Source organism: Leifsonia sp. Soil_N53, assembly GCF_057655165.1.
On record NZ_JBDGMM010000062.1, the window covers coordinates 55,839 to 111,273 of the forward strand.

General features: G+C 71.3%; 54 protein-coding genes (2 of these 54 only partly in view). 36 read left to right on the forward strand and 18 right to left on the reverse strand.

Translation table 11 applies throughout. The features are described 5' to 3' along the window. On the forward strand, window positions 1-30 hold the final stretch of the coding sequence (locus AC3A3H_RS11595) for a DNA-directed RNA polymerase subunit alpha (RefSeq protein ID WP_345834060.1). Its footprint begins 969 nt before the window's first position; 30 of the gene's 999 nt are visible here — the last part of the coding sequence; its start codon lies beyond the left edge, outside the window; it ends in the stop codon at window positions 28-30. A 49-nt stretch (window positions 31-79) separates the two neighbouring features. Next, window positions 80-655: a 50S ribosomal protein L17 gene (gene rplQ / locus AC3A3H_RS11600; protein WP_487614702.1), complete on the forward strand. Its 576-nt coding sequence runs from the start codon at window positions 80-82 to the stop codon at window positions 653-655. A gap of 70 nt (window positions 656-725) precedes the next feature. Here the strand turns inward: rplQ and AC3A3H_RS11605 are convergent, their stop codons facing one another. Together AC3A3H_RS11605 and AC3A3H_RS11610 are read right to left on the reverse strand one after the other, a co-directional pair. Continuing rightward, the gene (locus AC3A3H_RS11605; protein WP_487614703.1) at window positions 726-2,510 is read right to left on the reverse strand and encodes a TIM barrel protein; all 1,785 of its coding nucleotides are present in this window, start codon (window positions 2,508-2,510) and stop codon (window positions 726-728) included. Next, a complete protein-coding gene (locus tag AC3A3H_RS11610; RefSeq protein ID WP_487614704.1) occupies window positions 2,510-3,418 on the reverse strand; it encodes a shikimate dehydrogenase in 909 nt (302 codons plus the stop codon). Before AC3A3H_RS11610 ends, AC3A3H_RS11605 begins: the two co-directional genes overlap by 1 nt. Before the next feature lie 105 nt (window positions 3,419-3,523). Between AC3A3H_RS11610 and AC3A3H_RS11615 the strand changes: the two genes are divergently transcribed. From AC3A3H_RS11615 to truA, 4 genes are read left to right on the forward strand one after another with little or no spacing between them, the layout of a single operon-like run. After that, window positions 3,524-4,165, forward strand: coding sequence for a TetR/AcrR family transcriptional regulator (locus AC3A3H_RS11615; RefSeq protein ID WP_487614705.1), 642 nt, complete (start codon window positions 3,524-3,526; stop codon window positions 4,163-4,165). A 55-nt stretch (window positions 4,166-4,220) separates the two neighbouring features. After that, window positions 4,221-5,558 (forward strand): MFS transporter, encoded by a 1,338-nt coding sequence (locus AC3A3H_RS11620; RefSeq protein WP_487614706.1) that lies wholly within the window; start codon window positions 4,221-4,223, stop codon window positions 5,556-5,558. A 9-nt stretch (window positions 5,559-5,567) separates the two neighbouring features. Next, on the forward strand, window positions 5,568-6,608 hold the full coding sequence (locus tag AC3A3H_RS11625; RefSeq protein ID WP_487614707.1) for a GNAT family N-acetyltransferase: 1,041 nt from the start codon (window positions 5,568-5,570) through the stop codon (window positions 6,606-6,608). 23 nt (window positions 6,609-6,631) lie between these two features. Then, window positions 6,632-7,498, forward strand: a complete 867-nt coding sequence (truA, locus tag AC3A3H_RS11630) for a tRNA pseudouridine(38-40) synthase TruA (protein ID WP_487614708.1) — start codon at window positions 6,632-6,634, stop codon at window positions 7,496-7,498. Here the strand turns inward: truA and AC3A3H_RS11635 are convergent. Genes AC3A3H_RS11635 through AC3A3H_RS11645 form a run of 3 tightly spaced genes read right to left on the reverse strand, consistent with a single transcriptional unit; the run spans window position 7,485 to window position 10,848 of the window. Beyond that, window positions 7,485-8,771 (reverse strand): DUF6716 putative glycosyltransferase, encoded by a 1,287-nt coding sequence (locus tag AC3A3H_RS11635; protein WP_487614709.1) that lies wholly within the window; start codon window positions 8,769-8,771, stop codon window positions 7,485-7,487. The genes truA and AC3A3H_RS11635 overlap by 14 nt on opposite strands. Beyond that, entirely contained in the window at window positions 8,768-9,640 is an 873-nt protein-coding gene (locus AC3A3H_RS11640; protein WP_487614710.1) for an N-acetylneuraminate synthase family protein, read from the reverse strand. The genes AC3A3H_RS11635 and AC3A3H_RS11640 overlap by 4 nt, the downstream gene beginning before the upstream one ends. Next, window positions 9,637-10,848, reverse strand: a complete 1,212-nt coding sequence (locus AC3A3H_RS11645) for a cytidylyltransferase domain-containing protein (protein WP_487614711.1) — start codon at window positions 10,846-10,848, stop codon at window positions 9,637-9,639. The genes AC3A3H_RS11640 and AC3A3H_RS11645 overlap by 4 nt, the downstream gene beginning before the upstream one ends. A gap of 286 nt (window positions 10,849-11,134) precedes the next feature. On the opposite strand from AC3A3H_RS11645, the gene rplM reads away from it, so the two are divergent. Genes rplM through glmM form a run of 3 tightly spaced genes read left to right on the forward strand, consistent with a single transcriptional unit; the run spans window position 11,135 to window position 13,520 of the window. Beyond that, a complete protein-coding gene (gene rplM / locus AC3A3H_RS11650; protein WP_179605025.1) occupies window positions 11,135-11,581 on the forward strand; it encodes a 50S ribosomal protein L13 in 447 nt (148 codons plus the stop codon). 49 nt (window positions 11,582-11,630) lie between these two features. Next, the gene (gene rpsI / locus AC3A3H_RS11655; RefSeq protein WP_487614712.1) at window positions 11,631-12,131 is read left to right on the forward strand and encodes a 30S ribosomal protein S9; all 501 of its coding nucleotides are present in this window, start codon (window positions 11,631-11,633) and stop codon (window positions 12,129-12,131) included. 27 nt (window positions 12,132-12,158) lie between these two features. After that, entirely contained in the window at window positions 12,159-13,520 is a 1,362-nt protein-coding gene (gene glmM / locus AC3A3H_RS11660; protein WP_487614713.1) for a phosphoglucosamine mutase, read from the forward strand. Between the two features lie 20 nt (window positions 13,521-13,540). Here glmM and AC3A3H_RS11665 read toward each other — a convergent pair whose 3' ends face one another. The 3 genes from AC3A3H_RS11665 to coaA all read right to left on the reverse strand — a co-directional run bounded on the left by AC3A3H_RS11665 (window position 13,541) and on the right by coaA (window position 15,302). Continuing rightward, window positions 13,541-13,867, reverse strand: a complete 327-nt coding sequence (locus AC3A3H_RS11665; protein ID WP_487614714.1) for a helix-turn-helix domain-containing protein — start codon at window positions 13,865-13,867, stop codon at window positions 13,541-13,543. 71 nt (window positions 13,868-13,938) lie between these two features. After that, window positions 13,939-14,250, reverse strand: coding sequence for a helix-turn-helix domain-containing protein (locus tag AC3A3H_RS11670; RefSeq protein WP_487614715.1), 312 nt, complete (start codon window positions 14,248-14,250; stop codon window positions 13,939-13,941). Between the two features lie 83 nt (window positions 14,251-14,333). Next, window positions 14,334-15,302 (reverse strand): type I pantothenate kinase, encoded by a 969-nt coding sequence (coaA, locus tag AC3A3H_RS11675; protein ID WP_487614716.1) that lies wholly within the window; start codon window positions 15,300-15,302, stop codon window positions 14,334-14,336. A gap of 41 nt (window positions 15,303-15,343) precedes the next feature. Here coaA and glmS point away from each other — a divergent pair, with 41 nt between their 5' ends. The 4 genes from glmS to tsaE are packed head-to-tail and all read left to right on the forward strand — an operon-like array spanning window position 15,344 to window position 19,210. Next, window positions 15,344-17,194: a glutamine--fructose-6-phosphate transaminase (isomerizing) gene (glmS, locus tag AC3A3H_RS11680; RefSeq protein WP_487614717.1), complete on the forward strand. Its 1,851-nt coding sequence runs from the start codon at window positions 15,344-15,346 to the stop codon at window positions 17,192-17,194. 8 nt (window positions 17,195-17,202) lie between these two features. Beyond that, window positions 17,203-17,559, forward strand: coding sequence for a holo-ACP synthase (locus AC3A3H_RS11685; protein ID WP_487614718.1), 357 nt, complete (start codon window positions 17,203-17,205; stop codon window positions 17,557-17,559). After that, window positions 17,556-18,677, forward strand: coding sequence for an alanine racemase (alr, locus tag AC3A3H_RS11690; protein ID WP_487614719.1), 1,122 nt, complete (start codon window positions 17,556-17,558; stop codon window positions 18,675-18,677). Before AC3A3H_RS11685 ends, alr begins: the two co-directional genes overlap by 4 nt. A 44-nt stretch (window positions 18,678-18,721) precedes the next feature. Next, window positions 18,722-19,210 carry a tRNA (adenosine(37)-N6)-threonylcarbamoyltransferase complex ATPase subunit type 1 TsaE gene (gene tsaE / locus AC3A3H_RS11695; RefSeq protein ID WP_487614783.1) on the forward strand — a complete coding sequence of 163 codons (489 nt, stop codon included), beginning with the start codon at window positions 18,722-18,724 and terminating at the stop codon, window positions 19,208-19,210. Between the two features lie 64 nt (window positions 19,211-19,274). Here the strand turns inward: tsaE and AC3A3H_RS11700 are convergent, their stop codons facing one another. The 3 genes from AC3A3H_RS11700 to AC3A3H_RS11710 form a co-directional block, all read right to left on the reverse strand. After that, window positions 19,275-20,768, reverse strand: a complete 1,494-nt coding sequence (locus AC3A3H_RS11700) for a carboxylesterase/lipase family protein (protein ID WP_487614720.1) — start codon at window positions 20,766-20,768, stop codon at window positions 19,275-19,277. A gap of 14 nt (window positions 20,769-20,782) precedes the next feature. Beyond that, complete coding sequence (locus AC3A3H_RS11705; protein ID WP_487614721.1) at window positions 20,783-22,108, reverse strand: MFS transporter; 1,326 nt, start codon at window positions 22,106-22,108, stop codon at window positions 20,783-20,785. A 71-nt stretch (window positions 22,109-22,179) separates the two neighbouring features. Beyond that, window positions 22,180-23,421 (reverse strand): ROK family protein, encoded by a 1,242-nt coding sequence (locus tag AC3A3H_RS11710; protein WP_487614722.1) that lies wholly within the window; start codon window positions 23,419-23,421, stop codon window positions 22,180-22,182. Between the two features lie 68 nt (window positions 23,422-23,489). Here AC3A3H_RS11710 and tsaB point away from each other — a divergent pair, with 68 nt between their 5' ends. The 4 genes from tsaB (at window position 23,490) to AC3A3H_RS11730 (ending at window position 26,485) form a co-directional block, all read left to right on the forward strand. After that, on the forward strand, window positions 23,490-24,110 hold the full coding sequence (gene tsaB, locus AC3A3H_RS11715; protein WP_487614723.1) for a tRNA (adenosine(37)-N6)-threonylcarbamoyltransferase complex dimerization subunit type 1 TsaB: 621 nt from the start codon (window positions 23,490-23,492) through the stop codon (window positions 24,108-24,110). Next, window positions 24,107-24,613: a ribosomal protein S18-alanine N-acetyltransferase gene (gene rimI / locus AC3A3H_RS11720; RefSeq protein ID WP_487614724.1), complete on the forward strand. Its 507-nt coding sequence runs from the start codon at window positions 24,107-24,109 to the stop codon at window positions 24,611-24,613. The genes tsaB and rimI overlap by 4 nt, the downstream gene beginning before the upstream one ends. Next, entirely contained in the window at window positions 24,610-25,707 is a 1,098-nt protein-coding gene (gene tsaD, locus AC3A3H_RS11725) for a tRNA (adenosine(37)-N6)-threonylcarbamoyltransferase complex transferase subunit TsaD (protein ID WP_487614725.1), read from the forward strand. Before rimI ends, tsaD begins: the two co-directional genes overlap by 4 nt. A gap of 100 nt (window positions 25,708-25,807) precedes the next feature. Further along, window positions 25,808-26,485 (forward strand): DUF4190 domain-containing protein, encoded by a 678-nt coding sequence (locus AC3A3H_RS11730; RefSeq protein WP_487614726.1) that lies wholly within the window; start codon window positions 25,808-25,810, stop codon window positions 26,483-26,485. 13 nt (window positions 26,486-26,498) lie between these two features. On the opposite strand, the gene AC3A3H_RS11735 is transcribed toward AC3A3H_RS11730, so the two are convergent. Next, window positions 26,499-27,686, reverse strand: coding sequence for a THUMP-like domain-containing protein (locus tag AC3A3H_RS11735; protein ID WP_487614727.1), 1,188 nt, complete (start codon window positions 27,684-27,686; stop codon window positions 26,499-26,501). Between the two features lie 151 nt (window positions 27,687-27,837). Between AC3A3H_RS11735 and groES the strand changes: the two genes are divergently transcribed. From groES to AC3A3H_RS11765, 6 genes are all read left to right on the forward strand, one after another. After that, a complete protein-coding gene (gene groES / locus AC3A3H_RS11740) occupies window positions 27,838-28,134 on the forward strand; it encodes a co-chaperone GroES (RefSeq protein WP_055894868.1) in 297 nt (98 codons plus the stop codon). A 113-nt stretch (window positions 28,135-28,247) separates the two neighbouring features. Further along, window positions 28,248-29,189 carry an EamA family transporter RarD gene (gene rarD / locus AC3A3H_RS11745; protein ID WP_487614728.1) on the forward strand — a complete coding sequence of 314 codons (942 nt, stop codon included), beginning with the start codon at window positions 28,248-28,250 and terminating at the stop codon, window positions 29,187-29,189. A gap of 77 nt (window positions 29,190-29,266) precedes the next feature. After that, window positions 29,267-30,454, forward strand: a complete 1,188-nt coding sequence (locus AC3A3H_RS11750; protein WP_487614729.1) for a Fic family protein — start codon at window positions 29,267-29,269, stop codon at window positions 30,452-30,454. Window positions 30,455-30,535: 81 nt separating this feature from the next. Beyond that, a complete protein-coding gene (guaB, locus tag AC3A3H_RS11755; protein ID WP_487614730.1) occupies window positions 30,536-32,038 on the forward strand; it encodes an IMP dehydrogenase in 1,503 nt (500 codons plus the stop codon). A 280-nt stretch (window positions 32,039-32,318) separates the two neighbouring features. After that, window positions 32,319-34,007: an ABC-F family ATP-binding cassette domain-containing protein gene (locus tag AC3A3H_RS11760; RefSeq protein WP_487614731.1), complete on the forward strand. Its 1,689-nt coding sequence runs from the start codon at window positions 32,319-32,321 to the stop codon at window positions 34,005-34,007. Continuing rightward, on the forward strand, window positions 34,004-34,387 hold the full coding sequence (locus AC3A3H_RS11765) for a hypothetical protein (RefSeq protein ID WP_487614732.1): 384 nt from the start codon (window positions 34,004-34,006) through the stop codon (window positions 34,385-34,387). Before AC3A3H_RS11760 ends, AC3A3H_RS11765 begins: the two co-directional genes overlap by 4 nt. Before the next feature lie 38 nt (window positions 34,388-34,425). Here AC3A3H_RS11765 and AC3A3H_RS11770 read toward each other — a convergent pair whose 3' ends face one another. Further along, window positions 34,426-34,992 carry a hypothetical protein gene (locus AC3A3H_RS11770; RefSeq protein WP_487614733.1) on the reverse strand — a complete coding sequence of 189 codons (567 nt, stop codon included), beginning with the start codon at window positions 34,990-34,992 and terminating at the stop codon, window positions 34,426-34,428. 201 nt (window positions 34,993-35,193) lie between these two features. Then, the gene (locus tag AC3A3H_RS11775; protein ID WP_487614734.1) at window positions 35,194-36,342 is read right to left on the reverse strand and encodes a MalY/PatB family protein; all 1,149 of its coding nucleotides are present in this window, start codon (window positions 36,340-36,342) and stop codon (window positions 35,194-35,196) included. A gap of 44 nt (window positions 36,343-36,386) precedes the next feature. Between AC3A3H_RS11775 and AC3A3H_RS11780 the strand changes: the two genes are divergently transcribed. The 7 genes from AC3A3H_RS11780 to guaA all read left to right on the forward strand — a co-directional run bounded on the left by AC3A3H_RS11780 (window position 36,387) and on the right by guaA (window position 44,370). Continuing rightward, a complete protein-coding gene (locus AC3A3H_RS11780; RefSeq protein ID WP_487614784.1) occupies window positions 36,387-37,505 on the forward strand; it encodes a GuaB3 family IMP dehydrogenase-related protein in 1,119 nt (372 codons plus the stop codon). A gap of 34 nt (window positions 37,506-37,539) precedes the next feature. Further along, window positions 37,540-39,438 (forward strand): glycerol-3-phosphate dehydrogenase/oxidase, encoded by a 1,899-nt coding sequence (locus AC3A3H_RS11785; RefSeq protein ID WP_487614735.1) that lies wholly within the window; start codon window positions 37,540-37,542, stop codon window positions 39,436-39,438. A 78-nt stretch (window positions 39,439-39,516) separates the two neighbouring features. Then, window positions 39,517-40,044, forward strand: a complete 528-nt coding sequence (locus AC3A3H_RS11790) for a cation:proton antiporter regulatory subunit (protein ID WP_179605055.1) — start codon at window positions 39,517-39,519, stop codon at window positions 40,042-40,044. A 3-nt stretch (window positions 40,045-40,047) separates the two neighbouring features. Beyond that, complete coding sequence (locus AC3A3H_RS11795; protein WP_487614736.1) at window positions 40,048-41,415, forward strand: cation:proton antiporter; 1,368 nt, start codon at window positions 40,048-40,050, stop codon at window positions 41,413-41,415. A 69-nt stretch (window positions 41,416-41,484) separates the two neighbouring features. Beyond that, window positions 41,485-42,291, forward strand: coding sequence for an SURF1 family protein (locus AC3A3H_RS11800; RefSeq protein WP_487614737.1), 807 nt, complete (start codon window positions 41,485-41,487; stop codon window positions 42,289-42,291). 5 nt (window positions 42,292-42,296) lie between these two features. Continuing rightward, window positions 42,297-42,746, forward strand: a complete 450-nt coding sequence (locus tag AC3A3H_RS11805; RefSeq protein WP_487614738.1) for a DUF3817 domain-containing protein — start codon at window positions 42,297-42,299, stop codon at window positions 42,744-42,746. Window positions 42,747-42,756: 10 nt separating this feature from the next. Then, window positions 42,757-44,370: a glutamine-hydrolyzing GMP synthase gene (gene guaA / locus AC3A3H_RS11810; protein ID WP_487614739.1), complete on the forward strand. Its 1,614-nt coding sequence runs from the start codon at window positions 42,757-42,759 to the stop codon at window positions 44,368-44,370. A gap of 66 nt (window positions 44,371-44,436) precedes the next feature. Here guaA and AC3A3H_RS11815 read toward each other — a convergent pair whose 3' ends face one another. Next, a complete protein-coding gene (locus tag AC3A3H_RS11815; protein ID WP_487614740.1) occupies window positions 44,437-45,234 on the reverse strand; it encodes a Bax inhibitor-1/YccA family protein in 798 nt (265 codons plus the stop codon). A gap of 26 nt (window positions 45,235-45,260) precedes the next feature. Continuing rightward, entirely contained in the window at window positions 45,261-45,872 is a 612-nt protein-coding gene (locus AC3A3H_RS11820; protein WP_487614741.1) for a hypothetical protein, read from the reverse strand. A 64-nt stretch (window positions 45,873-45,936) separates the two neighbouring features. Here AC3A3H_RS11820 and AC3A3H_RS11825 point away from each other — a divergent pair, with 64 nt between their 5' ends. The 3 genes from AC3A3H_RS11825 (at window position 45,937) to AC3A3H_RS11835 (ending at window position 50,643) form a co-directional block, all read left to right on the forward strand. Further along, complete coding sequence (locus AC3A3H_RS11825) at window positions 45,937-47,004, forward strand: glycerophosphodiester phosphodiesterase family protein (protein ID WP_487614742.1); 1,068 nt, start codon at window positions 45,937-45,939, stop codon at window positions 47,002-47,004. A gap of 76 nt (window positions 47,005-47,080) precedes the next feature. Next, on the forward strand, window positions 47,081-49,606 hold the full coding sequence (locus tag AC3A3H_RS11830) for an ATP-dependent helicase (RefSeq protein ID WP_487614743.1): 2,526 nt from the start codon (window positions 47,081-47,083) through the stop codon (window positions 49,604-49,606). Further along, window positions 49,603-50,643, forward strand: a complete 1,041-nt coding sequence (locus AC3A3H_RS11835) for an FUSC family protein (protein WP_487614744.1) — start codon at window positions 49,603-49,605, stop codon at window positions 50,641-50,643. The genes AC3A3H_RS11830 and AC3A3H_RS11835 overlap by 4 nt, the downstream gene beginning before the upstream one ends. Here the strand turns inward: AC3A3H_RS11835 and AC3A3H_RS11840 are convergent. Together AC3A3H_RS11840 and AC3A3H_RS11845 are read right to left on the reverse strand one after the other, a co-directional pair. Continuing rightward, window positions 50,640-51,488, reverse strand: coding sequence for an oxygenase MpaB family protein (locus tag AC3A3H_RS11840; protein WP_487614745.1), 849 nt, complete (start codon window positions 51,486-51,488; stop codon window positions 50,640-50,642). The two genes, AC3A3H_RS11835 and AC3A3H_RS11840, sit on opposite strands and share 4 nt — an antisense overlap. Then, window positions 51,485-52,999, reverse strand: a complete 1,515-nt coding sequence (locus tag AC3A3H_RS11845) for a hypothetical protein (RefSeq protein ID WP_487614746.1) — start codon at window positions 52,997-52,999, stop codon at window positions 51,485-51,487. Before AC3A3H_RS11845 ends, AC3A3H_RS11840 begins: the two co-directional genes overlap by 4 nt. Window positions 53,000-53,232: 233 nt before the next feature. Between AC3A3H_RS11845 and sucC the strand changes: the two genes are divergently transcribed. From sucC to AC3A3H_RS11860, 3 genes are all read left to right on the forward strand, one after another. Further along, complete coding sequence (gene sucC / locus AC3A3H_RS11850) at window positions 53,233-54,396, forward strand: ADP-forming succinate--CoA ligase subunit beta (RefSeq protein WP_487614747.1); 1,164 nt, start codon at window positions 53,233-53,235, stop codon at window positions 54,394-54,396. Window positions 54,397-54,415: 19 nt separating this feature from the next. Next, window positions 54,416-55,303, forward strand: a complete 888-nt coding sequence (gene sucD, locus AC3A3H_RS11855; RefSeq protein WP_487614748.1) for a succinate--CoA ligase subunit alpha — start codon at window positions 54,416-54,418, stop codon at window positions 55,301-55,303. A gap of 114 nt (window positions 55,304-55,417) precedes the next feature. Next, window positions 55,418-55,435, forward strand: the start of a protein-coding gene (locus tag AC3A3H_RS11860) for a hypothetical protein (RefSeq protein ID WP_487614749.1). Its footprint extends 1,398 nt past the window's final position; the window shows 18 of its 1,416 coding nt (coding positions 1-18); its start codon is at window positions 55,418-55,420; the stop codon falls past the right edge of the window.

A 55,435-nucleotide genomic window follows, 5' to 3' on the forward strand; every position in this document is an offset into this window, starting at 1 on the left:
TACGACGAGGACGAGTCCACCACCATCTGAGGCCGCGTCAGCGAAGCCTTCGACTTTTCACTACTGGAGATAACCGATCATGCCTAAGCCCACGAAGGGCCCCCGCCTCGGAGGCGGTCCCGCGCACGAGCGCCTCATGCTCGCCAACCTGGCCGCTGCGCTGTTCACGCACAAGAGCATCAAGACGACGGAGACCAAGGCCAAGCGCCTGCGTCCGTACGCCGAGCGTCTGATCACGTTCGCGAAGCGCGGCGACCTGCACGCCCGTCGTCGCGTTCTCGCGGTCATCGGCGACAAGTCCGTCGTGCACGAGCTCTTCACCGAGATCGCGCCGCTGGTCGCCGAGCGTGAGGGCGGCTACACCCGCATCACAAAGCTCGGCTACCGCAAGGGCGACAACGCGCCCATGGCGCAGATCGAGCTGGTGCTCGAGCCGGTCGCCCCTAAGGCCAAGGCCACCAAGAAGGCCGCCGCCCCGAAGGTCGCTCCGGTCGAGGAGCCCGCCGCCGAGGAAGAGACCACTGAGGCCGAGACCACCGAGGACACCACGTCCGAGGAGACCGCCGCCGCTGAGGCCGAGGTCGTCGAGGAGGCCACCGGCGACGCCGAGGCCGCCGAGGAGACCACCGCCGAGGCGGAGGCCGAGAAGGCCTGAGCCTTCCGCATCCTGTCGAAACGCCCCGCATCCACTCGGATGCGGGGCGTTTCGCCGTTCCGGGGGCCGGTCAGGCGGCGCTGTGCTGCGCGGTGAGCCGCACCGGGGTGTTGGCGGCGCCGTAGCCGTCGTAGCGGCCGCGTCGCTCCACGAGCTCGAAGAACACCGCGCCGACGGTCTCGGTGTAGCAGTGCAGGTAATCGCCCGTCGCGTCGCGGTCGTACAGCAGCCCGGAGTGCCGGAGCCGCTCGAGTTCGCCGGGCGGAAGGTCGAAGCGGGCCGCCAGATCGTCGTAGTAGTTCGCCGAGACCGGCACGGTGCGCAGGCCGCGGGCTCGCGCGCGTCCGATCAGCGCGTGGAGGTCGTCGCACGCGATGGCGACGTGCTGCGCATGCGGCTGGGCCGCCGTCGTCTGGCGCTCGACCAGCGGCGGGACGACGTTCAGCGCCAGGCGCACCGCGCCGTCGTTCGATCGCAGGACCTGGCTGCGGACAAGGCCGGCGGGTCCGGCCAGTTCGGCCGACGACTCGCGGGTCAGCCCCAGCGCGGTGCCGTAGAACAGCACGGCCTCCTCGATGTCCGCGGCCGGCTCGGTCAGGTTGACGTGGTCGAGGCCGAGGATGGCGGGGTCGGCTGTGCCGCGGCCGCCGGAGAACTCGTCGGGCCACGTCCTCCCGCTCTGCGGTCCGCTGATCAGGATCTCGGTGCCGTCGGGGGCGAGCAGGGCCGGGAGGTCGGCCTCCCCGGCGAGCACCCGGCGGTGCGCACGCTGCGCCCCGAGTCGTTCGGCGCGCGCGGCGGCCGCGTCGGGCCGGTCCGAGCGGATGCCGAAGCCGGCGACGTGCGGGCTCAGGCCGGCGGCGTTGTGCTCGTTGAGGACGATCCTCGCCTCGCCTGCCGCGTAGAGCCAGGCCGGCTTGGTGGCGTGCCGGCCGCGGGCGGCGAAGCCGATCCGCTCGAGCACGGCGGCGACCAGGTCGATGTCCTGCGCCTTGACCTCCACCTGGTCGAGCTCGCGGGGTTCCACGACCGGCGGAACGGGTCCCGTCGCGAGCGCGTCCGCCAGGACGGTGAGCGACCGCCGGGCGTGCCGGGCGGTGCGGGCGGGATCGGTCTGCCGGAACACGTCGTTGAACACCTCCAGCGACAGGGGCCCGGCGTAACCGGCACGCATGGTGTGACCGACGAACCCGGGGAGGTCGAAGCCGCCCTCCCCGGGGAACAGCCGGTGATGGCGGCTCCAGGAGAGCACGTCCATCGACAGCAGCGGAGCGTCCGCCAGCTGGACGAAGAAGATCCTGTCGCCCGGGATGCGTTCGATGTCCGCGGGGTCGTGGCCCCGGGACAGGATGTGGAAGGTGTCCAGGCACACGCCGAGCGCGGGGTGGTCGGCGCGCTCCACGATGCGCCAGGCACGCCGGTAGTCGTCGACGTAGCGTCCCCAGGCCAGCGCTTCGAACGCGAGCCGCTTGCCGAACGACTGCGCCCGGTCGGCGAGGCGGGCGAGCTGCGCGGCCGAGACCGCGTCGTCGTCGATGGTCGCCGTGGCCACGTTGCTGCAGACCAGGACGGTCTCGACGCCGAGCCGGTCCATGAGCGCGAACTTCGCCTCGGCCCGGCGCAGCACCTGCTCGAACTCGGGCTCGGTCACGCCCTCCGCGTCGCGGAACGGCTGGTAGAGCGCGATCTCCAGGTCGAGCCGGTCGCACAGTGCACGCACCTCTTCCGGCGACTGCGGCGCGGCGATCAGGTCCGGCTCGAAGATCTCGACGGCGTCGAACCCGGCGTCGGCGATGGCGTGCAGCTTGTCGGCGAGGGTTCCCGACAGGCACACGGTCGCGATGGAGGTGCGCATCAGCGGCCGCCCCGGATCAGCTCGGCGAAGTGGGCGCGCATGCGCTCGCGGTCCGGCTCCGTCTCCGTGATCAGGCGGAACGCGTCGGCCGCCTGGCCGATCGCCATGCCGCCGCCGTCGAGGGTGCGGCAGCCGGCGGCGCGCGCGGCACGGATGAGCTCGGTGTCGAGCGGCCGGTAGACGACGTCCGCCACCCACAGCTCGGGCCGCAGCAGGCGGGGATCAAGCGGGATGCCCGGATGGGTGTACATGCCCGTGAAGCTGGCGTTGACCAGGCCGGTGGCGGCGCCGTCCTGGTCGCGGAGCAGCGCGGGAAGGGCGTCCGGCGAGCACCCGGAGGTCGACGCCGCCGGGAAGCGCGGCGCGAGCGAGGACGCCAGTGCGCCGGCGCGGGCGGCGTCGAGGTCCGCGATCGTGAGGCGGGCGGCGCCGGCCTCCAGCAGAGCGGCGGCGACCGCGGCTCCGGCCCCGCCCGCGCCGATGACGACGACATGGCCGAGGTCTGCGCCGGGGAGCCCGTCGCGGAGCGCCGAGGCGAAACCGGTGACGTCGGTGTTGTGGCCGACGCGCCGGCCGCCCGCCAGCAGCACCGTGTTGACCGAGCCGATCGCCGCCGCAGAGGGCGACACGTCGTCGAGGTGGTCGAGGATGCGCTGCTTGGCCGGGTGGGTGATGTTGAGGGCGCTGAACCCGAGGTCCACGGCGGCGCCGAGCAGCCGGCCGAGGGTGGCGTCGAGGTCGTCGCCGGGGTCGTGGCGGGCGTCGCGCACGGCGAGCAGGTCGACGGGCCGGTACAGGTAGCGCAGCCCGAGCTCGTCGGCCTCCCGCTCGTGCAGCGGCGGCGTGAGGGAAGGCAGCACGCCCTCGCCCAGGAGCCCGACCAGGTACGACTCTCCGACTACGCTCATGCGTCCTCCTCGACCACCGCTCGACCACACCGCGCGGACCGTGCCGCTTGACAACCGCCGCGAGGTTTCTTAACGTACCAGATAGTTCATTAGCGAGGAGGCGGGATGGCCCGGCTGGATCACGAGCGGATCCGCGACGCGGAGCGCACCCGCGCCGAGATCCTCGCCGTCGCGACCCGGGAGTTCGCCGACCGCGGCTACTCCGGCGCCCGCGTGGACGAGATCGCGCGCCGCATGAGCACCACCAAGCGCATGATCTACTACTACTTCGGCGGCAAGGAGCAGCTCTACGTGAGCGTGCTGGAGGCCGCCTACGCCGAGATGCGCGGATACGAGCAGGAGCTCGACGTCTCGGGCCTCGAGCCGGTGGAGGCCATCCGGGCCATCGCCGAGCGCACCTTCGACCACCACACCAGCCGGCAGGACTTCGTCCGGCTCGTGGCGATCGAGAACATCCACCGCGCCGCGTTCCTGCGCGAGGTGGGGGAGCCGGAGAGCCTCGCGCTCCCGGCGCTGGAGCTCGTCGACGAGGTGCTGCGCCGCGGCCGAGCCGCGGGCGTCTTCCGCGACGACCTCGACGCCACCGACGTGCACATGGCGATCAGCTCCTTCTGCGTCTTCCCGGTGGCCAACCGCCACACGTTCGGGTACCTCTTCGGCCGCGATCTGCTGAACCAGTCGCGTGCCGGCCACTACCGGCGGATGCTCGGCGACATGATCGTCGCGCTCCTGACCGCGGACCGTTGATCCGTGCCGGCGCGCCCGGCGGATCGAATAGCAACGAAAGAAACGAGAGTCGACGTTGACCACCCTCGCCCCCGCCCCCGCGCGCACCCGGACACCGGTGCGCGCCGCCTTCGCCGGATTCCTCGGCTCCGCCGTCGAGTACTACGACTTCTTCATCTTCGGGTCGGCCGCCGCGCTGATCTTCCCGCACGTCTTCTTCCCCGACGCCGACACGACCGCGCGGGTGATGTCGTTCGCGACTTTCGGGTTCGCCTACGTGGCGCGCCCGGTCGGCGCGGTGATCCTCGGCCACTTCGGCGACAGGATCGGCCGGAGGAAGGTGCTGGTCTTCACCCTAGCCCTGATGGGTTTCGCCACCTTCACGATCGGCTGCCTGCCGACGTTCGAGACGGTCGGCTGGCTGGCGCCGGCGCTGCTGGTGTTCTGCCGGCTGCTGCAGGGGCTCTCGGCCGCCGGCGAGCAGGCCGGGGCGAGCTCCATGACGCTCGAGCACGCGCCGGACGGCCGGCGCGCGTTCTTCACCTCGTGGACGCTGACCGGCACCCAGGGCGGCCAGGTGCTGGCGGCCATCGCCTTCATCCCCGTGATGGCGCTGCCGGAGGACGTGCTCTACTCGGTGGGCTGGCGCATCCCGTTCTGGCTGTCCGCCGTCGTCGTGGTCGTCGCGTTCGTCGTGCGCCGGTCGCTGCCGGAGTCGCCGGAGTTCGTCAGCGCGGCCGAGGGCGGCGAGATCGAGAAGCTGCCCCTGGTCGGGCTGCTGCGCTCGAACTGGCGCGACGTGCTGCGCGTGGTGGTCCTCGCGATGATCGCGGCGGTGTCCACGGTGTTCGGCAACCTGGCGATCGCCTACGGCACCGACGCCGGCCTCGCGGCCTCGGTGACGCTGTGGCTCGTCGTCGTGGCGAACATCGTGGCGCTGGTCACCCAGCCGCTGTTCGGGATGCTCGCCGATCGGATCGGCCGCAAGCCGGTGTTCATCTACGGCGCTCTCGCCAGCGCCGTGCTGATGCCGTTCTACCTGCGCTCGATGTCCGGCTCCGAGGTCTGGATCACGTTCCTGCTCGCCGTCGCGGTGTTCTCCTGCGGCTACGCGGCCGCGAACGCGGTCTGGCCGTCGTTCTACAACGAGATGTTCCCGCGCGAGGTGCGCTTCTCCGGCGTCGCGATCGGGACGCAGCTGGGCTTCCTCATGGCGGGCTTCGCGCCGAGCATCGTCACGGCGATGGGCGGCACGGGCCCGGACGGCTGGGTCGTCATCTCGGTGTTCACCGCGGTGATCGCCGTGGTCGTGACGCTGGCAGCGCTGACGGCGCGGGAGACCGCGCGGACGCCCACGGCGGAGCTGGGCCGGCGCCCCCAGGCCGGCTCTAGCGCTGAGCCGGCCCACCGCTAGGCTGGCGGGATGCCGGGGCCTGAATCCGCCGAGACGACACGTCCACCGCTGAGCGCGCGGGTGGAGGCGCCGCCGACGTACCGGCCACGGCATCCCCTGGTCGCCGACTGGCGCCCGATCGCCGAGGACGACGTGGCGGCGGTGCACGCGGTGCTGCAGGCGAGTGACGCGGTCGACCACCCGAACTACCTCACCACCCTCGAGGAGGTGCAGGACGAGCTCGCGTTCAGCTTCCTCGACCTCGAGCAGGACACGCTGCTGGCGGTCGGGCACGACGGCGCCGTGCTCGCCGTCGGCTCGGTGCTGGAGCCGCCGCGGCAGATCACGCTGGTGCGCGAGTTCATGAACGGCGCCGTGCATCCCGATCACCGCGGGAAGGGCATCGGCCGCGAGCTGATCGCCTGGCAGCGGGCGCGCGGAGAGCAGAAGCTCGCCGCGAGCGACGCGGCACTGCCGGGCTGGCTGGTGGGCTACGCCGACCGGCGCTCGCCCGACCGGGAGCGGCTGCTCAGCCGTGCCGGGTTCACCGCGGTCCGGTGGTTCCACACGATGGAGCGCGACCTGGCCGAGCCGATCCCCGAGGTGACCCCGACGGAGGACGTGCGGATCGTCCCGTACACGAGCGACCTCGCCGCCGCCGTGCACGCGGCGCGCGACGAGGCCTTCCTCGACCACTGGGGGAGCCAGCCGCTCAGCGACGAGCAGTGGGAGTCGCTGATCGGCGGGACGTTCGCTCCTGACGTGTCGTTCGTCGCCCTCGCCGGAGCCGAGGTCGCCGGCGTGATCCTCTCCGACGTGAACGAGGACGACTGGGAGGCGCAGGGCTTCTCCGGCCCGTACATCTCGACCGTCGGGGTCACCCGGGCGCACCGCGGTCGCCGCATCGCGCCCGCGCTGCTGAGCGCCGTGCTCGCCGGGAGCGCGCGACGCGGCTGGCAGAAGGCCGTGCTCGATGTGGACGCCGCCAGCCCGACCGGCGCCGACAGCCTCTACACCGGCATGGGGTTCGTCACGACGTTCGGCGAGACCGCGCTCGTCCGGGAGTACTGAGCGGCCTTCCCTAGAATCGAGGCATGACCGACGATGCGACGCGATTCCGGCTCGACATCGCCTACCAGGGCACCGACTTCAACGGCTGGGGCCGCCAGCCCGAGCAACGCACCGTGCAGGGCGAGCTGGAGGCCGCGCTCGCCACGATTTTCCGGCGTGCGGGCGACCCGCCGGCGCTGACGGTGGCCGGCCGCACCGACGCCGGGGTGCACGCGCGCGGCCAGGTGGCGCACGTCGACCTCGCGCCGGAGCAGCTCGCGACGCTCCGCAAGCCGCACGGCAAACGGCCTCCGCTGACGCCGCACGAGGCGCTGGCCCGCCGGCTGAACGGCATCCTCGGCCCGGTCGCCGATGTCGTCGTCCTGCGTGCGGGCGAGGCCCCGCCCGGCTTCGACGCGCGGTTCTCCGCGCTCTGGCGGCGCTACGAGTACCGGGTCGCCGACCGGCTAGCGCTGCGCGACCCCCTGCAGCGGCACCGCACGGCCTGGGTCTCGGCCGACCTCGACGCCGGCGCGATGGACCTGGCCGCGCACGGGTTGCTCGGCCTCCACGACTTCGCCAGCTACTGCAAAGCGCGGGAGGGCGCGACCACCATCCGCACCCTGCTCGATTTCTCCTGGCGGCGCGACGACGACGGCGTGCTGGTGGGGGAGGTGGTGGCCGACGCGTTCTGCCACAGCATGGTCCGCGCCCTGGTCGGGGCGTGCGTGGAGGTCGGCGAGGGCTCGTTGACGCCCGGCGACCTGGTCGAGCTCCGCGACGCGCGCGCCCGGACCAGCGCGTTCAAGGTGATGCCGGCCCGCGGGCTGACGCTGATCGAGGTCGGCTACCCGGAGGATGCGGAGCTGGCGTTGCGGGCGGAGCAGACGCGGGGACTCAGGTCGCTCTGACCGTCGCGGCGGCGAAGCGGTTGCGGAGGCGCCGCAGCAGGCGCTTGACCGTCCTGATGGGCGTCCCGATCAACATCGCGACGACGCCCAGGGCCGAGGTGTCGAGGGGGCCGAGCGCGATCTTGCGCTCCCACGCACGCCGCAGCGCGCCTCCCCGGCTGCGCCGGGCCGGTGGCCGGTCGGGCAGCGCGCCGGCGTCGCGGAGCGCCATCAGGGCCTCCACCCTGCGCGCCCAGTCGTCCGCGTCCGCGGGGTGGAAGTAGTTGTCGTCGAGCCACTCCGGGCGGACCGCCGGGAAACGGCCGGCGATCAGGTCGGCGGCGTCGCCCTCCAGCCCGCTGCCGGCGAACACCTCGTTGATGAGTTGGCGCGAGACGCCGAAGTCGGTGAGCGTGAGCGCCGGCACACCGCGATCGACGGCCTCCACGACCGCAGTGGAGCTGACCGTGACGAGCGCGACCGCACGGTCGAGATGGAGGTGCATGGGGCCGGTCTCCACGGTCAGGTTCGCGGGAGCGTCGGCCGGCACCAGGTCGGCGTACGGGTACAGCTCGCGATGCGTCTGGCTCTCGCCCGTCCGGGCGCGGGTCTTGATGACCACGCGCCAGTCCGGGTGCGCGAGAGCGGTGCGGCGCAGCCAGTCGACGATCGCACGGCGGTCCTCCTCCGCCGCAGGGACGCTCGGCTGCGCGGCGAAGACGACCGTGTCGGGATCGCTCCGTCTGCCGGCCCCGGCCCCCGCCCGCAGGAACGGCAGCGTCGCGAGGGCGAAGTGCGGCTGCACCCCGCCGTCCTGGGCCATGGCGGCGTACTCGCGCACCTCGCGCCTGCTGTGCAGCACGAACAGGTCGGCGCGGGCGCGCAGGAAGAGCCCCTTCCACTTGGCCGGGTACGAGATCCCGGGCAGACCGGTGATCAGCACCGGACGCGGGGCGACGACGCGGTGGATGCGGTCGATCAGCAGTTCGGCGACCGGGCCGAGCGTCGCGACGAGCACCGCGTCGGGAGCGTCGGCCCGCAGCCGGTCGATGATCGCGTCCACGCCGAGCGCCGGGGGAGGGGACGCCGCAAGGGCGGCCAGTCGCGCGTCCAGGCCGTCGAACGCGGACCTGAGCTGTTCCGTGCTCGCGGCGACGGGAGTCGCGACCGTCAGCAGTTCCAGCTCCCAGCCGGCTGGCGCGGCCGAGAGCAGGTGCGCTCCCCACTTGGCGAACGAGTCGGTGTCGACGATCCCGACGACACGCCTCCGCGCAGGACGGGACGCGCCGCTCACGCGCCGACGCGGCGCAGCTTCGCGAGCGGCGCGAGCTCGCCCGGCTGGATGCGCTTGACGCCGTCGCCCAGCGCGGTCTCGATGATCCGGATGTCGCGCACCAGCGTGTGCACGCCGTGCGGCTCCAGCGATGCCGCGTGATCCGACCCCCACATCGTCCGGTCCAGCGTGATGTGCCGCTCGACCGCCGCGGCGCCGAGTGCGACGGCGGCGAGCGAGATCTGGAGGCCCGGCTCGTGACCCGAGTAGCCGACCGGGACGCCGGGGAAGCGCGAGCGCAGGGTCTGGATCATCCGCAGGTTGGCCTCCTCCGCCGGGAGCGGGTACGTGGAGGTCGCGTGCAGCAGGACGAGGCGCTCGGTGCCCAGGGCAGCCACGGCGCGGTCGATCTGCTCGATCGTGGACATGCCGGTGGACAGGATGACCGGCTTGCGGGTGTCGGCGACGGCCGAGAGCAGACCCAGGTCGGTGACCGAGGCCGACGCGATCTTGTACGCGACGACGTTCAGGTCCTCCAGGAACTCCACCGACGGCTCGTCCCACGGCGAGGCGAACCAGTCGAGTCCGCGCAGGGTCGCGTGGTCGCCGATCTCGATGTACTGATCGCGGTCGAACTCGACCCGGTAGCGGTACTCGAGGTAGGTCATCTCGCCCCAGGGCGTGCTCCGGGGCGTCGCCTTCATGTGCTCGGGCGTGGAGATCTCCGGGGTGCGCTTCTGGAACTTCACCGCCTGCATGCCGGCGTCCGCCGCCACGTCGATGAGACGCTTGGCGAGCTCGACGTCGCCGTTGTGGTTGAGCCCGATCTCCCCGATCAGGTAGGCGGGGTCGTCTCCGCCGATGGTGCTGCGTCCGATGGTGACGGTCATGTCCGTGCTCCGTTCCGTTCTGTTCCGGTGTTCCGGGAGTCGAGGATGGCGTCGGCGAGCTCGCGCACCGCTCCGTCGCCGCCGCGCCGGGCGAGGACGTGCCTGGCCGCCGCGAGGACGGCCGGGTGCGCGTCGGCGACCGCGACCGGCCAGCCGGCCAGCCCGAGGGCGCCGAGGTCGTTGACGTCGTTGCCGAGGTAGGCGAGCCGCTGCAGCGGGATGCCCGCGTCGTCCGCCCAGGCCCGCAGCGCCGCGGCCTTGTCGTCGACGCCGTGCAGCACGTCGACCCGGAGCTTCGCCGCGCGTGCGGCGACCACCGGATTCGTCTCGGTGGAGAGGATCAGGACCGGGAGGCCGGCCTCCCGCAGCATCCGGACGCCCATCCCGTCGCGCCGGTTGACGACCACGGTCTCGGCGCCGTCGGCGTCGAGGGAGGCGCGGTCGTCGGTGTGCACGCCGTCGAAGTCGGTGACGACGGCGTCGACGTCGATGGCGGGCGCGGTGCGGGCGGCATCGCGGGAATCGAGCAGCGGGGCCAGCGCGTCGGCCGTCGCCAGGTCGAGGGGGTCGTCGATGTCGATCGCTCCGGCGGGGTCCACGATCGCGAGCTCCACGCGCCCGAAGAAGCGGTGTCCGGCGGTGCGGAACCCGGCGGTCCTGAGCGCGTAGAATGCCCCGGTCTCGCGGTACTCCGGCGCGCGGTCCTGCCGCCGCGGCCGCACGGCGGCGTCGTGGTTCACGGCCTCCGCTTCGCCGTCCGGGCGGGTCCGCCAGAGGAAGGCGTGCGACTCCACGGCGGCGAGCACGACGTCGGCGTCGCCGGCGAGGACCCGCCCGACGGCGGCGTCGAGCTCCGCCGGCGCGGTGAACGGGGAGGTCGCCTGCACGAAGAGCACGACCTCCGGGTCGATCCCGCGCGCCGCGAGCGCGTCGAGGGCGTGCAGCAGCGCGGACTCGGACGACGCCAGGTCGCCGGAGAGCTCGGCCGGGCGCCGGACGACGAGCGCACCGGCCGCCTCCGCGGCCGCCGCGATGTCGTCGCCGTCGGTGCTGACCACGACCGTGTCGACGAGCCCTGCCTCCGCCGCCGACCGCACCGACCGCGACACCAGGCTGCGACCGCCGACGGTGGCCAGGTTCTTGCCGGGGAGGCCGCGCGATCCCGCCCGCGCCGGGATGATCGCCACGACGCGGGGAGAGGTGCTCATGGCGGCACGCTAGGGAGGCCGGGTAGCCGGGATCGGAACGGCGGGCAAGCGGATGTGAACGTGTTCAGGAAGCTGAGGAGTCGTTCAGGTGCAGGGTGGACCGCCTCGGTTTGACCCTCCCCGGGCGTGTCGCGTAGTATTGATCCTTGGTGTCCGCGCCTCACTGCGGCGCGACACACGAACGTGAGCCCTCCACCGGCCCCGGTTCCCGCCTCATCGAGACGAGAACCCCCATCGGAGCGGGATTCACGAACTCCTCCGTTCGATACAGAAAGCAGCCACTACTGTGACGCGCACTTACACCCCGAAGGCAGACGAGATCCAGCGCGACTGGGTCGTCATCGACGCGACCGATGTCGTGCTCGGCCGTCTCGCCAGCCACACCGCCGCCCTCCTCCGCGGCAAGCACAAGGCGACCTTCGCCCCCCACATGGACATGGGCGACTTCGTCATCATCGTGAACGCCGACAAGGTGGCCCTCACTGGCCAGAAGGCGGCGCAGAAGAAGGCCTACCGCCACTCCGGCTACCCGGGCGGCCTCAAGGCGACCACCTACTCCGAGCTCCTCGAGAAGAACCCGGTCCGGGCCGTCGAGAAGGCCGTCCGCGGCATGCTGCCGAAGACCTCCCTCGGCCGCGCCCAGCTCCGCAAGCTGAAGGTCTACACCGGAAGCGAGCACCCGCACGCCGCCCAGCAGCCGAAGCAGTACACGCTCGGCCAGGTCGCCCAGTAAGCGATCCAGACCTTCACGACTGACTTAAAGACAAAGGATTATCACCATCGTGGCGAAGATCGCAGACAGCATCGACTCGGCCCAGGTTGTCGAGAACGTCGAGTCCTACTCGACCGAGACCCCCGAGAGCGCGGCCCCGGCCGCGCCGCGTCCCGTCCTCTCCGTGCCCGGCGCGGCCGTGGGCCGTCGCAAGGAGGCCATCGCGCGTGCGCGCCTGGTCCCGGGCTCCGGCACCATCACGGTCAACGGCCGTGAGTTCGCGGACTACTTCCCGAACAAGCTGCACCAGCAGCTCATCACCGACCCGTTCAAGGTCCTCGACCTCATCGGCTCGTACGACGTCGTCGCCCGCATCACCGGCGGCGGCCCCTCGGGTCAGGCCGGCGCGCTGCGCCTCGCCATCGCCCGTGCGCTGAACGAGATCGACCGCGAGAACAACCGTCCGACCCTCAAGAAGGCCGGCTTCCTGACCCGTGACGCGCGCGTCACCGAGCGTAAGAAGGCCGGTCTCAAGAAGGCCCGCAAGGCGTCGCAGTTCTCCAAGCGTTGACGCACCCCAGCGTCTAGGCTTCGGTCCATGCCCCGCCTTTTCGGAACCGACGGAGTCCGCGGACTCGCGAACGGTCCTCTCACCGCCGACTTGGCGCTCGGCCTCGCTCAGGCAGCTGCTGCTGTCCTGACGCGAGGCCGCAGCGCCGAGGCGCGCCGCGCCGCGGGCAAACGCCCGCGCGCGATCGTCGCCAGGGACCCCCGGGTCTCCGGCGAGTTCCTCTCGGCCGCCGTCGCGGCCGGCCTGGCCAGCTCGGGCATCGACGTCTACGACGCCGGTGTCATCCCGACGCCGGCCGCGGCCTTCCTGATCGCCGACTTCGACGCCGACTTCGGCGTGATGGTCTCGGCGTCGCACAACCCCGCGCCCGACAACGGGATCAAGATCTTCGCCCGCGGCGGCACCAAGCTCCCCGACATCGTCGAGGACCGCATCGAGCAGCATCTCGAGATGGAGAAGCTCACGCCGACCGGCGCGGACGTCGGCCGCATCCGCCGGTTCGCGGACGCGGAGGACCGCTACGTGGTCCACCTGCTGGCGAGCCTTCCGCACCGCCTCGACGGCATCCACGTCGTGCTCGACTGCGCCCACGGCGCGGCCGCCGGCATCTCGCCCGAGGTGTTCACCGACGCGGGCGCCCGGGTCACCGTCATCGGCGACTCGCCCGACGGCATGAACATCAACGACGGCGTCGGCTCGACGCACCTCGACAACCTGGCGAAGGCCGTGCTCGCCGCCGGCGCCGACGTCGGCATCGCGCACGACGGCGACGCGGACCGCTGCCTGGCGATCGACGCCGATGGCAATGTGGTCGACGGCGACCAGATCATGGCGATCCTCGCGGTCGGCATGAAGGAGCGCGGCAAGCTCCACGAGGACACCCTCGTCGCGACCGTGATGAGCAACCTCGGCCTCAAGATCGCCATGCGCGAGCACGGCATCCGGATCGTGGAGACCGCCGTCGGCGACCGCTACGTGCTCGAGGAGATGAACCAGAACGACTACGCCCTCGGCGGCGAGCAGTCGGGCCACGTCATCATGCGCGAGTTCGCGACCACGGGCGACGGCATCCTCACCGGCCTCCACCTCCTCAGCGAGATGGCGCGTCAGCGCAAGCCGCTGTCCGAGCTGGCGAAGGTCATGACGGTGTATCCGCAGGTCATGGTGAACGTGAAGGGCGTGGACCACCACGCCGTCCACACCGACGAGCCTCTGCAGCTCGCGGTCCAGACCGCCGAGGCGGCGCTGGGCGACACCGGCCGGGTGCTGCTGCGCCCGTCCGGGACCGAGCCGCTGGTGCGGGTCATGGTGGAGGCCGCCGACCAGACCACGGCGGAGCGTCTCGCCAACGAGCTGGCGGATGTCGTGCGGGAGCGGCTGGGCGTCTAGTCCGCCCGCCGCGCCGCGGCTCAGTCTTGGGCGCCGGCTTCCCGGTCGAGCCGGGCGTTCCGCTCGCGCACGAAGTCGGAGACCGAGAACGGCCGGGTGCGCTCCGGCAGGAGGGCGACGTCCGCCAGTCCTTCGAGCAGCACGCCGGGCTCGGTCTCGAGCGTGACGGCGAGCTGCAGCAGGGTCAGCAGCGTCGGGTTGCCCGTGCCGCGTTCGAGCTTGCCGTAGTTCGCGACGTCGACCTGGCTGAGGTTGGCCACCTCGTACTGGGAGAGGCCCAGTTCGACGCGCCGCGTCCGGAGGCGGGCGCCCAGGATGCTGGCTGCTTCGAAGCGCGGGGACGACATGCGTCCACTCTGCTGTCCTGCGGGGTCCTTTCCCAGAGGATGAACACTGTACGCACGCACTCCTGGTGTATTTATACCTCGGATGTCTGCGCGCGCTTCGCCGCGATGAAGTCGGTGACCGAGAAGGCGTGCTCCCGATCAGGGAGCATGCCATCGCCGTACAGCCCGGTCACGAGTTCCGCAGGGTCGATGTCGAGGGCCGTCGCGACGCGGACGATGGTGTGCAGCTCGGAGTTGGCCTCGCCACGCTCCACGCGCCCGTAGTTGGTCACGTGCATGTCCGCGAGCTGGGCGATCTCCTCCTGACTCACGCCCAGCGCCACCCGGGCCGAACGGACCCGTTGACCGAAGAGCTGAGCGGCGCGAGATCGTGGTGTAGCCATGCGTCTTGCCTACGGGATGCCGCAGCGATGAGCCAGAGTCTTCGAGCACGCGTCCTCTGGGCGCGAAGCGTCCGGACCCCGGGCTACAGCTTGCGCAGCAGGACGGAGCTCACGGTGTGGTCGGCCTCCTTGCGCAGGACGAGCTTCGCCCGCGACCGCGTCGGCCGGATGTTCTGGATGAGGTTGGGCTCGTTGATGGCCGTCCAGATGGCTGCGGCCCTGGCCCTGGCCTGTTCCTCGGTCAGCTGCGCGTAGCGGTGGAAGTACGATTTGGGGTTGGCGAACGCGCCGCGCTGGAGCTTGAGGAAGCGCTCCTGGTACCAGTGCGCGATGTCGCGCGTGCGCGCGTCCACGTACACGCTGAAGTCGAACAGGTCGCTCACCGCGAGCCGGTTGCCGCCGCCCGCCGGCTGCAGGACGTTGAGCCCCTCGACGATGAGCACATCCGGCCGGCGCACCACGATCTCCGCGTCCGGCACGATGTCGTAGCTGAGGTGCGAGTAGAACGGTGCGCGCACCTCGGGGGCGCCGCTCTTGACCTCGGTCACGAACCGGAGCAGCGCCCGGCGGTCGTACGACTCCGGGAAGCCCTTGCGCTCCATCAGGCCGCGGCGCTCGAGCTCGGCGTTCGGGAGCAGGAAGCCATCCGTAGTCACGAGCTCGACCCGGGGGGTGTCGTCCCAGCGGGAGAGCAGCTCGCGCAGCAGGCGCGCGATGCTCGACTTGCCGACGGCCACGGAGCCGGCGACGCCGATCACGAACGGCGTGGGCTGCGCGCGCTCGCCGAGGAAGTCGCTCGTGACGCGATGGAGCTGCTTGGTGCCGCCGACGTACAGGTTGAGCAGGCGGCTGAGCGGCAGGTAGACCTCCTCGACCTCCCGGAGGTCCAGCGGGTCGCCGAGGCCGCGCAACTGCACGATCTCGGTCTCCTTGAGCGGAAGCCGGGTGTTCTGCGCCAGCTCGGACCAGTCGGAACGGCTCAGCTCCACGAAGGGGGTGCTGGACTCGCCGTTCGCCGTGGATCCGCCGCGAGCGGCGCCGTTCTCAGCCATAGGCGACAAGTCTAAGGTGCGCCCACGATAGACTCGGGTGCATGTGTGGAATCGTGGGGTACGTCGGTACCGACAAGAGCCTGGAGGTCCTGCTCGGCGGCCTGAAGCGCCTCGAGTATCGCGGCTACGACTCGGCCGGCGTCGCCGTCATCGACCCTGACGGCCATCTCGCGACGGCCAAGAAGGCCGGCAAGCTCTCCGTGCTCGCCGGCGACCTGCAGGCCAACCCGATCCCCAACGGCGGAACCGGCATCGGCCACACCCGCTGGGCGACGCACGGCGGCCCGACCGACCGCAACGCCCACCCGCACCTGGGCGACGACGGCCGCCTCGCGGTCATCCACAACGGCATCATCGAGAACTTCTCGAGCCTGAAGGACGAGCTGCTCGCCGACGGCTTCGCGTTCGAGTCGGAGACCGACACCGAGGTCGCGGCCGTGCTGCTGGGCCGCGAGTACCGCGCCACCGGCGACCTGAGCGAGGCGTTCCAGCGCGTCGTCTCGCGCCTGGAGGGCGCCTTCACGCTCCTGGCCCTGCACGAGGACCAGCCGCACGTCGTGGTCGGCGCCCGCCGCAACTCGCCGCTCGTGATCGGCCTCGGCGAGGGCGAGAACTTCCTCGGCTCCGACGTCGCCGCGTTCGTGGAGCACACCCGCCGCGCGCTGGCGATCGGCCAGGACCAGATCGTCACGATCACGCCCGACTCTGTCACGGTCACGGACTTCGCCGGTGCGCCGGTCGAGGTGGAGCCGTTCGAGGTCGCGTGGGACGCCTCCGCCGCCGAGAAGGGCGGCTGGTCGTCGTTCATGGCGAAGGAGATCGCCGAGGAGCCGGACGCGGTGGCGAACACCCTGCGCGGTCGCGTCGTCGACGGCACCGTGCACATCCCGGAGCTGGACGCGATCGGCGACGACTTCCTCCAGGGCATCGACCGGATCACCATCGTCGCCTGCGGCACCGCGGCCTACGCCGGGCTGGTCGGCAGCTACGCGATCGAGAAGTGGGCGCGCGTCCCCGTCACGGTCGAGCTCAGCCACGAGTTCCGCTACCGCGAGCCGGTCCTCACCGACGGCACCCTGGTCATCTCGATCAGCCAGTCCGGCGAGACCATGGACACGCTGATGGCGGTCAAGTACGCCCGGGAGGCCGGCGCGAAGGCGATCTCGGTCTGCAACACCCAGGGCGCGACCATCCCGCGCGAGTCCGACGCTGCGCTGTACACGCACGCCGGCCCCGAGGTCGCGGTCGCCTCGACCAAGGCGTTCGTCGCCCAGATCACCGCGCTCTACCTCTTCGGCCTCCACCTCGCCCGAGTGCGCGGCACGCTGTCCTCCGCGCAGCAGCGCGACGCCGTCGCCGAGCTGCAGGCCGTCCCCGCGAAGATCGCCACGGTGCTCGAGGCGCACGAGACGATCGCGCAGCTCGCGCACTGGATGTCGGACACCCGCTCCGTGCTCTTCCTCGGCCGGCACGTCGGCTACCCGATCGCTCTGGAGGGCGCGCTCAAGCTCAAGGAGCTCGCGTACATCCACGCGGAGGGCTTCGCCGCCGGCGAGCTCAAGCACGGCCCGATCGCCCTCATCGAGCCCGGCCAGCCGGTGTTCGTCGTGGTGCCGAGCCCGCGCTGGTCGGACGAGCTGCACAAGAAGGTCGTCTCGAACATCCAGGAGATCCGCGCCCGTGGTGCCCGCGTGATCGCGATCGCGGAGGCCGGCGACGCCGCGGTGCTGCCGTTCGCCGACGAGGTCATCCGCATCCCGCTCGCCGCTCCGCTGTTCGAGCCGCTGCTCTCGGTGGTGCCGCTGCAGATCTTCGCCATGGAGCTGTCGGCGGCGAAGGGCCTCGACGTGGACCAGCCGCGCAACCTGGCCAAGTCCGTCACCGTGGAGTAGGGGCCCCCGTGATCGCCGGCATCGGGATCGACGTCGTCGATCTGGTGCGCTTCGCCCGATCGCTGGACCGCACGCCCAAGCTGCGCGAGCGCCTCTTCACCGAGGCCGAGCGCGGGCTGCCGGTGCACTCCCTCGCTGCGCGCTTCGCCGCCAAGGAGGCGCTGATCAAGGCGCTCGGCGGTTCGCAGGGCGTGCGCTGGCACGACATGGAGATCGTGCCCGACGAGGAGAGGAACCCGGGTTTCGTGCTGCACAACGTGGTCGGGCGCCAGGTCGCCGAGCGGGGGATCGCGCACATCCACGTGTCGATGTCGCACGATGCCGGGATCGCGACCGCCTTCGTCGTGCTGGAGCGGGACGCGTGAGCGCCGCGTTCCGTGAAGCCGTCGTCGATCTGGATGCGGTGACCGCGAACGTCGCGCGCCTGCGCGAGCTCGTCGGCACGCCCCACGTGCTGGCGGTCGTCAAGGCCAACGCCTACGGACACGGAGCGGTCGAGTGCGCGCGGGCGGCCCTCGCCGGCGGCGCGGACTGGCTCGGCGTCGCGGACATCCCCGAGGGCCTGCAGCTGCGGGAGGCCGGGATCGACGCCCCGGTGCTGGCGTGGCTGCACGATCCGGACGAGGACTTCGCGGCCGCTGTCGCCGCGGGCATCGACGTGGGCATCTCGTCCGCGGCCCAGTTGGAGGCGGCCGCGGCAGCCGGAACGGTCGAGACGCCGGCGTTCGTGCAGCTCAAGCTGGAGACCGGGCTCAGCCGCAACGGTGTCCCCGCCTCCGAGTGGGAGGCCGTCGTGGCCCGGGCGCGCGAGCTCGAGCAGACCGGGACTCTGGTGGTGCGCGGCCTGTTCAGCCACCTCTCGAACGCGTCGCTCGACGACGACCGGGCCGCGATCGCGGTGTTCCGGCGAGGGGTCGAGCAGGCCGAGGCCGCCGGGCTGCGGCCGGCGCTCCGGCACATCGCGGCCAGCGCCGCCGCGCTCACGCTTCCCGAGTCGCGATTCGACCTGGTCCGGTTCGGGCTGGCGATCTACGGGCTGAGCCCCTTCGGCCCCGCGTCGGCGGCCGAACTCGGGCTGCGGCCGGCGATGACGCTGCGCGGCCGGGTGGCCGCGGTGCGCAGAGTGGCCGCCGGGACCGGCGTCTCCTACGACTACACCTACCGCACCGCGACCGAGACGACGCTGGTGCTCGTGCCGCTCGGGTACGCGGAGGGCATCCCGCGCCACGCGTCGGGGCGGGGGCCGGTGTCGATCCACGGCCGCCGCTACCGGGTGTCCGGCCGGGTGGCGATGGACCAGTTCGTGGTCGACGTCGGCGACGCGGAGGTCGCGGTCGGCGACGAGGTCGTGTTGTTCGGCGACCCCGCGACGGGCGTGCCGACCGCGGACGACTGGGCCGAGGCGGCGGACACCATCAACTGGGAGATCGTCACCCGCGTCGGCGGGAGGGTGCGGCGCAGCTACCGCGGGGGAGCGGCGTGACCGGGCGCATCCTCGTCTCGCTGTCGGTGGGCACCGCCGACGACATGCACGCCCTCGGGCTGGAGCTGGCCGCGCTGCTGCGCGCGGGCGACCTCCTGGTGCTGACCGGCCCGCTCGGCGCGGGCAAGACGACGCTGACCCGGGGGATCGGCGAGGGCCTCGCCGTCCGTGGCCCGGTGACGAGCCCGACCTTCGTGCTGGCCCGCACGCACCCGAGCCTGGTCGGCGGCACGCCGCTCGTGCACGTGGACGCCTACCGGCTCGGCAGCGCCGTCGAGCTGGACGACCTCGACATCGACTTCGCCGGCTCGGTGGTGGTCGTGGAGTGGGGCGGCGGGATGCTCGACGGAGTTGCGGAGTCGTGGCTGGAGATCGACATCGTGCGGCCGACCGGCGCGGGGAGCGCGGTGGAGGACGACGCCGTCGACCTCGGCGACGGCGACCTCGGCGACGGCGACCTCGGCGACGGCGACCTCGACGCCGACGAGCCGCGCACGGTCACCGTCACCGGCTTCGGCCCCCGCTGGGCCTGACCCCGCATCCCCCCGTTTCCCGCCCGCGCCGGTGGCGTCGCCTCCGGCGGCGCGGGCGGGGACGTCAGCGTGCGCTCTGAAGCACGCCGACGTCGGCCAGGCCGTCCCCCACGGCCGTGGTCGGGACGTCGAAGACCTGCACCTCGCGCTCGGGGAGCACGTAGGCGGGCCAGCCGGGGTCACCGGTGGTGACGAAGCGCACCGCCGCTCCGTGCACGTCGTCCGCGAGCGAGGCCGGCGGCTGCTCGCCCGCGATGTACGGCACCCGCTCGCTGTCGAGGCAGTCGAAGAAGAACGGGACGTCGAGGCAGTGCACGGCCGCGCCGAAGGTGGGCGACGTCCAGGCGAACCGGTAGACCCAGGCCGGGACTCCGGCCGCGGCACGGGATTCCGCGATCTCGCGGGCGGGCGCCCGGAACATCGCGTCCGTGACGAACTGCCCGAGGGTCCCGGCGGTGTCGAGCCCGGGGTGGCCGGCGACGTACGCGCTCGCCGCCTCCGCCGGGACGCCGACAGAGACCAGCAGTCCGGCCGGGTCGGCGTCGGCGAGGACGTCCCGCAGGTCCGTCACGGCCATGTTGAACTCGTTGTCGGTCGCGCCGAGCACCAGCGCCTTGTCCGCGCCGATCCCGTCCGCGATCGCCGCGCCGATCGGCGCGGGCACGAGGTCGCCGTCCACGACAGGAGCCCAGCGCAGCGCCGATCCGGAGGCCAGTGCGCGCAGCGGGGCCATCGGGTCGCTCGGCGCCTCCGGCGAGGTGACAGCGTCGTCCTCGCCCTGCAGGGCCAGGATGCGCTCCTCGGTCAGCGTGGAGAGACCGGCGCGCGTGGGCGCGACCCCCGCCGCGGCGGCGAGGGCGCGCCCGTGCCGCTCGGCGTCCTCCCGCGCCACGCTCGCTGTGGTGCCGGAGATCGAGTACACGCGGTGGAACAGGCTCGCGGCGCGCGGGACCGTCAGCAGGGTGAGCACGGCTCCGCCGCCCGCGGACTGGCCGGCGATCGTGACCGACGCCGGGTCGCCGCCGAAGGCCGCGATGTTGTCGCGCACCCACTCCAGGGCCAGGATCCAGTCCAGGATGCCGCGGTTCGCCGGAGCGTCCTCGATCCAGCCGAAGCCGTCGAAGCCGAGCCGGTACGACACGCTGACCGTCACGACGCCGTCGCGGTTGAACGCGGCGCCGTCGTACCAGGGGCTGGCCGGGGAGCCGGCGACGTAGCCGCCGCCGTGGATGTACACCAGCACCGGCAGCTTCGCCTCCGGGTCGCCCGGCCGCGGCGTGAAGACATCGACATTGAGCGTCGACTCGCCGGGGTAGGACGGCTCCGGGATGAGCGTGATCTCCGCGAGCGCCTTGCGCTGCGGCGTCGCGCCGTGCTCGCCGGCGTCGCGCACGCCCTCCCACGGCCGGTGCGGCTCGGGAGCGGCGAAGCGCAGCTCGCCGACGGGCGGCTCCGCGAACGGAATGCCGAGGAAGGCCGCGGATCCGTCGCGCCACCGCCCTCGGACGCGGCCGGCTGCCGTGCTGACTTCTGGGCGGTCGATGGTGCTGTCTGTCACGAGGTTTCTCCTTCTCAGCGGACGGACTTGATGGGGATGAGGACGAGGGCGGCGAGCGCGACGCACACCATCGCGAAGACGAAGAGTGCCGGGTAGCCGCCGACGGCGCCGATCAGCAGCGCCGCGATCGCGGGGCTGAGCGCCTGCGGGATGTTGGTCGCCACGTTCAGGATGCCGAGGTCCTTGGCGGCCGCGACGCCGCCGCCGGGCAGCACCTCGGTCATCAGGGCGGTGTCGCAGGCCATGTAGAGGCCGAAGCCGAAGCCGTTGATCGCCGACATGAGCAGCATCCCGGTGACGGTCGGCAGCAGCAGCGGAATCGCCAGCCCGACGACCATGAGCGCCGAGGCGAGGTAGATGAAGACCTTGCGGCGGCCGAGCTTGTCGCTCAGCCAGCCGGCGAGGGCCACCGCGACGACGGTGGTGACCAGCGAGGCGAGGCTGATGAGACCGATCTGGGCGTTCGCCTGCTTCAGCGACATCCCGATGTAGTCGGTGAGGATGAAGAGCTGGTAGCTGAAGGCCACGAAGTAGCCGAGGATGAACAGGAACCGCGCCGCGAACGCCCAGGCGAAGTCGGGGTGCTTGCGGGGGTTGATCCAGAACCCGGCGAAGAACGCCTTCCAGCGGAACGGCGGCAGCTCGATGCCCGTGCTGGAGTAGTCGCGGTTGAACAGCACGAAGCCGAGCGTGACCAGCAGCACGACGATCCCGAACGCCGAGTACGCGACACCGACGTTCGCGGCGAGCATCCCCGCGACGATGACGCCGACCGTGACGCCTGCCATGGTGCCGATGCCGACCATCGCGGAGGCCACGCCACGGCGGCTGCGCGGGAAGCGGTCGGGCGTGATCGCGCTGAGCGGGCCCTGCATCGCATTGAGCGCGACCTGGATGACGACCCAGAAGACCGTGATCCAGAGGATCGACTGCAGCGAGCCGAGGCCGATCAAAAACGCGGCCGCGACGGCGGTGCCGATCACCATCCAGGGGGCGCGGCGGCCCATCCGCGAGCGGGTGCGGTCGCTGAACGCGCCGACGATCGGCTGCGCGAACAGCGTGAACACGAAGGAGGTCGTGGTCACGATCGCAAGGGTGGCGACCTTGTTCGCGGGGTCGATGTTCGCGACCTGGTTGGGCAGCAGCACGCTGACCAGGCCGGAGTAGGTCGCGAACAGCACCAGGGAGGTGATCGCGAGGGAGGGGAGCAGGCCGCGGCGGGCGAGCGGGCTGACGGTGCCCGCGGTGTCGGCGGCATCCGGGGAGGCGTCGGCGGCGCCGGCGCCGATGACTGCGGAGAGCGGCGCGGGGTCGGGAGAGCTCGATGACATCGTCGTCATGGTCGGTCCTTTCGGGGGTGTGATTACCCGCGTAAGCATGACGTATCCCCGTGATTAATTCAAGCGTCGAATCAAATCGACACCGCGGCAGGGGCGGAGGCGAGGGCCAGCGGGTCGTCCAGGAGGCCGTCGCGGGCGACGCGCGCGGCGCCGAGCAGGGCGGCGTCCTCGCCCAGGCGACCAGGGACCACCGCGATCGGCGACGCGATCGCCGGGCCGTCCGCCTCGAAGGCGGCCGCGATCGACGGCGCCAGCTCGGCCCAGAACCCGCCGAGGACGACGACCTCGGGGTCCACGGTCATCGTGACGAGGCGCAGGGCGTGCGCGATCCACGGCAGCGCGGCCTCCCACGCCGCGGTCGCGCGCGGCTCGCCGGCCCGGATCCGGGCGACCAGCTCGCGCAGCGCGTCCGTGAGCCCGCGCTCGGCGACCTCCGCCGTCAGCCCGGCTGCGGCCAGTACCACGTCAGGGCCCGCGACGGTGACCAGGCACCCGCGCTGGCCGCACAGGCACCGGGCGCCGCGCGGATCGACGGCGAGGTGCCCGAACGCGCCGGCGAACCCGTGGGCGCCGGGGATGAGGGCGCCGTCCGCGACGACCGCGCCGCCGATGCCCGAGTTGCTCTTGGCGTAGACCAGATCGCGGACGCCCTGGCCCGCATCCGCCAGCTCCGCGAGCTCGGCCAGGGCGGCGACCGTGCCGTCGCTCGCCAGCGCGGCGGGCGGCATCGCGGGGACCCGCTGCCGCAAGCCGGTCAGCACATCCACAACGCCCCACTCGAAGTCGGTGTCGACCACGACCACGGGAGGCGTGCCGCCGATCGGGGCGAACACGACGACCGTCAGGTCGGCCACCCGCCGGCCGAGGCCCGCTGCGGCGTCGAGCGATCGGGCCAGCACGCGCGCGAGCACGTCCAGCACGCGCTCGGGGTCGCCCATCGGCCGGCCGTGGTGCTCGGACGCGCGGAACAGCGCGCGGCCGTCCACCGCGGTGAGCACCGCCGTCGCCTGGTCGGCGTCGAGCTGCAGCACCAGGAGGGCGACGTCGTCGGCCGCCAGCCGCAGCAGGGTGAGCGGGCGCCCGCGGGGCGCGTTCTCGCGCGGCGCGGTCTCCGGCTCCTCCGACTCGCGCACGACCCCGGCCTCCACGAGCGCGGCGACGAGTGCCGTCACCGAGCCGCGGGCGAGCCCGGTGGCGTCGGCGAGCTGGCTGCGCGACAGCGGGCCGCGCTCCGCCAGCCGGTGCGCGACGAGCGCCAGATTGTGCCGGCGCACGTCGGCCGAGACGAGGGAGCCGGACCGCGAGGACGCCATGCCCACAGCTTCGCACACGGGAGGACGGGCAGGTCCGCCAGGACCCGCATCCCGCATAGGCTGGAGGCATGCTCCTCGCCATCGACACCTCCGCGGGCACGAGTGTCGCCGTGGTCGACCGCGACGGCGGCATCCTCGCCGAAGTCACCGAGCCGGACACCATGCGGCACGCCGAGGTGATCGGCGACCTCATCGCCGCGGCGCTGGACGCCTCCGGCACCCGGGTCGACGCGCTCTCCGGCGTGGTCGCGGGGATGGGGCCCGGTCCGTTCACGGGCCTCCGGGTCGGCATCGCCGCGGCGACCGCCTTCGCGTTCGGCGCCGGGCGCCCGCTCGTGCCCGTCGTCAGCCACGACGCGGTCGCGTACGAGCGCTACCTCGCCGGGCACACCGGGCCGCTGCTGGTCGTGACGGACGCGCGCCGTCGCGAGCGCTACTGGACGGCCTACTCCGGCGTCGACGAGCACGGCCTCCCGGTGCGCCTGGACGGCCCCGGACTGGACAAGCCCGACGCGCTGCCGCACCCCGAACTGCCGCGCGAAGAGACGGCGACGGTCTCGGCGGGCCTGCTCGGGATGATCGCCGAGCTGCGCTTCACCGCCGGCCTCCCGTTCGACCGCGACGAGCCGCTCTACCTGCGCTCGCCGGACGTCACGCTCTCCGCCGGGCCCAAGCGGGTGAGCGCGTGAACGCGCACGCTGCCGGCGCTCCGTCGTGGCAGCTCCGCCGCGCGACCGAGGCCGATGTGGACGCGATCATGGAGCTCGAGCGCGCCACCTTCGTCACGGATGCCTGGTCCGAGCACTCGATGCGCGCCGAGCTGACGGGGCCGCACGGCTACTACCTGGTCGCCGTCGGCGTCGACGACCCGGAGCGGATCGACGGGTACGCCGGGCTGCTCGCCCCGCGCGGCGCGGGCGAGGGGGACATCCAGACCATCGCGGTGGCCCCGCGGGCGCGGCGCCACGGCCTCGGCCGCACGCTCATGCTCGCCCTCATCGGCGAGGCGCGCAACCGCGGCGCCGGCGAGGTCTTCCTGGAGGTGCGCGCCGACAATCCCGGCGCCCAGACGCTCTACCGCACGCTCGGCTTCGAGGAGATCGGCGTGCGCCCGCACTACTACCAGCCGGACGGGGTGGATGCGATCGTCATGCGCCTGACCGTCCCGACCCCGGAGACCACGATCGCATGAACGCACCGACTCCGTCCGGATCGCGCGGCGACGGCCCGCTCGTGCTCGGCATCGAGACCTCGTGCGACGAGACCGGCGTGGGCATCGTGCGCGGCACGACCCTGCTCGCCAACACCATCGCCTCCTCCATGGAGGAGCACGCCCGCTACGGCGGGGTCGTCCCGGAGGTCGCGGCGCGCGCCCACCTGGAGGCGCTCACACCGACCCTCCGCACCGCCGTCGCGGACGCCGGGATCGAGCTCGCCGATATCGACGCCATCGCCGTGACCAGCGGCCCGGGCCTGTCCGGTGCGCTGATGGTCGGAGTCGGCGCAGCGAAAGCGCTGGCGCTGTCGCTGGGCAAGCCGCTCTACGCGGTCAACCACCTCGTGGGGCACGTCGGCGCGGACGTCCTCGACGCGTCCGGCGGCCCCGGCCACCCGGTCGAGCTGCCCACGGTCGCCCTCCTGGTGTCCGGCGGCCACACCTCGCTGCTGCTCGTGCGCGACCTGGTGTCGGACGTGGAACTGCTCGGCGAGACGATCGACGACGCCGCCGGAGAGGCGTTCGACAAGGTCGCCCGCGTGCTCGGCCTCCCGTACCCCGGCGGCCCGCAGATCGACCGCGTCGCCGCCGACGGCGACCCGCGGGCCATCCGGTTCCCGCGCGGGCTCACCAAGCCGAAGGACCTCGAGCGGCACAGGTACGACTTCTCGTTCTCCGGGCTCAAGACCGCGGTCGCGCGGTGGGTGGAGCAGCGGCAGGACGCCGGCGAGGAGGTCCCGGTGGCCGATGTCGCCGCGTCCTTCCGGGAGGCCGTCGCCGACGTCCTCCTCACCAAGGCGATCGCCGCCTGCCTCGACCACGACGTGCCGCGGCTGCTGCTCGGCGGCGGCGTGGTGGCGAACGCCCGGGTGCGGCAGCTCGCGGTGCAGCGGGCCGCGGAGGCCGGCGTGACCCTCCGCATCCCGGCCCTGTCGCTCTGCACCGACAACGGCGCGATGATCGCCGCGCTCGGCGCGCAGCTCATCATGGCCGGCCGGGCGCCGAGCCGCCTGGATTTCGGCGCGGACTCCACGCTGCCGGTCACGGACATCCAGGTCGCGCCGGTCTGAGCGCGCGCGACTCCGTGCGTTGACACGTCGTCCCACCGCTGAGACCATGGATTCGTTACAGGATTTTCTCAGGAACTCACCAGAGAAGGAGATGGGCAGCATGTCCGATCCGAACACCCCGTCAGGCGCAGCAGAGCCCGAAGGAACGGACGGCAGCACGCCGGCCCAGCCGGTTCCTCCGTCGTCCGACATCCCGCCCGCCGCAGCGCCGGACGGAGTCCCGCCGACGCCTCCGGTCGCCCCGCCGGCGCCGCCCGTTCCGCCCGCGCAGCCGGCGGCCCCGGGATACGGTGCGCCGGAGCAGCCGTACGGTCAGCAGCCCTATGGGCAGCAGCCCCAGCAGCCGTATGGCCAGCAGCCGCAGCAGCCGTACGGGCAGCAGCCGCAGCAGCCGTACGGGCAGCAGCCGTACGGCCAGCAGCCGCAGCAGCCCTACGGCCAGCAGCCCGGCTACGGCCAGCCGACGTACGGCCAGCCCGCGCCCGGCTACGCGCAGCCCTATGCGACGGCGCCGGCCGGCAAGTCGCCGATCCTCAGCATCCTGTCGCTCGTCGGCGGCATCATCGGCATCATCCTGAACTTCGCGTTCGGGATCGGCGCGCTGTTCGCGGTCGCAGCGGTCGTCCTCGGCTTCATCGGCAGGAGCAAGGAGCCGCAGGCCAAGGGCTTCTGGCTCACCGGGATCATCCTCGGATTCGTGGCGATCGCCATCGCGATCATCTTCTGGATCGTCTGGGGCATCATCCTGGCGAACCTGTCGACGACGTACCGGTACTGACCCCGGCTCCCGATCAGACGCGCTCCGCGAGCAGAGCGGTGTGACGTCCCGCGACCCTGGTGAGGATCAGAGTCGCGGGGCGGTCGCCCGAGAGCTTGAGCCGCGTCCGGAGCGCTGCGGGGTCGACGTCCACGCCGCGCTTCTTGATCTCCAGCGTGCCGATGCCGCGGGCCCGTAGCGCCTTCTTGAGGTCCTTCTCCGCGAACGGCAGGGTCTCGAGAACCCGGAAGCCCGCCGCGAACGGCGTCGGGATCGGCTCGTCCGCCGTGATGTAGGCGATCCCGTCGCCGAGCATGCGGCCGTCGAGGCGCCGGGCGAGGTCGCCGATGAGGCGGGCGCGGATGACCGCGCCGTCCGGCTCGTAGAGGTACTCGCCGAGCTCGCCGGTCTCGGCGTCCTCGCTGTCGGCCTCGGCGGTGAGCTCGTTCGCCTCGTCGCCGCGCAGCACCAGCGCGGCCCGGCGGATGCCCGAGCGGGCGAGCGCGCCGAACCACAGTCCGAGCTCGACCACCTGCCCGTCGGCGGACACCCACTGCGCCTCGGCGGTCGACGGGATGAGGTCGCGGTCGAAGCCCGGACCGAGCTTGAGCCCGACCGAGCGGCCGGTCGCCAGCTCGTACGCGAAGCCGAGCGACGGCGTGTAGTCGTCCGGGTCGGTCAGCCGGTCGGTGTCCGTGTGGCCGGCCGTCCGGCGGGCGGGGTCGAGGAAGACGCCGTCGATCGCGCGGAGGCTCACGTCCTCCGCTCGGCCGTGCTCGACGGTGGCCGAGGGGAACGGGGCGAGGTTGAACGCGGCGATCGCGGCCGTGACCTCGTCGGCCTCCACGGCCGTGACCTCCAGCTCGAGGGCGGCGAGGGCGAGCGCGTCGCCGCCGATGCCGCAGCCGAGGTCGGCGATGCGGTTCAGGCCCGCCGCCCGGAACCGGCCCGCGTGGCGTGCCGCGACCGACAGCCGGGTCGCCTGCTCCAGTCCCGCCTCGGTGAACAGCATCCGGGACGCGAACTCGCCGAACTTGCCGACCGCCTTCTTGCGCAGCTTCGCCTGGGTCAGGACGGCGGCGACCAGGCCGGGGGAGTGGCCCTGCTTGCGGAGGTCGGTGACCATCCGCAGGACGTCCTTCTCCGACCGGTAGGGCGGCAGCGAGTCGAGCAGCCGGAGGCCTTCGGGGCTGAGCAGCTCGACGAGTTCTGACCGGTCCATGTGCACCACGGTACCTTCTGGCACTCACGTTGCGTGACTGCTAACGCACCCCCTAGACTCGTGTTAGCACTCTCCGTGCGAGTTTGCTAACGCAAGCCGCGCAGACCATTGAGTTCGCAAAGACTGAGTTCACCAAAGAAAGAGGTCAACCGTGTCGGTCTCCATCAAGCCGCTCGAAGATCGCATCGTCATCAAGCAGGTCGAGGCTGAGCAGACCACTGCTTCCGGTCTGGTCATCCCCGACACCGCCAAGGAGAAGCCCCAGGAGGGCGAGGTCGTGGCTGTCGGACCGGGCCGCATCGACGACAACGGCAACCGCGTTCCGCTCGACGTCGCCGTCGGCGACAAGGTGATCTACTCCAAGTACGGGGGCACCGAGGTCAAGTTCGGCGGCGAGGACTACCTGGTCCTCTCGGCTCGCGACGTCCTCGCGGTCGTCGTCCGCTGACGCACCTTCTTTCGACCGGGCCCGGGCGCGATTGCGCCCGGGCCTTCGTCGTCTGCCGCTGACTGCCGCCGGGCCGACTGCCGACGGGCCCGCGTCGGAGTAGTGTCGTGCGGGTGCCGCAATCCCAGCCCCTCACCGAACACCGCAGGTCCGGCCTGACCTACGCGATCTCCGCCTACGTGCTCTGGGGCATCCTCCCCATCTACTTCCTGGCGCTCGCGCCGGCCAGTGCGTGGGAGATCGTCGCCTGGCGGGTCATCTTCTCGCTGGCGTTCTGCGCGATCGCGCTCACCGTCACGCGCGCCTGGCGCAGGTTCGGCGCCCTGCTGAAGGACCGCAGGGTGCTGTTCACGATGGGGCTCGCCGGCGCGCTCATCTACGTCAACTGGCAGACTTACGTGCTGGCCACCGTCAGCGGGCAGGTGGTGGAGGCCGCCCTCGGCTACTTCATCAACCCGATCGTGACCGTGTTCCTCGGCGTCATCGTCCAGCGCGAACGACTGCGCATCGCCCAGTGGGTGGCCGTGGGCGTGAGCGTGGTCGCCGTCGTCGTGCTCGCGATCGGCTACGGGCAGGTCCCGTGGATCGCGCTGATCCTGGCGTTCTCGTTCGGCTTCTACGGCCTCATCAAGAAGCGCGTCGGCGGCCGGGTCGACGCGGTCTCCGGCCTCACACTGGAGACCATGTGGCTGACGCCCGTCGCGATCGTGCAGCTCGTCGTCGTGGGGGTGACGGCCGGTCTGACGATCGGGAGCGACGGCCCGTGGCACACGGTACTGCTCGTGGGCGCCGGTGTGATCACCGCCGTGCCGCTGCTGTTCTTCGCCGCGGCCTCCCGCCGGCTCCCGCTGGTCTACATGGGCTTCATCCAGTACTTCGCGCCGTTCATCCAGTTCCTGGTGGGCGTGGTGCTGCTGAACGAGGCGATGCCGCCGGAACGCTGGATCGGCTTCGCGATCGTCTGGCTCGCCCTGGCCATCCTCAGCGTCGACATGATCGTGGCGGCCCGGCAAGGGAAGAAGCAGGCGGAACTGGATCTCGCGACGGTGGAGTGAGGGGGTGGTTAGCTCATAATGATTCCGTCGTTCATTATGAGCTAACGGGCTAACTCATAAAATGACGGGAGGGGCTTATGACTTCCGCTAGCTGGCCTGCGCTCGACTGGGAAGAGCGCGTGTGGATCCCGAGCACGGCGTGGGGAGCCACCGCCGAACGACAGAGCGTCCGGCGCGCCTATCGCGCTGCCGTCCCGCCGATGATCGCGGAGTTGAGACCGCAACCCGACCCCGCGACCCTCGCCGCGGCCGAGGAGGCCGACCGGGAGCTGAGCAGGTTCGACGCCGAACTGGGATCGCGGGTGAGCGCCTGGGCTCCTGTGCTGCTCCGCTCCGAGGCGGCTTCGTCCTCCCAGATCGAGAACCTGACCGCGTCGGCCCGTGCGATCTTCAGCGCCGAGCTCGGCGGGAAGACGGGTCGCAACGCGCAGCAGATCGCAGCGAACACCCGATCCCTGCAAGCTGCGCTCGATCTCTCCGAGGACATCTCAGTCGAGGCGATCCTCACCATGCACGAGGTCCTGCTCCACGACCAGCCGAGGCACACTCCGGGGGAGTGGCGCCGGGAGGCCGTGTGGATCGGCACGCGTTCCGACAGCCCGGTCGGAGCCGAGTTCGTCGCGCCCGCGAGCGAACGCGTCCCCGCGCTCGTCGACGATCTCGTGGCTTTCGCCGACCGACCCGATGTCCCGTCGCTGGTGGCCATCGCCGTGGCGCACGCGCAGTTCGAGACCATCCACCCGTTCACCGACGGCAACGGCCGCACGGGACGCGCGCTCGCCCAGGCGATGCTGCGCCATCGCGGCATCACGCGCAGCGTCGCCGTCCCAGTGTCGGCGGGCCTGCTCGCGGATGTGGCGGGCCACCACGCAGCGCTCACGGCGTACCGCGGCGGTGACGTGAACCCGATCGTCGGCGCCTTCGCCGACGCGTCGCTGCGCGCCGTCGCGAACGCGCGTGCGCTGGTGGCGGAGATCGACGGAATCCGCAAGGAGTGGGAAGGACGGCTCACGGTGCGCCGTGACAGCAACGCCTGGAAGATCCTGGACATCCTCGCCCGGCGTCCGGTGCTGGACGCGGTCGCGGTAGCTCATGAGCTCGGTGTGCAGCCTCCCAACGTGTACCCGCCGATGAGGGCCCTCCTCGATGCCGGGATCGTGAAGTCGAAAGCGGAGCACGACATCGGGCCGTTCTGGCGCTCGGACCAGATTCTCGGCGCCATCGACGGATTCGCCAGGCGCGCGGGTCGTCGGGAGGCGCCATGACGCTCCCAGCCCGGAATATCCCACCAGCTTGTGCCGTTACCATGGATCATCCACAACTCGCGCGACCTTGATAGGGGTGAAATGGACCAGGCGGATCCGTTCGGATTCATCGGTTTGACCTACGACGACGTCATGCTCCTCCCCGGGCACACCGACGTCATCCCGAGCGAGGCGGACACCTCGACTCGCCTGACCAAGCGGATCAGCATGGCGACCCCCCTCCTGTCCAGCGCCATGGACACCGTGACCGAGTCGCGCATGGCCGTCGCCATGGCCCGGCACGGCGGCATCGGCATCATCCACCGCAACCTCTCGATCGAGGACCAGGCGACCAACGTCGACAAGGTGAAGCGGTCCGAGTCGGGCATGATCACCAACCCGGTCACCACCACGCCGGAGGCGACCGTCGAGGAAGTGGACGCCCTCTGCGGGCAGTTCCGGGTCTCCGGCCTGCCGGTGGTGGAGGGCGACGGCAAGCTCGTCGGCATCATCACCAACCGCGACATGCGCTTCGTCTCCCCGTTCGAGCGCTCCACCACCCTGGTGCGCGACGTCATGACGCGCATGCCGCTGATCACCGCGCCGGTCGGCATCGACCCGGACTCCGCGGTCGCCATCTTCGCCGAGCACAAGATCGAGAAGCTCCCGCTCGTGGACGCCGACGGCCGGCTCCGCGGACTCATCACCGTCAAGGACTTCGACAAGAGCGAGAAGTACCCGTTCGCGACCAAGGACGACGAGGGCCGCCTGCGCGTCGGCGCGGCCATCGGCTTCTTCGGCGACGCCTGGGACCGCGCGATGACCCTAGTGGACGCTGGCGTGGACGTCATCGTCGTGGACACCGCCAACGGCGACTCCGCCGGCGTGCTCGACATCATCCACCGCCTGAAGCACGAGCCGCGCGCGTCGCACGTCGACGTCATCGGCGGCAACGTCGCGACCCGCTCCGGCGCGCAGGCGCTCATCGACGCGGGCGCCGACGCCATCAAGGTCGGCGTCGGGCCGGGCTCCATCTGCACCACCCGCGTCGTCGCGGGCGTCGGGGTGCCGCAGGTGACCGCGGTCTACGAGGCCTCGCTGGCCGCGCGCGCGGCGGACGTCCCGCTGATCGCCGACGGCGGCCTCCAGTACTCGGGCGACATCGCCAAGGCGCTGGTCGCGGGCGCGGAGAGCGTCATGCTCGGCTCACTGCTCGCCGGAACGGCGGAGTCGCCCGGCGACCTCGTGTTCGTCAACGGCAAGCAGTTCAAGAACTACCGCGGCATGGGGTCGCTCGGCGCCCTCCAGACCCGCGGCAAGAAGACCTCGTACTCGCGCGACCGCTACTTCCAGGCGGACGTGCCCAGCGACGAGCAGCTCATCGCCGAGGGCATCGAGGGCCAGGTGCCGTACCGCGGCCCGCTCTCCGCAGTGGCGTACCAGCTCGTCGGCGGCCTCCGCCAGTCGATGTTCTACGTGGGCGCGCGCACCATCCCCGAGCTCAAGGAGCGCGGCCGGTTCGTCCGGATCACCGCGGCCGGGCTCAAGGAGTCGCACCCGCACGACATCCAGATGGTCGTGGAGGCGCCGAACTACCGCCGCTGACCCACCCGTTCCTCCCGCCGCCAACGGAGGAGACCCGGCCCTCACGGGCTCGGTTCTCCTCCGTTCGCTGCATTTCGGGGGTTGGCGGACGGAATCTCCTCCATTGCGATTCCCGTCGCTAATGGAGGACATCCGGACGCCGGAGGCCGGGGAGGTCAGGTAACGGAGGAGTCCAGGGGCGGCTGGCGCGGGATGTCCTCCGTTGCGGGCGGTGCTGTGCTCCGGTGGCGGTTTCGTCTAGGCTGGAAGGCTTTGTCCACAGCACGACAGGAAACAGGTCATGGGTCACATCGACGTCTCGGGCGTCTCGTATGCGCTCGCCGACGGGAGGCCGCTCCTGGACGATGTGTCGTTCCGGGTCGGCGAGGGCAGCGTCTCGGCGCTGATCGGCGCGAACGGGGCGGGCAAGTCGACACTGCTGCGGATCATCCGCGGCGAACTGCGGCCGGACAGCGGCGGCGTCGTGATCGACGGCGGCCTCGGCGTCATGGACCAGTTCGTCGGGCATGTCCGCGACGACCGGACCGTGCGCGACCTCCTCGTGCTCGTGGCGCCTCCCGCCGTCCGTCGCGCGGCGGAGGCGCTCGCCGCGGCCGAGGAGGCCATCGTCGAGCGGGACGAGACCGACACCCAGCTCCGCTACGCCACCGCGATCACCGACTACGCCGACGCGGGCGGCTACGACCAGGAGGTCGTCTGGGACCACTGCACGGTCGCCGCCCTCGGCCTCCCGTTCGAGCGCGCCCAGTACCGCAGCGTGCGCTCGCTGTCCGGCGGCGAGCAGAAGCGGCTCGTTCTGGAGGCATTGCTGCGCAGTCCGGAACAGGTGCTGCTGCTGGACGAGCCGGACAACTATCTCGACGTGCCGGCGAAGCGCTGGCTGGAGGAGCAGCTGCGGGCGACGTCGAAGACGGTGCTGCTGGTCTCCCACGACCGGGAGCTCCTGGCCCGCGCCGCCGACCGCATCGTCACCCTTGAGCTCGGCGCGGCGGGCAACACCACCTGGACGCACGGCGGCGGCTTCGGCGGCTACCACGTCGCCCGGGAGGAGCGGATGGCCCGGCTCGACGAGCTCCGCCGACGCTGGGACGAGGAGCACGCCAAGCTGAAGGCCCTCGTCCTGCGGTTCAAAGAGAAGGCGAAATACAACAGCGACCTCGCCTCGGCATACCAGGCCGCGCAGACCCGTCTCGCCAAGTTCGAGCAGGCCGGTCCGCCGCAGGAGCGCCCGCGTGAGCAGAACGTCCGGATGCGCCTCACCGGCTCGCGCACCGGCCGCCGGGTGATCGAGTGCCACGGCCTGGAGCTGACCGGCCTGATGCGCCCCTTCGACCTGGAGGTCTGGTTCGGTGAACGCATCGCGGTGCTCGGCTCCAACGGCTCGGGCAAGTCGCATTTCCTGCGCCTCCTCGCCGCCGGCGGCACCGACCCGGACCCGTCGACGGGCCACCTCGCGTCGGCGGAGGTCGCGGGGGCGCCCGTGCCGCACACCGGCGTCGCGAAGCTCGGCGCACGCGTGGCCCCTGGCCTGTTCGCGCAGGCGCACGAGCACCCGGAACTGGTCGGCAGGACGCTGCTCGACATCCTGCACCGCGGCGACGACCACCGGACGGGCATGCCCCGGGAGGCGGCGTCGCGCGTCCTCGACCGCTACGGCCTCGCGGCGTCGGCCGAGCAGACCTTCGAGTCGCTCTCCGGCGGCCAGCAGGCCCGCCTCCAGATCCTGCTGCTGGAGCTGTCCGGCGCGACCCTGCTGCTGCTCGACGAACCCACCGACAACCTCGATCTGGTTTCGGCGGAGGCCCTGGAGGACGGGCTCGCCGACTACGAGGGGACGGTGGTGGCGGTCACGCATGACCGCTGGTTCGCGCGCGGCTTCGACCGGTACCTGGTGTTCGGGGCGGACGGGAACGTGTATGAGGCGGACGAGCCCGTGTGGGACGAGAAGCGCGTGGAGCGGGTGCGGTGAGCGTCAGCGAGGTGTGGATGTGGAACGAGTGGGGCTGGTCCTATCCGCTGTGGGGCGTCGAGGGGCCGCTGGACGCTGACGAGCTCGATCTGAGCGCGGCGCTGGCCGCCCATCTCCAGGTGTGGCACCTCCGGTGGGAGCACCTCTACGCGTACGTCCCTAATGCCGACCCTGAACTCGGGTGGGTGGCTTCCTATGCGGTCGCAGACTGGGAGGACGACGGCGACCAGCTACTGGTCCGGCTCGCGGAGGAACTGGATGGGCGGGCAACAGTGATCAGGGCGTTCCGGTTCCCCGAGGATGAAGCGGGACTGCGGCTGCGTCAGTGGGGGAGTCGGGTGCGGAAGGGAAGTACGAGGTCGCCCTTCGCCTTGGAGTAAGGGCGCCGGAAGCGGCAGAGACCTCCGGCGCCCGCGCGTCAACAGGACGATTTCGCGGTGGGGAATGTCGTTATCAATCGATCGCTGTTGGTCGCCCAGGATGCAAAGACCCTGATGGTCATGAGTACCACTTGAGGCCGGTCGATATCCATAAGGTAGAGATCGGTGATCCCGCACTTGGTCGAGTTGAGTGGCTGGAGGCCGGCTTTGTCCGGCCATGTGATCGCTGAGCCCGCGGCCCCAGACATGAGGTCATCCCAGGAGTGCACCCCCTGGACCTCGGCCTTCCAGCCCTTGGATCGTGCTTGGTCGAGCTTGTCCTGCCATTCCTTCTTGTGCTCATCCTCGATGTGACGATAGCCCCAGCCTCCTTTGCCGGGTTCTCCGCACTTGAGCCGCACATCGTGACCGACGCCGTCCCAGTAGTGGGTGTAGAGATTGAACGCCTCGTCGCGCATGTTGAACGTGTAGCAGCTGATCCACTGGCTGAGATCGATCAGCCGAGACCGCGGGTCAGCGGATGCGGGAGTGCGGCCCAGATCGAGCTCATTCTCGCGGAAGTGCTCCTCCAGATCGACCAGGTGACCATCGACTTTGACGTACATGCGAGCGCCGGAGTCCGTTGGCGTGGGCTCGGACGGAGTTGCGGTGAAACCGGTCAGGCACAAAGTCGCGACTGCTGCCGCGCAAACGACCCTGGACAGATTTCTTGTTGAACGATTACGCACAGATTCTGCTTTCTACTACCGAGGACCATCGTGGGCCTCTCCACTAGCGTAGAGATGTAGAATCTGCACTTCAGTATTTTATTTGGATCGCGTCCGTGCGATCCGCGCCACCGCCTCCGTGAGCACCTCCGGCGAGCAGGCGATGTTCACCCGCGCGAAGCCCGCGCCCTCATTCCCGAAGTCCAGCCCGCGCACCAGGGCCACCCGCGCTTCGTCCAGGATGCGGGCCGCCGGCTCGTCGCCCCAGCCGAGGCCGCGGAAGTCGACCCAGGCCAGGTAGCTCGCGTGCGGCTCCCGGTAGACCGCCTCCGGGAGATGGGTCGCCAGCAGCCGGCCGAGCAGGCGGCGGTTCGCCTCGATCGACTCCAGGGTGCCCGCCAGCCAGGCGCGGCTGTCGTCGAACGCCGCCTCCGTGGCGATCCGGCCGAGCAGGCTCGTGCGGACCTCGACCTCCACCGGGAGGGCGTGCAGCTGCGCAGCGCGCGCCGGGGATGTCGCGACCATCAGCGCGCACTTCACCCCGGCGAGGTTCCACGCCTTGCTCGCCGAGTGCGCGGCCACGCCGACGCGGCGGGCGTCCTCCGACACCGAGAGGAACGGCGTGAAGGTGGCGTCCGAGTGCGTCAGCGGTGCGTGGATCTCGTCGCTCAGCACAGCGACGTCGTAGCGTGCGGCCAGTGCGGCCACAGCCTCCAGGTGCGTCCGCGGGTGGACGAGGCCGAGGGGATTGTGCGGGTGGCACAACAGGAAGGCGCGGGCTCCGCCGGCGAAGGCGCGTTCCAGGCCGTCGAGGTCGAGGGACCAGGTCGTTCCGTCGTCCAGCAGCGGGACCTCCTCGACCACTCCGCCGGCCTCCGGGACGAGCTCGAAGAACGGCGGGTAGACCGGCGGGGTGATGACCACGCGGTCGCCCGGGGCGATCAGCATGCGCAGCGCTTCCACTATGACCACGCTGACGTCCGTCGTCGTCAGGACGGAGCCCGGGTCGACCTCCCAGCCCCAGGTGTCGTGCGCGTACTGGGCGAACGCGCTCTTCGCGCGGTCGTCCTCGCCGATGTAGCCGGTGTCGCCGCGGTCGATCGCGGCGTGCAGGGCGGCGGCGATCGGCGGCGCGAGCGGGTAGTCCGTCTCGGCCACGAACAGGGGGAGCACGTCGTCCGGATAGAGCGACCACTTCTCGCTGGTGCGCTGGCGGAGGCGGGCGAGGGGCTCGGCGTCGACGGTCACCTGCCTACTCTGCCAGTGCCGCGCCATAGACTGAACCCGTGAGTATGGAGATAGAGATCGGGCGGGCCAAGCGTGCGCGCCGCGTGTACGCCTTCGACGACATCGCGGTGGTGCCCAGCCGGCGCACCCGCGACCCCGAGGACGTCTCGGTCGCCTGGACGATCGACGCGTACCAGTTCTCCATCCCGTTCCTGGCCGCGCCGATGGACTCCGTCGTGTCGCCGACCACCGCGATCATGATGGGCCAGCTCGGCGGCATCGGCGTCCTCGACCTGGAGGGCGTCTGGACCCGCTACGAGGACCCGGAGCCGCTCCTGGCGGAGATCCGCCAGCTGCCCGCCGACACCGCGACCCGCCGCATGCAGGAGATCTACGCCGAGCCGATCAAGCCGGAGCTGGTCACCCGCCGGCTCGCCGAGATCCGGGAGGGCGGGGTCACCGTCGCGGGCGCGCTCTCGCCGCAGCGGACCCAGGAGCTGTACCAGACGGTCGTGGAGGCCGGGGTCGACCTGTTCGTCATCCGCGGCACGACCGTCTCGGCCGAGCACGTCTCGAAGGGCGTGGAGCCGCTCAACCTCAAGAAGTTCATCTACGAGCTCGACGTCCCCGTGATCGTCGGCGGCGCCGCGACCTACACCGCGGCACTGCACCTGATGCGCACAGGCGCGGCCGGCGTGCTCGTCGGCTTCGGCGGCGGGGCGGCCTCCACCACCCGTTCCACCCTCGGCATCCACGCCCCGATGGCGACGGCCGTCGCGGACGTCGCAGGCGCACGCCGCGACTACATGGACGAGTCGGGCGGCCGGTATGTGCACGTCATCGCCGACGGCGGCCTCGGCAGCTCGGGCGACATCGTCAAGGCCATCGCGTGCGGCGCCGACGCGGTCATGCTCGGCAGCACGCTCGCGCGAGCGACGGATGCGCCGGGTGGCGGCTGGCACTGGGGCGCGGAAGCGCACCACCCGCAGCTGCCCCGCGGCAACCGGGTCGCGGTCGGGCAGGTCGCCCCGCTCGAGGAGATCCTGTACGGACCGGCCCCGGTGGCCGAGGGAACTGCGAATCTCGTGGGGGCCTTGCGCAGGAGCATGGCAACGACGGGATACTCGGACTTGAAGGAGTTCCAGCGCGTCGAGGTCGTGGTCGCGCCGTACCAATCGCATTAGGTTCCGGCCGAAGGCGGCCGGGGAGGAGGAAACGATGACGACGACATCTCCGTCCGGCTCCGGCGCGGCGTCTTCCGGCGCGACGGCGGTCGCGTACCCCTCACGGCTCGGACCCGCCGAGCGGGCCGCCGCGATCGAAGCGCTCAAGACCACCGAGCTCGACATCCTCGTCGTCGGCGGCGGGATCGTCGGCGTGGGCAGCGCCGTCGACGCCGTCACCCGCGGCCTGAGCGTCGGCCTGGTGGAGGCCCGGGACTTCGCCTCCGGCACCTCCAGCCGGTCGTCCAAACTGGTCCACGGCGGCATCCGCTACCTGGAGCAGCTCGACTTCGGGCTCGTGCGCGAGGCTCTGATCGAGCGCGGCCTCCTGCTGCAGCGCATCGCCCCGCACCTGGTCAAGCCGGTCCGGTTCCTGTATCCGCTGCACAAGCGCGTGTGGGAGCGGTTCTACATCGGCGCCGGCATGATGCTGTACGACATCTTCTCCTACAGCGGCCTCCGCCCGCCGGGAGTGCCGCACCACCGCCACCTCAGCCGGCGGCAGGTGCTCAAGGCCATCCCGAGCATGGCCCCGAACGCGCTGGTCGGCGGAATCACCTATTACGACGCGCAGGTCGACGACGCCCGCTACACCGCGACCCTCGCGCGCACGGCGGCGCACTACGGCGCGCACGTCGCAACGCGGGTCAGGGTGGAGGGCTTCCTCAAGGTCGGCGAGCGGGTCGTCGGCGTGCAGGCGCTCGACCAGGAGACCGGCGAGCGCTTCGAGATCCGCGCCAAGCAGGTCGTCAACGCCACCGGCGTCTGGACGGACGACACCCAGGCGATGGTGGGCGAGCGCGGCCAGTTCAAGGTGCGCGCCTCCAAGGGCATCCACCTCGTGGTGCCGCGCGACCGCTTCCAGTCGAAGATGGGCCTCATCCTGCGCACGGAGAAGAGCGTTCTCTTCGTCATCCCGTGGGGCCGGCACTGGCTGATCGGCACGACCGACACCGACTGGCATCTCGACAAGGCGCACCCGGCGGCGACGGCGGCCGACATCGACTACCTGCTCGCGCACGTGAACCAGGTGCTGAACGTCCCGCTCACCCGGGAGGACGTGGAGGGCGTCTACGCCGGCCTGCGCCCGCTGCTCGCGGGCGAGTCGGAGGAGACCTCCAAGCTGTCCCGTGAGCACCTCGTGGCGCACTCGGTTCCCGGGCTGGTGGTCATCGCCGGCGGCAAGTGGACGACCTACCGCGTGATGGCGAAGGATGCGATCGACGCGGCAGTGGACGCACTGGACGGCAAGATCCCGGCGAGCACCACGATGGAGATCCCGCTGGTCGGCGCGGAGGGCTACCAGGCCGCGTGGAACCGGCGCGGCCGCATCGCGAACGAGTCCGGCCTGCATCCGGCGCGGATCGAGCACCTGCTGAACCGCTACGGGACGATGGCGGAGGACATCCTCGCCCTGATCCGCCAGGACGCGTCGCTGGGCCACCCGCTGCCGGGCGCCGACGACTACATCGGCGCCGAGGTCGTCTACGCGGCGAGCCACGAGGGCGCCCTCCACCTGGAGGACGTGCTCGCGCGCCGCACCCGCATCTCGATCGAGGCCTGGGACCGCGGCGTCTCGGCGGCGCCCGTCGCGGCGTCGTTGATGGCCGGGGTGCTCGGCTGGGATTCCGCCCGCGAGGAGCGCGAGGTGCAGACCTACCTCAAGCGGGTCGCGGCCGAGCGCGCCAGCCAGCAGCAGCCGGACGACGAGTCGGCCGACCGCGTGCGCCTGGAGGCCCCGGACATCGTGGACGTGGACGCCGCCGCCGCGAAGGCGAACACGGTCACGCGCACGCCGAGGGCGGGCGCCAAGACATCGGCGGCGAAGGCGTCGGCTGCGGCGAAGGCGGCAGTGGCGAAGGCGGCCGAGGACGCACCTCCGAAGGAGGAGTGAGTCCGCCCGACCGAAAAGTGCCCCGTACCTCCCTCCGGTAGGCTGGAAGCCAGTGCCCGCGACGGATGGAGACGGAAAATGGTTGACGTTCGACGGGTCAAACTGCCCGGGGTCGGGGTGTTGCACACCTTCGTCACAGACGACGGAGGCAAGGTCGGCGTCATCGCGCACCGCTCAGGGCACAGCGACCTGATCACGTTCTCCGATCACGAGGACGGCGCCGACGTGACCAAGGTCTCGCTCCGCCTCAACGAGGACGAGGCGCACACGCTCGCCGAGCTCCTCGGCGGCACGCAGATCACCGAGTCGCTCACCGCGCTCGACCAGATCCCCGGACTCAGCATCGACTGGTTCTCCGTCGACTACGAGGACTACATCGCCGGGCAGCAGCTCGGCGCGCCCGGCGACCGGGGCTTCGTCGGGCTCACCGTCGTGGCGGTCGTGCGCGGGGACTCCGCCAACCCGGCGCCCGCCCCCGATTTCAAGGTCTTCCCCGGCGACACCCTCGTCGTCGCGGGCACCCCCGAGAAGGTCGCCAAGGCGTTCGCGTTCTTCCGCACCGGTCAGACCGCGCGGGCCACGTCCGACGCTCCGCCGGGGGGCTGATCCATGCATCTCGGTGAAGACCTCATCATTCTCGGCATCCTGCTGCTCGTCGCGTACGTGCTCGGCCGCCTGGGCAAGCTGGTGGGGCTCCCCGCGATCCCCATCTACATGCTCGTCGGTCTGCTGGCGAGCCCGCACACCGGCTGGTTCCCGCTCGACTTCGAGAGCAACTACATCGAGCTCATCGCGATCTTCGGGCTGATCCTGCTGCTGTTCAACCTGGGCCTGGAGTTCGACCAGGACGAGTTCTTCGGCAACTTCGGCAAGCTGGTCGTCTCCGGCGGCTCCTACATCGTGCTCAACATGGGCGTCGGCCTCGCGTTCGGCTTCTGGGTGGGCTGGGGCACGCGGGAGGCGCTCATCATCGCCGGGATGACGGCCACGTCGTCGTCCGCGATCGTGACCAAGCTGCTCATCGAGCTGCGCCGCCTCGCCAACACCGAGACGCCGATGATCCTCGGCGTGACGGTCGTGGAGGACATCTTCATCGCGATCTACCTCGCGATCGTGTCCGTGGTGCTGAGCGGCGAGACCGACTTCTGGCCGGTGGTCGGCAAGCTGACCGTCGCGTTCCTGTTCCTGGTCGTGATGTTCACGCTGGCCCGATTCGGCGGGAGGTACGTCTCCAAGCTGTTCCGGACGAAGGACGACGAGCTCTTCACCATCCTGTTCTTCGGGCTGGCCGTGCTCTTCGCCGGGATCGGCGAGATCCTCGGAGTCACCGACGCGATCGGCGCGTTCCTGATCGGGCTCGTGCTGGGAGCGACGAAGTACCGCAACAAGATCGAGCACATCGCCCTGCCGCTGCGCGACGTGTTCGCCGCGTTCTTCTTCCTCAACTTCGGGCTCGAGCTCGACCCGGCGAAGTTCCCCGCGGTGCTCGGGCCGGTGCTCCTCGCCGTCGCCATGACGATCGTGCTCAACATCATCGCCGGGCAGTTCGTCGCCTGGCTGAACGGCTTCGGCGCCCAGGCCGGCATCAACACGACCGTCATCCTGCAGAACCGCGGCGAGTTCGCGCTCATCCTCGCGACCCTCTCGCTCAGCGCGGGACTCGACGCGCGCATCGTCCCGTTCGCCGGTCTCTACGTGCTGATCATGGCGGTGATCGGGCCGATCCTCGCAGCGAACTCCGAGAAGATCGGTGCGATGATTCTCCGGACCGGATCGTCCAAGCGGCGCGACCGGCGGAAGAAGCGCGATCCCATGCTCGACGAGGAGATCGCACTCGTCGAGGCGGCCACCGCCGACCTCGACTCCGACACGCGCCGCGACGACAAGCGCGCGGACGACACGCGCCAGGCTGTTGACCGGATCGTCGAGCAGGCCATGCAGCAGCAGGACACGACCGTCGAACGAAAGCGGGACTGACCCATCGACACCATCCCCAGCAGCCCGGCCGGCGCGCAGGCGCAGCAGGGCGGCAGCACCATGCTGCAGATGATGCTCCGTCCGCGCTGGATCGGCGCGCTGCTGTTCGCGCTCGCGCTCGCCGCCGGGTTCGCCTGGCTCGGCCAGTGGCAGCTCGAGCGCGCGATCGAGTCGGGCAAGGCGGTCGTCGCGCCCACCGAGACGGTGCTGCCGCTCGCGAAGGTCGCCAAGCCGAACGGGCCGATGACCGACAAGTCGGTGGGACAGCTCGTGGAGTTCACCGGCACCTTCGTCGCCGGCGACGAGCAGTTGCTCTACGACCGGATCAACACGGGCAAGACCGGCTGGTGGGTCGTCTCGCACGTGGACGTCGACGCCGGCGGCGGCCACCGGATCGCGCTCGCCGTGGCCCGCGGCTGGGCGCCGGACGAGGCGACCGCGAAGTCCGCGATGGCCCGGCTCGCCGAGCAGCCGGAGACCCCGCAGACGATCGTCGGGCGCATCCTCCCCGACGAGCAGCCGCAGGTGCCGGACGACAAGAAGAACCCCACCGCGATGAAGTCGCTCGGCGTCGGCCAGCTTTACAACCTGTGGACCGGCGTCGACGGCATGGACGTCTACAACGCGTACGTGGTCGACCGGACGCCGCCCGCCGGGCTCGTGAAGATCGACTCGCCTCCGCCCATCCAGCAGACCGAGCTCAACTGGCTCAACCTCTTCTACGCGGCCGAGTGGATCATCTTCGCCGGCTTCGCGATCTTCCTCTGGTACCGCCTGGTGCGCGACGCCAAGCAGCGGGAGGACGAGGAGCGCGAGCTGGAGGCCGAGGCGGCCGCCGGCGACGGCGCGAGGGCGCACGCCGGGAACGTAGAATAAATCCCATGCCCCTCGCTCCCAAGCTCGAAGACTTCCCGAAGATCCGCGGGGCGCTGAAGTTCTATCAGGTGTTCGCCTACGTCACCGGCATCATGCTCCTGCTGCTCTGCGTGGAGATGATCGTGAAGTACGGCCTCGGCTACCAGCTCTTCGCGTTCAGCAACTACGGCGCCCTCACGTTCGTGCCCGTCAAGACCGCGGTCGCGCCGACCGGCGTCGACCTGAGCACGGGCATCCTCATCGCACACGGCTGGCTGTACGTCGTGTACCTGTTCTCCGACTTCCGGCTGTGGAGCCTGATGCGCTGGCCGTTCTCGAAGTTCATCACCATCGCCCTCGGCGGCGTCATCCCCTTCCTGTCCTTCTTCGTCGAGGCCAGGATCACCAAGCAGGTCAAGAGCTATCTGGCCGGCCGCGAGGCCGAGGCAGCGACGTACGTGGAGGCCGCAAATTAGCACCGACGCAGTGTTCTCGGACATCCTCGGCGGGGCGGACTCGGCCGCGCCGTCCGGCCCTGTCCTGGTGGTCGACTTCGGAGCGCAGTACGCCCAGCTGATCGCCCGGCGCGTGCGCGAGGCGAACGTGTACTCCGAGATCGTGCCGCACACCGTGACGGCGGCGGAGGTCGCGGCCAAGCGGCCCGCGGGCATCGTCCTCTCCGGCGGCCCGTCGAGCGTCTACGAGGAGGGCGCGCCCCGCCTCGACGAGGCGATCTTCGACCTCGGCGTCCCCGTATTGGGCATCTGCTACGGCTTCCAGGTGATGGCCACGGCCCTCGGCGGCGAGGTCGCGAAGACCGGCCGCCGCGAGTACGGCTCGACCGCCGTGCGCGTCTCGGGCGCCGCGACGGACGGCGCGGGCAGCCTGCTCGACGGCCAGCCCGCCGAGCAGACCGCATGGATGAGCCACGGCGACTCGGTCTCCCGGGCTCCCGAGGGCTTCGAGGTGCTCGCCTCCACCGACGACACCCCGGTCGCCGCGTTCGCGAACGAGGAGCGCCGCCTGTACGGCGTGCAGTGGCACCCGGAGGTCAAGCACTCCCAGTACGGCCAGGCCGTCCTCGAGAACTTCCTGCACCGCGCGGCCGGCATCCCGGCCGACTGGAACAGCGGCAACGTCATCGCCGACCAGGTGGCCGCGATCCGCGCCCAGGTGGGCAGCGGCCGCGTGCTGTGCGCGCTGTCCGGCGGCGTCGACTCGGCGGTCGCGGCCGCGCTCGTGCACAAGGCGGTCGGCGACCAGCTGGTCTGCGTGTTCGTCGACCACGGCCTGCTCCGCAAGGACGAGGCACGCCAGGTCGAAGAGGACTACGTCGCCGCGACCGGCGTCCGGCTCGTCACCGTGAACGCGCAGGAGCAGTTCCTGTCCGCGCTCGCCGGCGTCTCCGACCCCGAGACCAAGCGCAAGATCATCGGCCGCGAGTTCATCCGCGTGTTCGAGAAGGCCCAGGCCGACCTGATCGCGGAGGCCGCGAACGACGGCGACCCGATCCGCTTCCTGGTGCAGGGCACGCTCTACCCGGACGTGGTGGAGTCGGGCGGCGGCACCGGCACGGCCAACATCAAGAGCCACCACAACGTGGGCGGGCTCCCGGAGGACCTCCAGTTCGAGCTCGTCGAGCCGTTGCGCACCCTGTTCAAGGACGAGGTGCGCGCGATCGGCCGCGAGCTGGGTCTGCCGGAGGTCATCGTCGGCCGCCAGCCGTTCCCCGGTCCCGGCCTCGGCATCCGGATCGTCGGCGAGGTGACCCAGGAGCGTCTGGACCTGCTCCGCGACGCCGATGCGATCGTCCGCGCCGAGCTGACCGCCGCCGGCCTGGACGCCGAGATCTGGCAGTGCCCGGTGGTGCTGCTCGCGGACGTGCGCTCGGTGGGCGTGCAGGGCGACGGCCGCACCTACGGCCACCCGATCGTGCTGCGGCCGGTCTCCAGCGAGGACGCGATGACGGCCGACTGGACGCGCCTGCCGTACGACCTGCTGGCCACGATCTCCAACCGCATCACGAACGAGGTCGACGGCGTCAACCGAGTCGTGCTCGACGTCACGTCGAAGCCGCCGGGGACGATCGAGTGGGAGTGAGACTCCCGTAGACGTGAGAAGGGCCGGGATGCTGTGACAGCATCCCGGCCCTTCTGCGTGTGGTGACTAGTTGCGTGCGATCGCGAGCAGACGCAGGATCTCGAGGTACAGCCAGATGACCGTGACCATGATTCCGAACGCGCCGGACCAGCCGTAGATACGCGGCGCGCGGTTCTTGACGCCGCGCTGGATGAAGTCGAAGTCGAGCACCAGCGAGTAGGCGCCCATGATGACGACGAGCACGCCGATGAGCACACCGAGCGGGATGCCGAAGATCTTGACGTCGCTGCTGAGACCGAACGCGCTGTTGGTGACTCCGGTCCACATCAGGACGACGTTGACGAGAGAGTACGCCAGGTAGCCGAACATCGCGATCAGGAAGATCTTGGTGGCCTTGGCCGAGGCGCGGATCTTGCCGGAGGCGAAGAGCGCAAGGGTCACGCCCACGACCGCGAGGGTGCCGATGACCGCCTGGATGACGATGCCCGGGTAGAGCGACTCGAAAACCGCCGAGATGCCGCCCACGAAGAGGCCCTGCACACCGGCGTAGCTCAGGATGAGCGCGGGCGACGGCTTCTTCTTGAAGATGTTGACCAGCGCGAGGACGAAGCCCACGATCGCCGCGGGAAGGGCGAGCCCGGGGACCATCCAGCCGACGACCGCGCCCGCGACGAGGAGCGCGAACGAGATCGCGCTCTTGTTGATCGTGTCCTCGATCGTCATGCGATCGGTGTCCACGGAGGTCGCGGACGGCGCCTGATACATCTGCTCGAGGTTCTCGGCGCTGACCGTGCTAGCCGTCGCCGCCTGCCCGTTGTTCTGGAAGGCCGGATTCGTGGAGAATGCCGGGTTGGTGAGTGCCATGGGTTCCTCGCTTTGTCGGGGACCGCTTACGGTCTCGGTGCGTCCAACCTATCGGGTTGTTTTCTGAGAGTTCTGACAGATTGCCATGAATCGAGTGCGACAGCGCCCGCGCGCGCCAGCCACGCGGAGCCCACCACGACCGCCGTGCTCACCAGGATCGTGATCCAGCCCTGCGCGTAGGTCGTCACGAACAGGGGGAGCAGCAGGCTGGAGGCGATCGGCAGCAGGAGCACGGCGAACGTCGGCAGAGGCCGCAGGCGCACGAGCAGCCACGCCGCCAGGACGATGGCGTAGCACCAGGCGAAGGCGGAGCCGCCGAGCATGAGCCAGGTGAAGCCGAGCACCGGGACGACCACGGCGACCCTCCGGCCGATCGTGGAGGGCAGTACCGCCCAGCCCGCCGGCTGCATGATCGACCCGACCAGGAGGAACGGCAGGCTGTACGCGGTGGTCGCGAGGACGCACGCCGTGCCGACGACGATCATCGCGAGCCCGGCGATCCAGCGGCCGCGGTACGTGCCCCAGTGCAGGCGGAGCGAACGCGTCGGCTCGCTCCAGCCGCCGGGCGCCTTCGGGCGCTCGGGGAGGGTGGCCGGCGCGGCCGGGGTCGGGGTCGGGAGGCCGTCGGGGTCGGGCACACTCCGATTGTGTCACCCGCACGTGCGCACCGGAACGGATTCGACGCCCGACTAGGATCACCACATGCGCGCCCGCTCGAGACCCTCCGTGATCGGTCACCGGGGTGCGCCCGGGTACCGGCCGGAGCACACCCGTGCGGCGTACGAGCTGGCGTTCGCCCTCGGCGCCGACTCCGTCGAGCCCGATCTGGTCGCCACGAAGGACGGCGTCCTGGTCGTGCGGCACGAGAACGAGATCTCTGGCACGACCAACGTGGCGGAGCATCCCGAGTTCGCCGGCCGGCGCACGACCAAGGAGGTCGACGGGCTGCCGCTGACGGGCTGGTTCACCGAGGACTTCACGTGGGCCGAGCTGGCCACGCTCCGGGCGCGGGAGCGCGTGCCGGACCTGCGTCACGCCAGCGCGACCTTCGACGACCGTTACCCGATCCTCCGGCTCGCGGACGTGCTGGAGATCGTCGACGGGGCCTCCGACGCGGCCGGCAGGGCGCTGGGCCTGGTCGCCGAGCTGAAGCACGCCACCTACTTCGAGGCGGCGGGCCTCCCGCTGCACGAGCTGTTCCTGGGCGAGCTCGCCGCGGCGGGCTGGTCCGAGCATCCCGGGCTGGTGGCGGAGAGCTTCGAGAAGACGGTGCTCGGCCGTCTCCACGACGGCGGCTTCCGCGGGCGGCGCGTCTACCTGCTGGAGGCGGAGGGCGCGCCGGCGGACCGCGTCGCGTCGTTGGGCGCTGCGGCCCCCGGCTACGCCTCCGACCTGACCCTCCGCGGGCTCTACGCACTCGGCTCGGCGGCCTCGCCTGCGGAGCGGGTCGACGGGATCAGCGTGGACGTCTCCCAGATCCTGCACTCCGGCTCCGTGGCGGTCGGCCTGTTCGGCGAGGACGAGGGCGGGGTCGACATCGGCGCCGTCACCTCGGACCTGGTCGACCTCGCGCACTCCGCCGGGCTGTTCGTCTATTGCTGGACCCTCCGGCCGGAGAACGGGATGCTGCCGGCCGAGTTCCGGACGGCCGGCCGCGACGACGAGTGGGGGGACTGGCGGCGGCTGTTCGCGATCCTGCTCCACTCGGGCGTCGACGGGGTCTTCGCCGACCACCCCGACCTCGCGGTGGCCGTGCGCGACGGGCGGTGAGCCGCCAGGGGCGTGGCCGGTCGCGGCTCGGTTCCCGGCGGCGATGACGGTGGCGGCGGCTAAAATGGCTGGAGACATGACGAGCCTCCCCGACGCCCCCTCCTCCACTTCCGCGGTGCCCTCCTCCGTGCCGATCATCCTCGACGGCTGGGAGGGCGACGCGCGCCCCGGCGAGGGCGCGTCGCGCGGCGGATCCGGGGACGGGAACGGCGGGCGCCGGGGGCCGAACGAGCGCCTGTTCGCCGGGCTGAATCCGCAGCAGCGCGAGGCGGCCGAGTACAGGGGCGCCGCGCTGCTCATCGTCGCGGGCGCCGGCTCAGGCAAGACCAGCGTCCTGACCCGGCGCATCGCCGGGCTCATCGAGAGCCGGGAGGCGTGGCCGAGCGAGATCCTCGCGATCACGTTCACGAACAAGGCGGCCAACGAGATGCGCGAGCGCGTCGAGCAGCTGCTCGGCGGCCGGGCGCAGGGCATGTGGATCTCGACGTTCCACTCGGCGTGCGTCCGGATCCTGCGCCGCGAGGCCGAGACGATCGGCAAGACGCAGAGCTTCACCATCTACGACTCCGGCGACACCCGCGCGCTGCTCAAGCGGATCATCAAGGAGCTCGACGCCGACACGCTCGGCTTCACCGTGGCGGGCACCTCCGGCCGCATCTCCAAGCTCAAGAACGAGCTCACCGACATCGAGACGTTCGCGCGCTCGGCCAACCTGAGCGACCCGCAGGAGGTGATGTTCCTCGAGATCTTCCGGCAGTACACCCGCGCGCTCCGGCGCGCGAACGCCTTCGACTTCGACGACCTCATCGCCGAGACGGTCTTCCTGTTCCGGGCCTTCCCGAAGGTGGCGGCGCTCTACCAGACCCGGTTCCGGCACCTCCTGGTCGACGAGTACCAGGACACCAACCACGCCCAGTACGCGCTCATCCGCGAGCTGACGATGCCGGTCGCGCCCGACATCGCCGAGGAGATGGAGCAGCACGGCCGCAACGTCAGCAAGCTGCGCGACGTGGTCGGCGCGGTCCCAGGGGCCTCCCTCACCGTGGTGGGCGACTCGGACCAGTCGATCTACGCGTTCCGCGGCGCGGACATCCGCAACATCGTGGAGTTCGAGCGCGACTTCCCCGGCGCCAAGGTCGTGCTGCTGGAGCAGAACTACCGGTCGACCCAGAACATCCTGAGCGCGGCCAACGCCGTGATCGCCAACAACTTCGACCGCAAGGACAAGAAGCTGTGGACGGCGGTCGGCGACGGCGACAAGATCGTGGGCTACACCGGCTACTCCGGTCACGACGAGGCACAGTTCGTCGCCGACGAGATCGAGAAGCTGCACGCCGCGGGCATGGACTACAAGGACATCGCGGTGTTCTACCGGACCAACGCCCAGACCCGTGCGCTGGAGGAGATCTTCATCCGCTCGGCGCTGCCGTACAAGGTTATGGGCGGGACGAAGTTCTACGAGCGCGCCGAGATCAAGGACGCGATGGCGTATCTGATCACCGTCGCCAACCCGGACGACACCCTGGCGCTGCGCCGCATCCTGAACACGCCCAAGCGCGGCATCGGGCCGGCGACCGAGACGCAGCTCGCCAGCTACGCGGAGGACAACGGCTTCACGTTCCGCGACGCCATGCGCGACGCCGGCTCGCTCGGCCTCGGCCCCAAGGTGACCGGCGCGATCCTGCAGCTCTCCGGGATGCTCGACGAGGCGACGGCGAAGGTCGACCCGGCCAATCCGGCGGGGGTCGCCGCGGTCGCGGACGTGCTCACCTTCCTGCTCGACGGCAGCGGCTACCTCGACGTGCTCCGCAAGAGCCGCGATCCGCAGGACGAGGCGCGAGCGGAGAACGTGGACGAGCTCGTCGCGGTGACCCGCGAGTTCGCGCGGAACAACCCGGACGGCACGCTGGTCGACTTCCTCACCGAGGTGTCGCTGGTCGCGGCGGCGGACGAGATCGACGACTCCAGCGGCTCGGTGTCGCTGATGACGCTGCACACGGCCAAGGGGCTGGAGTACGACGCGGTGTTCCTGACGGGCATCGAGGAGGACCTCCTGCCGCACCGCATGTCGGCCAACGAGCCCGGCGGACCGGCGGAGGAGCGGCGGCTGTTCTACGTGGGGATCACGCGCGCCAAGAAGCGCCTGTTCCTCTCGCTCGCGATGACGCGGGCGCAGTTCGGCGAGACGGCGGTGGCGATGCCGAGCCGGTACCTGCAGGAGATCCCGGCGGACCTGATCGACTGGCGGCAGTCGCCCGGCGCGGCCAACGGGCGCGGCGGTTCGCAGTCGCGCGCGCTGAACGCACGCAGGCCGGGGCTGGCCGGTGGGACCGGGGGCCGCTGGAACGAGAGCTACCCGGTCGGCGGAAGCGCGCCGGCTGAGCGCCCGAAGGCGGAATGGCCGAACCGGGTGACCGGCAAGGTCCGCGACAACGGCGACCTGGAGCTCGCGCCGGGCGACCGGATCCGGCACGCGGACTTCGGCGACGGCCGGGTGACCAACGTCACCGGCGAGGGCGCCAAGCGCGTCGCGCACGTGCAGTTCGAGAAGGTGGGCGCGAAGAAGCTCCTCATCAAGATCGCACCGATCGACAAGCTGTGAGGCAGCGGCTCGCATCGCTGAGCGTCGAGGTCGGCCTCCGGGCCGCCGCAGCCGTCGCGGTGCCGCTGCTGGTGCTGCTCCTCGTCGGGCGGCTCGACCTCGCCGCCTACGCGACCTTCGGCGCGTTCACTGCGCTGTACGGCCGGAACGAGCCTTACCGGCTCCGCCTCCGCAGTGTCTCGGTGGCCGCGGTCGCGCTGCTGGTGAGCATCGCGCTGGGCGTCGCGGTCGCGGTGGCGGGGGAGCCGCTGTGGCTCGTGACGGTGCTCCTCGTCGTCGTGGTCGTGGTCGGGACGTTCCTGGCGACCGCCTTCCAGCTCCTCCCCGCCCAGCCGCTCTTCTTCGTGTTCGCGCTGCTGGTGTGCGCGGCGATCCCCACACCGCCTGCGGAGGCGTGGGGCAGGATCGGGCTCGCCGCCTGCGTCGCCGCGTTCTCCTGGCTGCTGACGATGTCCGGCTGGCTGCTGCGCCGGTGGGCGGGCGACCGCGCCGCGCGCACCGGCGCGGTCCTGCTCAAGAAGCTGCACCGCCGCCCCGGCGTCGATGCGACCGTCCTGCGGGACCGCCGCGTCTGGCTGACCGCCGCGCAGAACGCCGTCGGCGCCCTCCTCGCGGGAGGCCTCGCCCTCGCCTTCGGGCTGGGCCACGCGTACTGGGCCGTCGTGAGCCTGGTCGCCGTCATCCCTCCCGCGCGCGCCGCGCACTCGCTCTCCCGGTCGCTCCATCGGATCCTCGGCACCATCGGCGGCGTGGTGGTGGCCGCGCTCGTCCTGGTGTGGTCGCCGCCGGCGCTGGTCGTGATCGCGGTGATCGTGGTCTGCCAGTTCTTCGCGGAGATGCTGGTCGGCCGTCACTACGGTTACGCGCTGCTCTTCATCACCCCGATGGCGCTCGCCGTCTCGCACCTGGCGTCCCCGGCGCCGATCGGCTCACTGGTCCTCGACCGCGTGCTGGAGACGGTGCTCGGCGCCGGCATCGGGATCGCCCTGGTGCTGCTGGCGCGCCTGGTCGAACGGTCGCGCGGTCTGGCCGTCTAACCCGTCCCTTCGGCTCCCGTCCCCTCGGCAAGCGAACGCCGCAGGCGGTGCAGGTACACGTCGCGCGGCCGATTCCGGAGACTCTGGGGGAGCCGCGGATACACCGCCGCCGCCCACCGCATCCTCCGCTCGAAGCGGCGCTCGGCCGACGGACCCCACGACAGCCGGAACTGGTCCCGCACGCTCGGCGGCAGCAGTCCGGCCGTGACGATCCGCGCGTCCGGCAGCGCGGCCCGCAACCAGAGGGGCACGCCGCGGGGGTGCAGGATCTGCCCGGCCACCGCCCGCGTGGCGTCGGTCACCCGCAGCCGCCGCACCGTCTCGTCCCAGTAGTCCCGGAACCCCGCCTCGGTCGCCGGCCAGTCCTGCGGACCGAGTTGCAGTCCGCCTCCCCAGCGGGTGGCCTCGCGGTAGAGCTCCTCGCGGGAGGTGGGGCTGGGCGGTCCGAAGATCCGCTCGTTCAGGCCGACCATCGTCGCGTAGAGGGTCGCGGCCACCCAGAGCTGCAGCTCCGGATCGAACGCGCTGTAGGCCGGCTCGCCGCCGCTGGCGGCCGCTCCGCGGACCGGGGCGTGCGCCCGGTTGACCCGCCTGCGGACCGCGTCGAACTCCTCCGGGGTCGCGAACGTCGCGGCGTAGATGAAGGTCATGGTGCCGTGGAACCGATCCATCATCCGGTTGGCGAAGTCGCTGTGCTCCACGACGCCGCGCCCGACGGCGGGGTGCGCGATCTGCAGCAGGAGGGCCCGGCCCCCACCGGCGAGACAGAGCGCCTCGCCGGTGAGCTGCCGGAATGTGAGCTCCCGAGTCCCGGGGAGGTCGCGGACTGTGCGCGCACCCGTCATACCTCCATACTGCAACGGGACACCGCGTCGACGCGACGCCACCGATTCCGGCGACGCCGGCCCCACGCCAGGCCGGTCGCCAGCACGCCCGCTCCTGCCAGGCCGCCGCTCAGCGCGATCGGCCAGCCTGCCAGGTCGGCACCGGTGTCGGCGAGGGCGGCGGGCGCCACCGTCGCCGGATCAGCCGGTCGCTCGGGCGCCGGACCGACGGGCTCCGAAGCCAGAGTGATCTCGGCGGCCACCCCGAACGCCGACTGCCACGCCCGCATCCGCTCACCCCCCGCTCCAGCGCCCAGGCGCGACGGTTCGATCCGCTCGGTCCACACGTAGTGACCCGCGGCAGGGAGGGCGCACGCCGGGGTGTCGTACTCGCCCGTGCCGTTCACCGCGGTCTCGACCGTGCAGACCGCAGGTGCGCCGTCTGGCACGGCGGCGGCGTGCGCGATGGGGCCGGGGAACGGGCCCCACAGCGTGCTCTCGACCACCGCCTCCACCGGCTCGAACCCGTCGTCCACCGAGCGCACGCCCCAGGAGGGCAGCAGCCCGTCCGCGGTGTCGACCGACACGGTGAGGCGATCGTGGATCAGCGCGCCCGGAACGGCCTCCGGTGCGCTCGTCACCGTGGAGACGACCGGCTGGAACGGCAGCGGAGACGGCCCCGTCGTGGCGGCAGCGGCCCGGGCCTCTGCGGTCGCGGGCACCGCCACGAGCACGGCCTGCGCGTCGCCGTGCGGCGCCGCGACCAGCAGGCGGTCGCCGTACGGGAGCCCGTCGAGGGCCGCCGTTGCGCTCACCGCCACACTCGGCCCGTCGCCCGTCGCGACGATCTCGACATCCGTGCCGGTCGGCAGCTCGGCGTCGCGGCCGCCGTCCGGGAACGTCGCGCCGTCGAGCGACACCCGTGCCCGGTGCGCTCCCGGCTCGATGAGCTCCGCGCCGGAGGGCCCCACCACGGTGAGCTCGACGCGGATCCGGCCCGGCCCGGTCTCGGCCAGTTCGAGCACGGCGTCGGCCCGCACCGACGTCGACCCGAGCCGCGCGGCCTCCGCCACCATCTCGTGCGCCCGGGCGAGCACGCGGCCGGCGTCGGCGCCAGCGCGGGCCGCCAGCTCCTCCGGCGTGTGGCCGCCGAGGCCCGCGATCAGCCAGGTCGCGAGCTGCCCGGACGCGGCCGTGAGCCGGTCGTCGGTGCCGGCCCACGCGCGGGAGATGTAGGCGAGCGAGGCCGCCTGCTCGGGGGTGTACCAGCCGAGCGACGCGGCGTCCGTGTAGTCGTAGCCGTTGCCGGTGGGGCTCGGCTTGCCGGCGTTCAGGCAGAAGCCCTGGGCGCCGTCGTCGAGCCGGTAGGTGCCGAGCCACCACCCGTCCCGGGAGAGGTAGCCAGGGCCGTGTCCGGCCCCGGACAGCGCCCGGGCGTCGGGTGAGACGGCGAGGGCGTGCAGGATGCCGAGGAAGACGGCGAGGCCGGCGAGGGCGAAGGCGGTCACGAATGTGGAGATGCGATGTGTCATGCCTCCACGGTCGCGGCGGCGGACCGCCGCCGGGCGCCCGCGGCGGAATCCGTGGAGAGGTTCGCCTGCCGTCCGCCCTGTGGAGGAGTAACCGATTCGGGCTGTTCAGTCGGACGCGCTAAAGTTCTCACTGGCGAATTTATCTCGGCGTCGAGCTATTCTCCCGCCGGACCGCCCAGGAGATAACAGCCGGCGCGTCACGAGCGCGCCGGACATCAGCGGATTGGATAACCGTGGATCTATTCGAGTACCAGGCCAGAGACCTGTTTGAGAAGTACGGCGTCCCGGTCCTTCCGGGCATCGTCGCGGACACTCCGGAGGAGGTCCGTGCGGCCGCGGAGAAGCTGGGCGGCGTCACCGTCGTCAAGGCGCAGGTCAAGGTCGGAGGCCGCGGCAAGGCGGGCGGCGTGAAGGTCGCCAAGACGCCGGAGGACGCCGAAGAGGCTGCCAAGGCGATCCTGGGCCTGGACATCAAGGGCCACGTGGTCCGCCGGGTCATGGTCGCCGGGGGTGCGCGCATCGCCCGCGAGTTCTACTTCTCGGTGCTCCTGGACCGGGCCAACCGCTCCTACCTGTCGCTGACGAGCGTCGAGGGCGGCATGGAGATCGAGCAGCTGGCGGTCGAGAAGCCCGAGGCGCTCGCGCGCATCGAGGTCGACCCGCGCGGCGGCATCGACACCGCGAAGGCCACCGAGATCGCGAAGGCCGCGGGCTTCCCCGACGAGCTGGTCGCGAAGGTCGCGGACGTGTTCGTCAAGCTGTACGAGGTCTACACCGGCGAGGACGCGACGCTCGTCGAGGTGAACCCGCTGGTGCTCACCGAGGAGGGCGACATCATCGCCCTCGACGGAAAGGTCACCCTCGACGAGAACGCCGACTTCCGTCACCCCGAGCACGAGGCGCTCGAGGACGCGGACGCCGCGGACCCGCTGGAGGCCAAGGCCAAGAAGGCCGGCCTCAACTACGTCAAGCTCGACGGCCAGGTCGGCATCATCGGCAACGGCGCGGGCCTGGTCATGTCCACGCTCGACGTCGTCGCCTACGCGGGCGAGAAGCACAAGGGCGTCAAGCCGGCGAACTTCCTCGACATCGGCGGCGGCGCGTCCGCCGAGGTGATGGCGGCGGGCCTCGACGTCATCCTCAACGACCCGCAGGTCGAGAGCGTGTTCGTCAACGTCTTCGGCGGCATCACCGCCTGCGACGCGGTCGCGAACGGCATCGTCACGGCGCTGCAGATCCTCGGCGACGAGGCCAACAAGCCCCTGGTCGTGCGCCTCGACGGCAACAAGGTCGACGAGGGCCGCCGCATCCTCACCGAGGCGAACCACCCGCTGGTCACCCTCGCTCTCACCATGGACGAAGGCGCCGACAAGGCCGCCGAGCTGGCCGCGAAGTAAGCAAAGGGCGAATCAGAGAATGTCTATCTTCCTCAACAAGGACTCCAAGGTCATCGTCCAGGGCATCACCGGCGGCGAGGGCACCAAGCACACCGCGCTCATGCTGAAGGCGGGCACCCAGGTCGTCGGCGGCGTCAACGCCCGCAAGGCCGGCACCACCGTGACACACGGCGATGTCGAGCTGCCCGTCTTCGGCACGGTCGTGGAGGCCATCGAGAAGACCGGCGCCGACGTGTCGATCATCTTCGTGCCGCCGGCGTTCGCCAAGGACGCCATGGTGGAGGCCATCGACGTCGAGATCCCGCTGCTGGTCGTCATCACCGAGGGCATCCCGGTGCAGGACTCCGCCGAGGCCTGGGCCTACGCCAAGGAGAAGGGCAACAAGACCCGCATCATCGGCCCGAACTGCCCCGGCATCATCACCCCCGGTGAGTCGCTCGTCGGCATCACCCCGGCGACGATCACCGGCAAGGGCCCGATCGGCCTGGTCTCCAAGTCCGGCACGCTGACCTACCAGATGATGTACGAGCTGGGCGACCTGGGCTTCTCCACCGCCATCGGCATCGGCGGCGACCCGGTCATCGGCACCACGCACATCGACGCGCTCGCCGCGTTCGAGGCCGACCCGGAGACCAAGGCGATCGTCATGATCGGCGAGATCGGCGGCGACGCCGAGGAGCGCGCGGCCGACTTCATCAAGGCCAATGTCACCAAGCCGGTCGTCGGCTACGTGGCCGGCTTCACCGCGCCCGAGGGCAAGACGATGGGCCACGCCGGCGCGATCGTCTCCGGCTCGGCCGGCACGGCGCAGGCGAAGAAGGAGGCCTTGGAGGCCGCGGGCGTGAAGGTCGGCAAGACGCCGTCCGAGACCGCCGCCCTGTTGCGCGAGGTCTACGCGGCGCTGTAATCGCATCGCACGGAACCCCCGATCGGGGCCGGACTCCTCCACGGAGTCCGGCCCCGATCCTTTTGTCCCCAGCCGGTTTCGAGGCCTGCCCGCCGCCCGTGAGGCGGCGCTACAGTGAGCACCACCGTCCGG

What these genes read in the sequence shown, in the direction of transcription:
- rplQ (WP_487614702.1), top strand. Translation starts at nt 80, where the DNA reads ATGCCTAAGCCCACGAAGGGCCCCCGCCTCGGAGGCGGTCCCGCGCAC.
- AC3A3H_RS11605 (WP_487614703.1), bottom strand. Translation starts at nt 2,510, where the DNA reads ATGCGCACCTCCATCGCGACCGTGTGCCTGTCGGGAACCCTCGCCGAC.
- AC3A3H_RS11610 (WP_487614704.1), bottom strand. Translation starts at nt 3,418, where the DNA reads ATGAGCGTAGTCGGAGAGTCGTACCTGGTCGGGCTCCTGGGCGAGGGC.
- AC3A3H_RS11615 (WP_487614705.1), top strand. Translation starts at nt 3,524, where the DNA reads ATGGCCCGGCTGGATCACGAGCGGATCCGCGACGCGGAGCGCACCCGC.
- AC3A3H_RS11625 (WP_487614707.1), top strand. Translation starts at nt 5,568, where the DNA reads ATGCCGGGGCCTGAATCCGCCGAGACGACACGTCCACCGCTGAGCGCG.
- truA (WP_487614708.1), top strand. Translation starts at nt 6,632, where the DNA reads ATGACCGACGATGCGACGCGATTCCGGCTCGACATCGCCTACCAGGGC.
- AC3A3H_RS11640 (WP_487614710.1), bottom strand. Translation starts at nt 9,640, where the DNA reads ATGACCGTCACCATCGGACGCAGCACCATCGGCGGAGACGACCCCGCC.
- AC3A3H_RS11645 (WP_487614711.1), bottom strand. Translation starts at nt 10,848, where the DNA reads ATGAGCACCTCTCCCCGCGTCGTGGCGATCATCCCGGCGCGGGCGGGA.
- glmM (WP_487614713.1), top strand. Translation starts at nt 12,159, where the DNA reads ATGCCCCGCCTTTTCGGAACCGACGGAGTCCGCGGACTCGCGAACGGT.
- AC3A3H_RS11665 (WP_487614714.1), bottom strand. Translation starts at nt 13,867, where the DNA reads ATGTCGTCCCCGCGCTTCGAAGCAGCCAGCATCCTGGGCGCCCGCCTC.
- AC3A3H_RS11670 (WP_487614715.1), bottom strand. Translation starts at nt 14,250, where the DNA reads ATGGCTACACCACGATCTCGCGCCGCTCAGCTCTTCGGTCAACGGGTC.
- coaA (WP_487614716.1), bottom strand. Translation starts at nt 15,302, where the DNA reads ATGGCTGAGAACGGCGCCGCTCGCGGCGGATCCACGGCGAACGGCGAG.
- glmS (WP_487614717.1), top strand. Translation starts at nt 15,344, where the DNA reads ATGTGTGGAATCGTGGGGTACGTCGGTACCGACAAGAGCCTGGAGGTC.
- tsaE (WP_487614783.1), top strand. Translation starts at nt 18,722, where the DNA reads ATGCACGCCCTCGGGCTGGAGCTGGCCGCGCTGCTGCGCGCGGGCGAC.
- AC3A3H_RS11705 (WP_487614721.1), bottom strand. Translation starts at nt 22,108, where the DNA reads ATGACGACGATGTCATCGAGCTCTCCCGACCCCGCGCCGCTCTCCGCA.
- AC3A3H_RS11710 (WP_487614722.1), bottom strand. Translation starts at nt 23,421, where the DNA reads ATGGCGTCCTCGCGGTCCGGCTCCCTCGTCTCGGCCGACGTGCGCCGG.
- tsaB (WP_487614723.1), top strand. Translation starts at nt 23,490, where the DNA reads ATGCTCCTCGCCATCGACACCTCCGCGGGCACGAGTGTCGCCGTGGTC.
- tsaD (WP_487614725.1), top strand. Translation starts at nt 24,610, where the DNA reads ATGAACGCACCGACTCCGTCCGGATCGCGCGGCGACGGCCCGCTCGTG.
- AC3A3H_RS11730 (WP_487614726.1), top strand. Translation starts at nt 25,808, where the DNA reads ATGTCCGATCCGAACACCCCGTCAGGCGCAGCAGAGCCCGAAGGAACG.
- AC3A3H_RS11735 (WP_487614727.1), bottom strand. Translation starts at nt 27,686, where the DNA reads ATGGACCGGTCAGAACTCGTCGAGCTGCTCAGCCCCGAAGGCCTCCGG.
- AC3A3H_RS11750 (WP_487614729.1), top strand. Translation starts at nt 29,267, where the DNA reads ATGACTTCCGCTAGCTGGCCTGCGCTCGACTGGGAAGAGCGCGTGTGG.
- guaB (WP_487614730.1), top strand. Translation starts at nt 30,536, where the DNA reads ATGGACCAGGCGGATCCGTTCGGATTCATCGGTTTGACCTACGACGAC.
- AC3A3H_RS11760 (WP_487614731.1), top strand. Translation starts at nt 32,319, where the DNA reads ATGGGTCACATCGACGTCTCGGGCGTCTCGTATGCGCTCGCCGACGGG.
- AC3A3H_RS11770 (WP_487614733.1), bottom strand. Translation starts at nt 34,992, where the DNA reads ATGTACGTCAAAGTCGATGGTCACCTGGTCGATCTGGAGGAGCACTTC.
- AC3A3H_RS11780 (WP_487614784.1), top strand. Translation starts at nt 36,387, where the DNA reads ATGGAGATAGAGATCGGGCGGGCCAAGCGTGCGCGCCGCGTGTACGCC.
- AC3A3H_RS11785 (WP_487614735.1), top strand. Translation starts at nt 37,540, where the DNA reads ATGACGACGACATCTCCGTCCGGCTCCGGCGCGGCGTCTTCCGGCGCG.
- AC3A3H_RS11790 (WP_179605055.1), top strand. Translation starts at nt 39,517, where the DNA reads ATGGTTGACGTTCGACGGGTCAAACTGCCCGGGGTCGGGGTGTTGCAC.
- AC3A3H_RS11795 (WP_487614736.1), top strand. Translation starts at nt 40,048, where the DNA reads ATGCATCTCGGTGAAGACCTCATCATTCTCGGCATCCTGCTGCTCGTC.
- AC3A3H_RS11800 (WP_487614737.1), top strand. Translation starts at nt 41,485, where the DNA reads ATGATGCTCCGTCCGCGCTGGATCGGCGCGCTGCTGTTCGCGCTCGCG.
- AC3A3H_RS11805 (WP_487614738.1), top strand. Translation starts at nt 42,297, where the DNA reads ATGCCCCTCGCTCCCAAGCTCGAAGACTTCCCGAAGATCCGCGGGGCG.
- AC3A3H_RS11815 (WP_487614740.1), bottom strand. Translation starts at nt 45,234, where the DNA reads ATGGCACTCACCAACCCGGCATTCTCCACGAATCCGGCCTTCCAGAAC.
- AC3A3H_RS11825 (WP_487614742.1), top strand. Translation starts at nt 45,937, where the DNA reads ATGCGCGCCCGCTCGAGACCCTCCGTGATCGGTCACCGGGGTGCGCCC.
- AC3A3H_RS11830 (WP_487614743.1), top strand. Translation starts at nt 47,081, where the DNA reads ATGACGAGCCTCCCCGACGCCCCCTCCTCCACTTCCGCGGTGCCCTCC.
- AC3A3H_RS11840 (WP_487614745.1), bottom strand. Translation starts at nt 51,488, where the DNA reads ATGACGGGTGCGCGCACAGTCCGCGACCTCCCCGGGACTCGGGAGCTC.
- AC3A3H_RS11845 (WP_487614746.1), bottom strand. Translation starts at nt 52,999, where the DNA reads ATGACACATCGCATCTCCACATTCGTGACCGCCTTCGCCCTCGCCGGC.
- sucD (WP_487614748.1), top strand. Translation starts at nt 54,416, where the DNA reads ATGTCTATCTTCCTCAACAAGGACTCCAAGGTCATCGTCCAGGGCATC.